The organism is Neobacillus pocheonensis (assembly GCF_050477905.1).
GTDB lineage: Bacteria > Bacillota > Bacilli > Bacillales > Cytobacillaceae > Neobacillus > Neobacillus pocheonensis_A.
Genome location: NZ_JBCNAD010000006.1, coordinates 57,672 through 102,088, shown reverse-complemented (window position 1 = coordinate 102,088; position 44,417 = coordinate 57,672). Strand labels below are relative to the sequence as shown.

The window sequence follows — 44,417 nt, the reverse complement described above, 5'->3', positions numbered from 1 at the left end:
AAAAGCGAACTCGTTTTTACAAACTTCTTCTGCATTATCTAGTTTTGAGGGAATGAAATTTTTCTAAATTACCTCTTGAAAAATATTAAAAAGACATTATAATAAAATAGTGTCGTATAAATAGTCTGGTAATAATGGCGAGAAGGTCACACCCGTTCCCATACCGAACACGGAAGTTAAGCTTCTCAGCGCCGATGGTAGTTGGGGCATGCGCCCCTGTGAGAGTAGGACGTTGCCAGGCTGTTATTTGGAGGATTAGCTCAGCTGGGAGAGCATCTGCCTTACAAGCAGAGGGTCGGCGGTTCGATCCCGTCATCCTCCACCATAATTTTTTCGTGATAGCGAAAATAATTTTCATTATTTGCCGGTTTAGCTCAATTGGTAGAGCAACTGACTTGTAATCAGTAGGTTGGGGGTTCAAGTCCTCTAGCCGGCACCACTTTTTATAATCATCTTACGATGAGCCATTAGCTCAGTCGGTAGAGCATCTGACTTTTAATCAGAGGGTCGAAGGTTCGAGTCCTTCATGGCTCACCATTAATTGAATATGCGGGTGTGGCGGAATTGGCAGACGCACCAGACTTAGGATCTGGCGCCGCAAGGCGTGGGGGTTCGACTCCCTTCACCCGCACCATTTAATTTAAATATGCGGAAGTAGTTCAGTGGTAGAACACCACCTTGCCAAGGTGGGGGTCGCGGGTTCGAATCCCGTCTTCCGCTCCATGATTGCCGGGGTGGCGGAACTGGCAGACGCACAGGACTTAAAATCCTGCGGTAGGTGACTACCGTACCGGTTCGATTCCGGTCCTCGGCACCACTTGTTTTAATAAAGCGCCCGTAGCTCAATTGGATAGAGCGTCTGACTACGGATCAGAAGGTTATGGGTTCGACTCCTTTCGGGCGCGCCATTAATATTACGGGAAGTAGCTCAGCTTGGTAGAGCACTTGGTTTGGGACCAAGGGGTCGCAGGTTCGAATCCTGTCTTCCCGACCATGTACTTCACATCAATTCGGGGCCTTAGCTCAGCTGGGAGAGCGCCTGCTTTGCACGCAGGAGGTCAGCGGTTCGATCCCGCTAGGCTCCACCAATTTAATCTTAATTTAACTTATGGCGGTGTAGCTCAGCTGGCTAGAGCGTACGGTTCATACCCGTAAGGTCGGGGGTTCGATCCCCTCCGCCGCTACCAAATGTAATTTCATTAGAACTTTAACTTGGACCTTTAGCTCAGCTGGTTAGAGCAGACGGCTCATAACCGTCCGGTCGTAGGTTCGAGTCCTACAAGGTCCACCAGTAGCTTTATATAATATGGAGGAATACCCAAGTCCGGCTGAAGGGATCGGTCTTGAAAACCGACAGGCGGGTTAAACCGCGCGGGGGTTCGAATCCCTCTTCCTCCGCCATATTATCTTTTGAAGCAAATAATTAATTTTTACCGTCGCGGGGTGGAGCAGTCTGGTAGCTCGTCGGGCTCATAACCCGAAGGTCGCAGGTTCAAATCCTGCCTCCGCAATTTGGTCTGGTAGTTCAGTTGGTTAGAATGCCTGCCTGTCACGCAGGAGGTCGCGGGTTCGAGTCCCGTCCAGACCGCCATTTAAATGGAAATGGCTCAGTAGCTCAGTCGGTAGAGCAAAGGACTGAAAATCCTTGTGTCGGCGGTTCGATTCCGTCCTGAGCCACCATTTATTTTAATTTCAAATAACTTTTATTATGGCGATTGTGGCGAAGTGGTTAACGCATCGGATTGTGGTTCCGACATTCGAGGGTTCGATTCCCTTCAGTCGCCCCATGTAATATGCGGGTGTAGTTTAGTGGTAAAACCTCAGCCTTCCAAGCTGATGTTGTGAGTTCGATTCTCATCACCCGCTCCATTATTAATGGGCCTATAGCTCAGCTGGTTAGAGCGCACGCCTGATAAGCGTGAGGTCGATGGTTCGAGTCCATTTAGGCCCACCATAGTTTTTTGCAAAAGCAAAATAACTTACCAATATTCCGCAGTAGCTCAGTGGTAGAGCTATCGGCTGTTAACCGATCGGTCGTAGGTTCGAGTCCTACCTGCGGAGCCATATAGAGAAGTACCCAAGTGGCTCAAGGGGCTCCCCTGCTAAGGGAGTAGGTCGGGTAACCGGCGCGAGGGTTCGAATCCCTTCTTCTCTGCCATTTATTTTTTTTGGCCCCTTGGTCAAGCGGTTAAGACACCGCCCTTTCACGGCGGTAACACGGGTTCGAATCCCGTAGGGGTCATACAAAAAAACTGATGATATAAAGTCATCAGTTTTTTTGTGCTTAAAGACTTAAAATACTTCAATTAATTAATAATATTATGAGAGTAAATATAGAGTTCAATTATTTAGTGTTTATTTAAAGACAGGACCTGTTATGAAAAAATATTGAATCAGTAATTAAGGTAATTGAGTACACGGTGAAACCAAAAGAGAGACACCGAGTCCGCGATGAAGGCTATAGAGGACACGGTGAAATCAAAAGAGAGACACCGAGTCCACGATGAAGGCTATAGAGGACACGGTGAAACCAAAAGAGGTACTGAGTCCACAATAAAGGCTATTGAATCTTTGTCTCGGAAAAATATTTCATTCGTACCATGACCATCGACCCAATCTTTTTACATCATAGTTTCTTAAAAGAACCCTGCTGATCCTCTTTTTAGTTCCCACGCTGCCACACCAATAATAAACAATATTGGTAGTGATTTTTATTTCTGGAAACAATAGTTTTATTTCCTCTACAGAACGTAAAATGGCACTCTCAATCCTTTCTTCATACCCGCAATCACCACAAACTATAATCCTTTTATCTGATGAAATAGATAGGTTAAACGTTCTGCAGTCCCACAGGTAAAACCTTTATGAAAATTTTTGTATTCATATTCTGGCTGAATTGAAAATGGAGATTTTGTCTGATGCAAAAAAACTAGTTTTTCAGCAAGCAGCTTATGCTGATGATTAAGACTTGACTGTCTTATATTTAATTTTTTCATGTAAAGATTTAATTGTGATGGAAAGATAAATGGCAGGTTTGGGGAAGCATGATACAAGGTAAACTCGGGGTTAATAAATACAGCATTTGCTTCAATGGGTAAATTGCATCCAAGGTCTTTGAGTAATGGCCGAAGAAAGGATTTGCCGCGATTCACCTGATCTACGGGATTTTGATATTCTTTTCCTTTAATTTTTTTAAAAATACCATTTTCAAGGGTAAAGTCGCCATTAAAATTTTTTACTTCAAAAAAGTTTACTGTTTGTTGAAAGATAATCGTTGTATCAATTTGAACATTCGAATTATTCAGCTTTAACAGCAAATCGTTTAAAATAAAACACTCACTCTGAAGCTTTTCTGTCAACAAATCAAACTTTACTTCCCCTTCATATCCTTTCTCAAGATTCAAGTAGTGCTTTTTCACTTCTGCAGATAAATCCATCCGTGTGTTTAAAATTCGCAGCAGTTTTAATTCATTTGATTCTGTCCTAGTTTTAAACGGCATATCAAACTTCCTCTCCTTATGAAAACTCTATATAAATCATAATTAATAAACCATGGAATATAAAGAAAAGTATGAATTATTTGTTAACGTTTAAAAAGTTATATCGAAATAATATCATGCAATCCAATAAAAGATTGTTATTTTAAAATAATAACCCAACAACTTAAAATATAACAGAAAACGTTGATAACGCTTACAATAATAATGTTGTACTAGCACAAGAGATTATCAAACGACCTAAAATTAAATAATAATTCTTCACCTATTTCATAAAAAAACTTTATATTTTTTTGTCGATTTCAGAAAGATAAAAGATTGTTTTATGTCTAATACTGTCGAAGTGTGTCGATGAGTGGCGGCAAATAGCGGTTATTGTCAGAAAAGATAAAAAAGTTTTTCGAGGAATATTATTCATTTGCACTTATAATTGGACTTTGAAATACATATTTTCAATGGGAATGAGGAGAGCCATGACAGTGAATACATTGTTTCCGACTGAGTATCAGCTACACCTTTTTCACGAGGGAAATTTCTTCCAAAGTCATCAGCTTTTTGGCGCTCATATCTTTAAGAATTCCGATAAAGTATATACACGATTTTGCGTATGGGCCCCTAATGCCTTTCAGGTGAGGCTCACTGGGGATTTTAATAACTGGAATGGTGAAGGGTATGAATTGCAAAAAGTAAATGATGAAGGGGTTTGGATTATCATCATTAATCAAAACCTCGAAGGTAGCGTATATAAATATGAAATAGTAACACAATTTGGAGAAAGGCTACTAAAAGCCGATCCATACGCCTTTTATTCTGAATTAAGGCCCAAAACCGCATCCATAGTTTATCCTTTAGACAACTATAATTGGCAGGATAACCAATGGATGAACAGGAGAACGGCCCGAAACTTTTTATCAGAGCCTGCCGTCATTTATGAGGTTCATTTAGGGTCTTGGAGGAAAAAACAAAATGGTGATTTCCTTACATATGAAGAACTAGCTTCAGAGCTTATACCCTATGTAATTGAACATGGATTTACCCACATAGAAATATTACCCCTTGTTGAACATCCTCTCGATGCCTCGTGGGGCTACCAAGGAACAGGGTACTTCTCGGTTACATCCAGGTATGGTACACCAGATGAATTCCGCTATTTAGTAGACCAATGTCATCAGCATGGAATAGGTGTCATCCTTGACTGGGTTCCTGGCCATTATTGCAAGGATGCCCATGGATTATATCGATTTGATGGTACACATATTTATTCCTATCACTATGAAGGCGATAGAGAAAATGCTATATGGGGAACAGCCAACTTTGACCTTGGTAAAGGTGAGGTGCAAAGCTTCCTCATTTCCAACGCACATTTTTGGATAGATAATTTCCACATCGATGGTTTTCGAATGGATGCGGTTGCCAATATCATTTATTGGCCGAATGGAACTAATGAGAAACGTGAAAATCCATTTGGAATCAATTTCTTACAGAAATTAAATAAGGAAGTCCATGAATATCATCCTCACTTTTTAATGATTGGAGAGGACTCCACCGATTTCCCTAATGTAACAACCCCAGTTAGCTATGGGGGTCTAGGCTTCGACTATAAATGGAATATGGGCTGGATGAATGACATGCTTGAATATATGGAAACTCCTCCATATTCACGGGCACATGTGCACTCCAAGGTAACTTTTTCACTTTTATATGCTTATTCAGAAAACTTTATGCTCCCGTTTTCACATGACGAAGTCGTTCATGGTAAAAAGTCGCTTTTAGATAAGATGCCGGGAGAATATTGGGAAAAATTTGCCCAGTTAAGGCTATTGCTTGGCTTTATGTTTGCACACCCAGGTAAGAAATTATTATTTATGGGCTTTGAACTTGGACAATTTGCAGAATGGAAAGATAAAGAACAACAAGATTGGAACTTACTGGAATATGACATGCATCGTAATTTAAATTCATATGTAAAAGTATTGACTAAGGTTTATAAGCGCTCGAAACCGCTCTATGAACTAGATCACCAACACGATGGATTTGAATGGATTGATGTCAATAACAGTAATCAATCGATTTTTTCCTTTATTCGTAAAGGAAAAAAAGAAGAAGATACATTAGTCATCATTTGTAACTTTACAGGTGTAGGCTACCCTGACTATAAAATAGGGGTTAATCAACCTGGTGAGTACCGGGAAATTTTAAATAGTGATCAAGAAGAATACGGAGGGAAAGGTTTAATCAATAAAAAGACCATCAAGGCTATAGAGGAACCATTCCATGGTAAACCATACTCCGTTAACTTAACAATAGCACCATTTGGTTTTCATATCTTAAGACCGGTTAAAAAACGAAAGGAGAGAAAGGGAAATGGCAAAGAAGAAGTGCGTAGCAATGTTGTTGGCAGGGGGAAAAGGAAGCAGACTTAATTCGCTGACAAAGGATTTAGCGAAGCCTGCTGTACCGTTTGGAGGAAAGTACCGAATTATCGATTTTACGTTGAGCAATTGTGCCAATTCTGGCATTGATACCGTTGGAGTTTTAACACAATATCAGCCGCTTCTTTTAAATTCGTATATTGGAATTGGTAGTGCCTGGGACTTGGACCGGAAGGATGGCGGGGTAACCGTTTTACCTCCGTATGCGGAATCTTCCGAAGTCAAATGGTATACGGGCACAGCAAGTGCTATTTATCAGAACTTGAACTATCTCAAGCAATATCAGCCTGATTACGTTTTAATCCTGTCAGGGGACCATATTTACAAAATGAACTATGAAAGCATGCTTGAATATCATATTGAAAAAAGGGCAGATGTCACCATTTCCTTAATTGAAGTTCCATGGGTCGAGGCGAGCCGTTTTGGGATTATGAATACGAACGAGGATTTGAGAATAGTAGAATTTGAGGAAAAACCAAGCGACCCAAAAAATAATCTTGCTTCCATGGGCATTTATATTTTTAGTTGGAATACACTCAAAGAATATTTAGAAATGGATGCACGGAATCCTGATTCCAGTCATGATTTTGGTAAGGATGTCATTCCACTTCTTTTAGAAGAAAATAAAAAGCTATATGCATATCCGTTTAAAGGCTATTGGAAGGACGTCGGTACGGTTCAAAGCCTTTGGGAGGCAAACATGGATTTATTAAAAGAAGAATGTGATTTAGACTTGTTTGATTACGACTGGAGAATCTATTCGGTTAATCCAAATCAACCGCCGCAATATATTTCTCCGGATGCGGTTGTCAAAGAGTCACTTATTAATGAAGGATGTACGATTGAAGGGGAAATCGACAAATCTGTTCTTTTTCAGGGTGTAACGGTTGGAAAAGGTTCCTCTATTAAAGAATCGGTCATCATGCCAGATGCCATCATTGGCAATAACTGCCTAATTGAAAAAGCAATTGTGCCGTGCGATGTGCAAGTACCAGACGGAACGGTTATCCGCTCCTTCGATGACGAAATTATTCTTGTAACCCAAGAAATGCTTAGCGGGTTGTATCCTGCTTATTAATAAACGGCTGGATTATTCAGTCAGTATAACCACTAGAGTGTCAGCATTATCTGCAATTTTTAATAGATTACAGGAGGGACTAAAGTCGTGAAAAGAAAGCTATTAGGCGTCATTGATGCCACCACATACCATGATGATTTGGAAGATTTATTAACACACCGTTCCCTGGCAGCACTTCCGTTTGCTGGACGCTACCGCATCATTGATTTTGTACTTTCGAATATGGTCAACTCAGGCATTCGAAGCGTTGCTATTTTTCCAAAAATGCAGTACCGCTCATTAATGGATCACTTAGGGTCAGGAAAAAATTGGGACTTAAACCGAAAGCGTGATGGTTTATTCTTTTTCCCATCACCGATTGTCGATAACGATGGAAATAAAATTGGATCGTTTGAGCATTTTGCGGCTAATCTTGACTTTTTCAAGCGAAGCACTCAAGAGTATGCGATTATCTCCAATTGTTATACGGTTTTTAATATGAACTTTAGACCAATCCTCGATTGGCATCTACAGTCTTCCTGCGATATTACTGAAATCCATCATAAAGATGGCGGCTCAATGGAAATGTATTTAATTAAAACATCGTTATTAATAGAATTGATTGAAACGAGAAACGAAACAGGGTACACATGTATGAAGGATGTCGTCCAAGATTTTGATCATCAATACACGGTTTGCCATTATGAATATAACGGTTATGCCGTTATGATTGATTCAATTGAAAACTATTTCTCTACCAGCATGAATTTATTAAAGACAGACGTATGGAAGCAATTATTTTTAAAGGAAAATCCGATTTTAACGAAAGTTAAAGATGAACCTCCAACCAAATATGTAAAAGGTTCACTAGTGAAAAATGCGATGATTGCGAATGGATGCGTAATCAATGGAACGGTTGAAAACAGTATTATCTCTCGAGGAGTAAAAATCGGGAAAGGTACCGTCATTAAAAACTGTATTATTATGCAAAAATGTCAAATTGAAGATAATTGTTACTTAGATTCTGTTATCTTAGATAAAGATGTAAAAGTAGAAGCAGGAGCACAGATAACTGGAACTGCCAGGGTGCCATTTGTTATTCGTAAAGGAATGAAGCAAGGAGCGTTGATGAACTCGTGAAAGTCTTATTTGCCGTGTCAGAATGCGGACCATTTGCTAAATCGGGAGGGCTTGCTGATGTTGCAGGCTCACTCCCAAAAGAATTAAAAAGCCTGGGAACGGACGTAAGGGTAATTCTGCCGAAATACGGAACCATTTCTGAGGACTATAAAATTAAAATGAAAAAGGTAAAGGAATTTATTGTACCAGTAGGCTGGAGAAATCAATATTGCGGTATTGAAGAACTCACCCATCAGGGGATTACCTTTTATTTTATCGATAATGAATACTATTTTAAAAGAGAAGGTCTATATGGGTATTATGACGACGGTGAACGATTTGCCTATTTCAATCGCGCTGTCCTGCAAGCCATAGAGGAACTTAATTTTTTCCCAGACGTGCTTCATTGTCATGATTGGCATACCGCGATGATTCCCTATCTTTTAAGAACGGAATATAACAAGAAAATAGGATATGAACGCATCCGAACGGTATTTACGATTCATAACCTTCAGTTCCAAGGAGTCTTTCCAAAGGAAATTTTAGGTGATTTGCTTGGAATGGACTATCAATCCTTCCATTCAGGACATTTAGAGTTTTTCGGTAATGTCAACTTTATGAAGGGGGGACTCGTTGCAGCCGATAAGATAACAACAGTGAGCCCAACCTATAAGAGCGAAATTCAAACGGCAACATATGGTGAAAAACTTGAAGGCCTTTTAAATACACGAAATGAGGATCTTCTGGGAATCTTAAATGGGATTGATGATGACTTCTATAATCCCACAAATGACCCATTGATTTATCAGACTTATTCAGTAAACGATGCTGAAAAAAAGGTGATCAATAAAAGAGAGATTCAGAAACTATTTGGCTTAACACAAAGCGCTAACACTCCATTAATGGTGATGATTTCTCGTCTGACAAAACAAAAGGGGCTAGACCTCATCAAGTGTGTCCTTAGAGAAATTCTTCAAGAGGACATTCAAGTTATTATCCTTGGAACCGGGGACTATGATAACGAGGAACATTTAAGGCAGGCTGCCCGCGTCAATCCTGAAAAATTAAAGGTGAACACTGGCTTTGATGAAGGGCTCGCACATAAACTATATGCTGCAGCAGACCTTTTCCTTATGCCATCTTTATTTGAACCATGCGGATTAGGACAACTAATTGCAATGAAATATGGTGCCATTCCGATTGTTCGGGAGACGGGCGGGTTAAACGATACGGTCTGTTCGTGGAATGAATCTACAGAGGAAGGAAATGGTTTTTCCTTCCGGAATTTCAATGCCCACGATATGCTCTATACGATTAGAAGAGCTTTAAGCTTCTACCATAATCCAAAAACATGGGAAAGTATTGTCAAGCAGGCAATGGAAATGGATTATAGTTGGGCCCAATCAGCATTTAGTTATAACCAGCTCTATGCAGAGCTTATGACTAGGAGTGAAACCCATGTTTTCTAATACGGTCGAGTTTAAGGAATCCTTTTTATTAAGACTTGAAATGATATCCGGAAAAAGTTTCTCGGAAAGTACGGCGAGAGACCAATACCAAACACTCGGAAATATGATCCGTGAGTTTGTCAGCAATGATTGGATAACAACAAACGAACGATACCATGCTGCTGAGGGAAAACAGGTTTATTACCTATCTATTGAGTATTTATTAGGAAAATTGCTCAGGCAGAATTTAATTAACATGGGTGTCGAGGACATCGTGCAGGAAGGTCTTCAGGAATTAGGGATAGATTTAAGTGAATTGGAAGAAATTGAGGCGGATGCAGGCTTAGGGAACGGCGGCTTAGGTAGATTAGCCGCCTGTTTTTTAGACTCACTTGCAACACTTGATCTTCCAGGGCATGGACATGGTATTCGTTATAAGCATGGACTATTTGAACAAAAGATTGTCGACGGTTATCAAGTCGAGCTACCGGAGCAATGGCTCAGGGGCGGCAATGTCTGGGAGATCCGTAAACCCGATTTGGCAGTTAAGATTCCTTTTTGGGGCAAGGTCGAATCAAGGATGGAAAATGACCGCCTCGTCTTTCAACATTTGAATTCCGAGACGGTAACGGCAGTTCCTCATGATATGCCTGTAATCGGGTATAAGTCTAAAACGGTTAACACCTTAAGACTTTGGAACGCCGAGCCTGCGCAATTTCCGTTTCACGAGGATATTTTAAAATACAAACGGGAAACAGAAATGATTTCCGAATTTTTATATCCAGACGATACTCATGATGATGGAAAAATATTAAGACTGAAGCAGCAATATTTTTTAGTATCGGCAAGTATTCAGTCCATCTTAAAAGTTTACCGAAAACAGCATGGGCGCTTGGACCGGCTCCATGAAGATGTTTGTATTCATATTAACGATACCCACCCAGTACTGGCGATTCCAGAGTTAATGAGAATATTAATTGATGAAGAACGCTTTGACTGGGTCAAAGCATGGCATATTACGAAGAATACAATTTCTTATACAAATCATACGACGTTATCAGAAGCCCTCGAAAAGTGGCCAATCCATATTTTTCGTCCGCTTTTGCCAAGGATATATATGATTGTTGAAGAAATTAATGAGCGATTTTGCCAGGCGCTTTGGGACCAGACCCCAGGTGATTGGGAAAGAATTAGAAATTTGGCGATATTGGCCGATGATTACGTAAAAATGGCCCATTTGGCGATTGTCGGAAGCTTTAGTGTGAATGGTGTGGCAAAGCTCCATACGGAAATATTAAAGAAGCGGGAAATGAATCAATTTTATCAATTGTTTCCTGAAAAGTTTAATAACAAAACGAATGGTATTGCCCATCGCCGCTGGCTGTTAAAAGCAAATCCGAAATTGTCGGCATTGATTAGTGAGTCGATCGGTTCCGCATGGACATATTCAGCCGAAGAGCTTTCTAAATTGCTTAAATATCAGAATGACCATTCTTTTTTAGAACAACTCCAAAAAATAAAAAATGAAAATAAGCAGAGGCTGGCGGATATTATTTTTGAAAAAACAGGAGTTACTGTTGATTCAAATGCGGTTTTTGATGTTCAGGTTAAACGCTTGCACGCGTATAAACGTCAGTTGCTTAATGTCTTGCACATCATGTATCTATATAACCGAATGAAAGAGGATTCAAGCTTTACGATTGCTCCAAGAGTATTTATATTCGGTGCAAAGGCATCACCTGGTTATTACTACGCAAAAAAAATTATTAAATTAATTAATTCCGTCGCGGATATGGTCAACCATGATCCCAAAATTGGTGATAAAATGAAAGTCATTTTCCTTGAGAATTACCGTGTTTCTCTTGCTGAAAAAATCTTTCCGGCAACGGACGTGAGTGAACAAATTTCGACTGCAAGTAAAGAAGCATCGGGAACGGGAAATATGAAATTTATGATCAACGGTGCGCTAACGGTCGGGACGTTGGATGGGGCTAATATTGAAATACAAGAATTAGTTGGTCAGAACAATATATTTACGTTTGGTCTTACGGCTGATGAGGTCCTTCATTATTATCACCATGGAGGTTACCAATCAGTAGAATATTATCATCATGACTATCGAATTCGCCAGGCGGTTGATCAGCTCGTAAACGGGTTTTTCCCAGATGTCCATAATGAGTTTGAGCCTATCTTTGATTCTTTGCTTGAGGAAAATGACCAATATTTCGTCTTAAAAGATTTTGCCTCCTATGCAGAAATTCAACGCAAAATAGGAGAGGCCTATCAAGACCAGTTACACTGGCAAAAAATGAGTTTAAATAATATCGCTCGTGCTGGATTTTTTTCAAGTGATCGAACAATTAAAGAATATGCAAATGGGATCTGGGGAATTAAATCTTTATAAAAATAGGCTTCTGCTAAGCAGAAGCCTCAGATTGTCGAGAAAGGGTATTTTTCTCGGCAATTTTTTATGTTTTCAGAATGTAAGACCAAATTTATAGATTGTTCCTGCAATTGGGCCTGTTGATTTCCGCTCCGGGCACTCGCTTTCCGCCGGGAGGTTCTGAAACCTCCTCGGCGCTTGGCGCCTGTGGGGTCTCCAGTGACCTCTCTATCCCGCAGGAGTGGAGTGACCTCCGCTACCAATCAACAGACATGTACCAAAGCCTAAACTAATAATATTATAACAAATTAACGTGGTGAATAATTAAAGTAAATGAGTAAAATAAAAGGCTATCGAGAGTTTTCGATAGCCTGAGGCTTCTGCGCTTGCAGAAGCCTTTTAATTATGAAAAAAAGTGTCCGACAAAAATTCCAATTGCAAGTAAAAAGCCAAAAATCGTATTGGTTTGAGCTGTAGCTTTCATAGCAGGTGCCATTTGAATTGGCAGCGAACCTGCGATAAAGCCTTTTATGGCCTTGATTGCTTTTGGGATACTTAAAATTACGATGAATGTCCAAATTGGTGCAACATCGCTGATGATTAGTCCGACAACCCAAACATAAGAAAAGATAAACATTCCAGCTAGCCAATAGATTGCTTTATTTTTACCTAACAGGATGGCTAAGGTTTTACGGCCATTTTCTTTATCGCCTTCCAAATCACGAATGTTATTTGAAAAATTAATAGCACCTACGAGAACCATAATCGGAATGGATATTAGGATGCTAGTTGAATTAACCGATCCTGTTTGAATAAAGAATGAAATTAAAATAATCAGCATGCCCATGAAAAAACCTGAAAATAATTCGCCAAAAGGTGTGTAAGCAATTGGCAGCGGTCCACCGCTATATAGATAACCAACTGACATACATATGAGGCCAACTAATGCCAGCATCCAGCTGGTATTCATACAAATGTAAACTCCTAATAATAAAGAAATCCCATATAAGCTTAGGGCGAGCTGTAAAACCGTTTTTGGCTTTATTCCATCCCGTACAATGGTACCGCCTATCCCTACAGAATGTTCATTATCAAGGCCGCGTTTAAAATCGAAGTACTCGTTAAACATATTGGTTGCTGCTTGAATTAATAAACTTGCAATCAGCATGGCAAAAAATAAGCCGAAATGAATTTTACCAGACTTGAGTGCAAGAGCGGTACCAAGCAAAACAGGAACAAATGCCGCAGTTAACGTATGGGGGCGTGTCAATTGCCACCACACTTGAAAGCCGCGATTAGATTCAACTACAGGTTTTGAACCTTGCTGTAAATTTGGCTGCATACTGTTCTCTCCCTCTTTATATTATATTTTCTATCTTTAGTTACAGATTTTTAGTCTAAAGTTTCTTGCCCACACATAAGTGTATGGAATCAGATGAATAGTGTCAATTAAATTTTCCTTTCAATTCTAGAAGATAATACCTGCTTGGTTATAATTTAATGTAAGTGGGAAAATAACGAAAAAGCCGAATGCAACCTAATGTTGAATTTTTATTATATAATAAGGAATGAAAAAGGATAGGTAGTGACAAGAATTATTGACTTATTTACAATGGGAGTAGTATCTTTATAAAGGCTTAAAAAGGAATGGATAACAGCCAAATTTGGCTGTTTTGGAGGGATTTGTTTGGTAACCATTCAAGAAACGGAAATAAAGGAAAGGGGCCTTTTGGCTGTTGAGCGTGCGAAAAAACTAGGCCGCCCCATTTTATTGAGTGAAGTTCATGAAATGGACATGATTGACCCTTTATCATTTTTTAATATAGGGAAGGATCGCTATCTGGGTGAACGTTTTTTCTGGAAGGATCCCAAAGATGAGTTAGTGCTTATTGGGCTTGGGATTTCAAAACAAATTCAGTCGGATCAGGCTACTGACCGCTTTTTTCATGTTGAAAATGAGTGGGAAATTTTTTTAAGAGAAAGTTTAGTATTTAATCCATATACAGAAATAGGAACAGGACCCCTGATGTTCGGTGGATTTTCATTTGACCCATATAAGGAAAAAACAGATCTCTGGTCTAAATACGCCAATTCATTGTTCCATTTACCAAAGTATTTGTTAAGTATTATAAAGGGCCAAGCCTATTTAACCACAAATATTATTTGTACCCCTCATGACGATGTTTCTTTACTTAATAAAGTGGTGGACGAGAGGAATAATCTTCTCGAATCTCTTGTGAAGAGCTTTAGCTCAAATACAACGATACTTTTAGAAACTGAGGAGATTTCACCTAAGCATTGGAAAGAGACGGTTGAACAAATCGTGGAGGAGTTGAACGAAGGTCCATTAAAAAAGGTGGTTTTAGCTCGTGAACTAAGACTCACTTTTAACCGTGTTGTAGAGGCTGAGAAGGTACTCCTTAATTTATACGAACAACAGCATGAAAGCTTTATTTTTGCTTTTGAATCCAATGGCGATTGTTTTATTGGAGCTTCACCGGAGAGACTGGTAAAAAAACATGGAACCGAAATTTTTTCTACCTGTCTTGCAGGTTCGATTTCTCGTGGAGAAACAGAGGAGGAAGACAGAATCTTAGGGGAAGAATTATTAAATGATCAGAAGAATCTAATTGAACATCACTATGTTGTTGAAATGATAAAGGAAGCCTTAGAAGAATCTTGTGAAAAAGTAATCTTGCCTGATAAGCCGCAACTAATGAAAATTAGAGATATTCAGCATCTATATACTCCTGTGATTGGAAAAAGCCATCAAGACACTTCCTTATTGTTATTAGTTGAAAGACTGCATCCAACACCTGCTCTTGGGGGACTTCCTAAAAGGGAAGCAGTTGAAAAAATAAGAGAGGTTGAGGAACTCGACCGCGGTTTTTATGCGGCGCCTTTAGGCTGGGTTGACTACCGGAGGAATGGTGAGTTCGCCGTTTCGATTCGCTCGGGATTAATCCAAGGAAATGAAGCTTCTTTATTTGCCGGATGCGGGGTTGTAGCAGATTCGGATGCAGAGAGTGAATATATGGAGACGAGCTTGAAGTTTAGACCAATGCTCAGGGCTCTTGGAGGAAAATAATATGAGTCATCAAGAATCATTAACAGCCTATATTGCTGCCTTTGTAGCAGAGCTAGTTTTTTCTGGAATCTCCGATGTCGTCGTCAGTCCAGGTTCAAGGTCAACTCCCATGGCCATGGTGATGGCGGAACATCCGGAATTAAAGGTACATATCCACGTGGATGAACGTTCAGCTGCTTTTTTTGCACTAGGAATAGCCAAGGCCACTAACAGGCCCGTAGCCATTCTTTGCACGTCAGGGACTGCTGCTGCGAATTATTTTCCTGCTATTGTCGAGGCGCGTTATTCCCGAGTTCCGTTGATTGTATTGACAGCGGACCGGCCGCATGAGCTAAGGGAAGTAGGGGCCCCGCAGGCAATCGATCAAATACATTTATATGGACATCATGTAAAATGGTTTGCGGAAATGGCGCTTCCTGAGAAATCCACTGAAATGATCCGCTATGCAAGGACTTTCTGTGCAAGGGCGGTAGCGATTGCTAGTGCTGCACCAGCTGGGCCTGTCCATTTGAATTTTCCATTTCGGGAGCCGCTTATTCCGAAATTGGATGAAGGACTTTTCCAAGCAAGTGAACGTCCAGAAGGTTATGTAAAGGTTCGTAACGGGGATTTATCCATCAACGATGGACTATTAAAAGAAATTGCTAAACAGCTTATGGGAAAAGAAAAAGGTATCATTGTTTGTGGAAACAACGCAGATCAGGAGTTCGCAACAGCTGTTACCAAGCTATCTGGATTATTAAAGTTTCCAATTCTTGCGGATCCATTGTCACAACTTCGGAGTGGTAAACACAGTCTTGAACATATTATAGATGCTTACGATACTTTTTTAAGGAACGAAGATGCAAAGTCTTTCTTAAAACCGGATGTTGTTATTCGCTTTGGTGCCATGCCTGTATCAAAAGCCTTAACCATTTTCTTAAAAGAAAACCATGATATTGACCAATTTGTCATTGATGGCGGAGGCGGTTGGCGTGACCCAGCTACGTTATCAACAGAAATGATTTTCTGTAATGAAACTTTATTTTGTGAAAAGCTTTATACATATTTAAAAACTAAATCCACTTCCAGGTATATAGAAAAATGGAAGAAGATTAACGATTTAACAAAAGAAAATATGGCTCACATACGAGATATTGCTGAATTAAATGAGGGCGGATTATTTTATCAATTAGCAGATTTCCTTCCAGAAGGTGCCACACTCTTTGTAGGGAATAGTATGCCAATTCGCGATATCGATAGTTTTTTCCTAAACAATGATAAAGGAATTAAAGTTATTGCGAACAGAGGGGCAAACGGGATTGACGGAACTGTTTCGACAGCTCTCGGTGCTGCCCTATACTCACAGCCATTATATCTTGTTCTCGGAGATTTGACGTTTTTCCATGATTTAAACGGCTTGATTGCTGCAAAACTCTATAATATTGATATAAATATTATTCTTGTCAACAACAATGGCGGCGGAATTTTCTCCTTCCTTCCTCAAGCTGAACATCCGAAACATTTTGAACTCCTTTTTGGAACAGCTTTAAATCTTGAATTTGAGCATGCGGTCAGAATGTTTAATGGAGTATTCACAAAGGTCAAGGATTGGGATCAATTCCATTTAGAAATGAAGAAGACAAAGGAATTAAAAGGCGTGAACGTTTTCGAAATTGTTACCAATAGGGATCGAAATCGAGATGAACACCGCGAATTATGGCGGATGGTTTCCCAGGAAATATCAAATTTTGTCGTTGGTGAACAAAAATGAAGCTGGTAATCGACAGTCTCCGATATCATGTTGAGGTCTGCGGCAGAGGTTTTCCGCTTGTTTTGCTGCATGGCTTTACTGGGGACACGTCTACGTGGACGTCTTATTGTGATCGTTGGGGAGAACATTCCGAGTTAATTATCCCAGATATTATTGGACACGGTAAAACGGATGCTCCTGAATTCAGTGATCGTTACCATATAGAAAAAGAGGCGGAAGATCTAAAAAAAATCCTTGAAAAACTGGGGATGGAGCAAGTGGATATTCTCGGCTATTCTATGGGGGGAAGGCTGGCGTTGACATTTTCAATCCTTTTCCCAGGTCATGTAAGAAAATTAATTTTAGAAAGCGCTTCTCCCGGATTAGAATCGGAAGCCGAACGTGAACAACGCCGTATGAAAGATGCTAAACTTGCGAATTTTATTAAAGAAGATGGGATTAGTGCATTTGTTGATTACTGGGAGGGAATTTCTTTATTTTCGACAATGAAGCGTCTCCCACAAGCAGTCCAAGAATCCATTAGGAATCAACGCTTAAATAATTCTTCTAGCGGTCTCGCAAATAGTTTGCTTGGTATGGGGACAGGCTCGCAGCCTTCCTGGTGGCAGAACTTAAAGGAGCTTTCATGCGATGTATTACTGTTGACTGGCAGTGAAGATAAAAAGTTTTGTGGTATTGCAAAAAGGATGTTAAAGGAAGTTAATAATGGGTCATGGATGGTTATTGAAAATTGCGGCCATGCAATTCATGTGGAAGAACCAGAAAAGTTTGGTACAATAGTAAGTGACTTTTTGGTCAATACATAAACGAAGGAGGATATCATTTTGACAGTAGAATGGGTTCCAGGACGTAAATATGAAGAAATTTTATATGAAACTTATAACGGAATTGCGAAAATCACGATTAATCGTCCGCATGTACATAATGCCTTTACACCAAGAACGGTTATGGAATTGATTGATGCTTTTGCCTATGCTCGTGATGATTCAAGTGTAGGTGTTATTGTATTAACTGGTGCTGGAGATAAAGCATTTTGTTCCGGGGGAGACCAAAGTGTCCGTGGACATGGCGGCTATGTTGGTGAGGACCAGATCCCTCGTTTAAATGTTCTTGATTTACAGCGCTTAATCCGAGTGATACCAAAACCAGTTGTGGCTATGGTAAAAGGATATGCGATTGGCGGCGGGCATGTTTTGCATGTTGTCTGCGATTTAACAATTGCGGCTGATAATGCTGTTTTTGGACAAACAGGTCCAAAGGTCGGCAGCTTTGATGCTGGATATGGATCAGGCTATCTTGCAAGAATCATTGGTCATAAGAAGGCACGTGAAATCTGGTTTTTATGCCGTCAGTACAATGCCCAGGAAGCACTTGACATGGGCTTAGTCAACACTGTGGTTCCTTTAGAGCAGGTAGAAGAAGAAACTATTAAATGGTGTGAAGAAATGCTTGAAAAAAGTCCAACAGCTCTCCGTTTCATAAAAGCTGCTATGAATGCTGATACTGATGGATTAGCAGGACTTCAACAATTTGCTGGCGATGCGACATTACTTTACTATACAACGGACGAAGCGAAGGAAGGCCGCGATGCCTTTAAGGAAAAGCGTAAGCCTGATTTCGGCCAATTCCCGCGTTTTCCTTGATTACTTGGTTTTATTAGCAGCTTGATGGTTCCCATCAGGCTGTTTTTTATAAAGGTGGTAACGGAATGAAAGAGATAATGCCTAACTTTTTAAAGAAAAGAGCTTCACTGACTCCTGACCGAACTGCTATTTACTATCAAGAACAATCGTTAACTTTTAAGGAACTGTATGAACGCTCGCTTATTGCGGCGGGACATCTTCAAGGTTTTGGGGTGCGTAAAGACCAATTTGTTGGTGTTTTGCTAAAAAATCATCTTGATACAGTGGTAATATTATTTGCCCTCCAGCTATTGGGGGTTAAAGCCGTCATTTTGAACAATCGCTTGACATCCTTAGAATTGGCATGGCAATTAAACGATTCAAAGGCTTCTTTTCTAATCTATGAAGATTGTTTTACAGACAAAATGAATGACCATATTGCTTTTCTTGAATCAATAACAAAAGAGTTCTTACTTAGCAGAAAACCAGTGGTGCCTGACATTATGGATGAAATCAATCTAGAACATATATGTACAATAATGTATACATCAGGAACAACCGGTCACCCAAAAGGGGTGATACAATCTTACGGAAACCATTGGTGGAGTGCAGTCGGATCCGCTCTAAATCTAGGGTTAAATGAACATGATTGTTGGCTTTGTGCTGTACCTCTTTTTCATATAAGCGGCTATTCCATCTTGATGCGCAGTGTCATCTATGGAGTGCCGATTGTCCTTCATGAAAGCTTTGATGAAGAAAAAACGATTAGCGATATCAATGCTAAAAAGGTTTCGGTCATGTCAATCGTGGGCACGATGCTGAAAAGGGTTGTTGATACACTTGGGGAGACAAAGCTTCATGATGATTTTCGCGGTATGCTCCTTGGCGGAGGACCGGCACCATTGCCATTACTGCAGGCATGTGTAGAAAAAGAGATTCCTGTTTTCCAAACATATGGAATGACAGAAACCTCATCACAAATCGTGACTCTTTCACCAGAGTACAGCCTTACTAAGCTGGGATCTGCAGGTAAACCATTATTCCCATCACAAATTCAAATTGAAAATGAGGACGGAAGTATTGCTCCAGCAGGTATTCCAGGGGAAATCATCGTTAAAGGGCCAAATGTAACTGCAGGCTATTTAAATCGTCCAGATGCAACTAGGGAAAAAATCCGAGAAGGCTGGTTATACACGGGTGATATTGGCTACTTAGATGAAGAGGGCTTTTTATATGTCCTTGACCGGCGTTCAGACTTAATTATTTCAGGAGGAGAGAACATTTATCCTGCAGAAATTGAGGCTATTTTATTATCCCATCCTGATGTTCAAGATGCAGGTGTTACAGGCATGGAAGATGAACAATGGGGACAAGTGCCAGTTGCTTTTATTGTTATAAAAAAGGGAAGCACTCTTTCTTTGGAAGAACTTCAGCAATTTTGTGGTGAACGACTTGCAAAATATAAAGTACCCAAAGAATTTTATTTTATCGAAAAACTGCCAAGAAATGCTGCAAAAAAATTGCTTAGAAGAAATCTTCGTGAATGGCTGCTAGAGGGAAGGTTTGATTGATGAAGATATCGAGAGTAGAGGTTTTTGTTATTCAAATGCCTTTAAAGTCTCCTTTTCTCACCCATCTAGGTGCTGTCCATGATCGTGAAGGCATCATTGTAAAAGTAACGGATCGAGAAGGGGTTTGTGGATTTGGTGAAGGTGTGGCATTTTCTTCACCATGGTACACAGAAGAAACAGTGGCAACAAGCTTGCATATGTTAACCGACTTTTTGATTCCATTGCTGCAAAAACACCCTGTTCTTCAGCATCCAGAGGATGCCTTCAAGCTTTTTAAAAAATCGATTAGAAGAAACAATATGGCGAAGGCTTCTTTAGAGATGGCATTATGGGATTTATATGCCAAGACCCAAGCACAGCCATTGGCAAAAATATTAGGCGGAACGCGGCACATGATTCCATCGGGTGTGGTTGTTGCTACAGATTCAACCACTAACGCGCTGCAGCAAATTGAACAATACCTTATTGATGGTTATCAAAGAATAAAGGTAAAAATAAATCCTAACCAGGATTATTCTTTCTTGTCAGAAATTAGGCGTCATTACCCGGACCTGCCAATAATGGCGGATGCCAATTCCGCCTATACGTTAAAGGACATTGACCGCTTAAAAGCTCTCGATGAAATGAATTTGCTGATGATCGAACAGCCCCTCGCCTACGATGATTTGATTGAACATGCTATATTGCAAAAAGAAATGAAAACGTCTATTTGTTTAGATGAAAGTATCGTAAGTTTTGATGATGCCAGAAAGGCCATCGAATTTGGATGTTGTCGTGTCATAAATATTAAGGCAGGCCGTGTAGGAGGTTTGTCTGAAGCAAAACGGATCCATGATTATTGCCATGAAAGAGGAATTCCAGTGTGGTGCGGCGGAATGATTGAATTTGGTATTTCACGTGCCTATAATATCGCTCTTGCTTCACTGCCTGGTTTCACAATCCCTGGAGATATTTCTGCTTCAAATCGGTTTTGGGATGAAGATATTATTAGTCCTGAAGTGACAGTAGAAAATGGAGAGATTACTGTTCCTAGTGGTTTGGGAATCGGGTATAACCTAAATAAAAAGAGACTGCAGGAAACACTGTTATCGCGAAGAACTTTTACTTTTTAGCAATCAAAAATGAACCAGGCTAACTGCCTAGTTCATTTTTGATATTATAGATCACCAGGCTCAAACGTGTTGCAATCCGTCTCTTTATTATTGTTAGCCGTTTTCCCTTTATGACTGACAACATAAATGCTCTCAGCACTACATTTATTTCCCTTCGCCCAATACGTACAGTTATTTACTTCACATAAAACATCCTGTGCCATTCGTATCACTCCTTAAAGTTCGGTAATACATGAATAGCATGTGAAGAATGTGATAAGTGCATCCTTGTAAGTGGCAGGGAATAAAGGGATTTTTGGCTATTAATGAAAATTCCCGGTTTAATTATTTAATGCTGTTTTTAATGTTTCAAGGTTTTTATTCATTAAGGAAAAATAAGTTTCCTTGTTTTGAATATTTTCTTTCGTTAAAATCGCTAAGTTATGAATCGGTAGAGCCCTTGCACCAATTTCCTCTTGAACAATTTTACCTAATTTCGATTGGACATTTTGTTCAAAGAGCATATAGTGTAACCCTTCATGATCCGCCATTGAGATAATTTTTTCAAGTTCTTTTTGTGTTGGTTCATTGGTGGTCGATAAGCCAGAAATGCTGATTTGTTCAATTCCATAGCGTTTTTCCCAGTACCCGAACGCTGCATGGGTAACAATAATTTGTTTATGCTTAGCTGTTGAAATTGTTTTCTCAAACTGTGTATTAAGCTGGTCTAATTGTGTGACAAGTGTCTGATAATTTTTGTCAAAAAGTTCCTTGTGCTTTGGCATCTTTTTTACTAAATTATCGCGAATGACCGCAGCCATTTCCTTAGAATAAATAGGATCCAGCCATACGTGCGGATTCACATCACCATGCTGATGACCATCTTCATCTTCATGATCCCCGGTATCTTTTGGGAGCTTGAGGTGATCTGCGGTTGCTACTAATGAGACATTTTCATGTTTTAATGTGCCTTTTGCTTTTTCCACAAAACCTTCAAGTCCTAAACCAATATAGAAAAATAAGTCTGAATCGGCGAGGTTCATCATATCTTTTTGCGATGGTTCAAATGTATGTTCATCTGCTCCAGGAGGATAGATGGTTTTTACATCAACATATTTACCGCCAATTTGTTCAGTAAAATATTGAAGTGGGAATACTGTTGTATATATCGTTAACTGGTCCTTACTTTTTTGAGCCGTTTTGTCATTTGAACAGGCAGTTAGGAACAGGCTTAATGGTAAAAGAAAAGAAAGGAAGAGGATAAAGTTTTTCATAAAAACTCCTTTAATAATTTTGCTAAATCGGTTTAATTACGATTTATTTTCGAAAAATTTTTATAATACGGAACGATTCCGATTTCCATATGTATCTTACAAAAAAATTTGACCAAATGCAAGTATAAAATTTGTTTCTGATAAGGCATATTATGTATGCTTAAATAGAAAGGCGGGATAAAAATGACAATATTAAACGAAATGCTTGAACACAATCAGAAATTCGTAGAGAACCATGAATATGAGAAATATGAAACAACGAAATATCCTAATAAAAAAATGGTTATTCTCACATGTATGGACACAAGGTTATTGGAATTATTGCCCAAAGCTTTAAACTTAGGAAATGGTGATGCCAAAATCATAAAAGATGCCGGCGCCATTCTTTCACATCCTTTTGGCAGTGTTATGAGAAGTATTCTAATTGCGGTGTACCAATTGAAAGCACAGGAAGTTTTAGTTGTAGCCCATCATGACTGCGGTATGAGTGGTTTAACACCGGAACCGGTAATTGAAAGCATGAAAGAACGGGGAATATCGGAAGAAACAATTGATACCCTTACATATTCGGGAATCGATATTAAACAATGGCTTCATGGGTTTGATAATGTTACTGAAAGTGTTGAGAATAGTGTTGGGATCATAAAAAATCACCCATTAATGCCAAAAGGGGTCCCTGTTCATGGCCTTGTTATCGATCCTAAGACAGGAAAGCTAGACCTCATTGTAAATGGATATCAGAATTAGTCTGTCTTTTTTTCCGGCACAGGGTCTAGTCCTCCGGGATGAAATGGATGACATTTTAGAATCCTTTTTATCGCAAGATAGCCACCTTTTATCGCACCAAAGCGTTGAACAGCTTCAAGGCCGTAATGTGAGCATGTAGGATAAAAGCGGCAAGTTGGTGGCTTAAGTGGCGAGATAGCGATTTGATAAAAACGAATGAGTCCAATGAATGCCTTTTTTAACATTTGGGTTTCTCCTTAAATCATGGTTACATATAAAATACCATATTTAAAAAATATCGTCTAAATCTGTGAAATATAACTAAGTGGATGAAAAAACTCGGAATTTAGTGTATGATTGTTTGTAGATAAAAAAAGGAGTGATACTGATGCCTTCAGTAGAAAGCTTTGATTTAGATCATAATGCCGTTAAGGCCCCTTATGTTAGACACTGTGGTGTTCATAAGGTAGGTAGTGATGGTATAGTTAATAAATACGATATCCGTTTTTGCCAGCCAAATAAACAGGCGATGAAGCCTGATGCTATTCATACACTAGAACATTTGCTTGCCTTTAATATTCGCAAGCATTCGGAGAAGTACGACCATTTTGATATCATTGATATTTCCCCAATGGGCTGTCAAACCGGGTATTATCTTGTTGTCAGCGGTGAACCAACGGTGGAAGAAATCATCGACCTTCTAGAAGATACAATGAAGGATGCCGTAGAAATCACGGATATTCCGGCAGCAAATGAAAGACAATGCGGCCAGGCAAAACTTCATGATCTTGAAGGAGCAAAACGTTTAATGAACTTCTGGCTTGAACAGAGTAAAGAAGATTTAAAAAAGGTTTTTGGTTAATAGTAAAAATCCTATTCGATTTACGAATAGGATTTTTTATGTATGCTTTTGGTCACCAGAACCTTCTTCTTGGTTTCCGTTTGCATTTGGATTATTTTCTAACGGGTCCACTGTATGCTTATAGGAATAGGCTTTAGAAGTGGTAATCACGGCTAAAAGAAGTACAACAATAACTATGATGATGCATACGACAAAAACTGTATTCAAGAATATCCCCCCTTAAGCTTTATTGTAACATGAAACAAAAAAGGAAGCCTCAAAAGATTGCTTCCTTTTCTCGCAGCGTATGTAAGATTAGTGTATATTTCGAGGATAGTAAGTATTGGTGCGATGCTGACCGTACTCTTCTTGAGCAAATTTCCCTTTAAGGCTTTCAATCAAATAAAGCCCCATTAAATCATACAATTCTTGTTTGCTCATTTCTTGGATTAAAGCAAGAAGGTCTTCATGTGACATTTCTTCTAAAAAGGCAAACGCGAGCATATCAATATCCTCTTCGTCACCTGTCAGCTTGTTCCGATACATCTCATATAGTTCATCGACTAATTTCATACTTGAACACCTCCTGCCTTAAATGTTATTTTTTCTTTTTACTACTAAATCCATTCTTATGAATAGAGGAAAAATTACTTCATTACAATTGACTGAAAAATCTGTTTTCTCTGATTGTATGAATATTATACCTTATTCATTTCTAAAAAATGAATCGAAATTTGTAAAAGAATAAATTTTATCTTTTTGTGGACTACTAAACAGTAAAAGGGGATGACATTAATGGATGAACATAAAAAAACCTATTATATAGACGTTGGGACAGGCGAGATTTCAAGGAGTGCCACCAGTTCGACATGGAGCTATACCATCCAGGCAAACGATGAAGAAATAACCCAATTACGTGAACTGTTTGACCAAAACTATTCGACAGAGTGGAAAAACTTTTTTAGGGCCCATACTCCATATGTTCAATATCATTATGACCGTGAAAACGATGCATATGATAATACGATTCAACAAGTATATGGAATGCTTCATAAACTTGGAGATGAAGAAGCGCGAAACCATATCGAAAGTATGAATATTTTACCGAAAAATGAATAAGACGTAAACAGAAAATCCTAGGCTTTAGGGTTTTCTTTTTTTGTTATAATAAAAGAAAAATACTTGAGGCGGGCTTGGCATGATTGAATTTAACGATAGTAACGGAAAAAGCGTAAAGTTGTCTTTTGCTAAAAATGCATTTTTTGATGTAGCGAAGCATGTTTTAATCATATGCCAATTTGGGGATGCTTGGGTTTTAACGAGACATAAAAAAAGGGGTCTTGAATTTCCCGGAGGAAAAGTTGAAATAGGCGAAACGCTTGAAGATGCGGCAAGAAGAGAAACATATGAGGAAACTGGTGCCCTTCTCAATGAATTAAACTACATAGCTGAATATAAGGTATCAGATGAAAACAACTCCTTTGTAAAAGCTGTTTTTTGGGGAAAAGTAAAAGGGTTAGAAAAGACAAATACCTACCATGAAACAAATGGTCCTGTTATGGTTAAAGGAGATCTATTACAACTTCGCTTTGGGGAAAACTACAGCTTCATCATGCAAGATCAGGTCGTGGAAGAATGCATTAAACACATAGATAAGCTGCAAAATGAAAAAGAATAGTGGCAAGCGCAAAGGGCAACCCACTATTCTTTGATAAGTTTTTTTTCTAATAAATCAACAAGCTGATACATAATTGTTGCAAATACGGCGATAACCAAAAGTGATAAAAAAACAAGCGTAAAATTAAATACTTGGAATCCATATATAATCATGTAACCAAGCCCTTTAGAGGAAACGAGGAATTCACCGACAATAACACCTACCCAAGAAAGACCTACATTGACCTTTAAAGTGGATATAATTGTTGGAAAACTTGCGGGCATAATGGCTTCCTTAAAACATTGATACCGCGTTGCTCCAAAGGTTTGAAGCACCTTTAGATAGTTGGGGTCTACTTCTTTAAAGGAAGTATACACGACAAGGGCTGTGATAATAACCGAAATTATCACACCATTAGCAATGATTGAGGTATATCCAGGACTTAAGGCGACAATTAATACCGGTCCCAAAGCTACTTTAGGCATTGCATTAAAAATAACGAGGTAGGGGTCAAGTATCTTTGACACCATAGGAGACCACCAAAGAATGGCAGCGATTATGACACCAAGTAATGTGCTGATGATGAAACCAACAATAGTTTCCATTAAGGTGGCACCTAAATCAATAAATAAAGAGCCATCTTGAATTTTGTCTAGGCATAAGGTCCAAATCTTAGATGGTGAACTGAAAATTAACGGATCAATCCACTGCATCCGGCTTAAAAATTCCCAGGTCGAAAATATCAGTATGAAAATAATCAGTTGATAAAATCGGACCCATCGTTTTTCAACTTTTAAGGATTGAATATAGTTTCTATGGAGGAGTTCTACCTTATATTTTTCCTGGCTCAAGTGACTCCAACTCCTTCCATATTGTTTGAAAGATGCCTTGATAGGCTTCATGATTTCTAGCTTCAAATGGGGAAAGTCTTCTAAGCTCCGCTGGCATCTCAAACGTTTTATGAATTCTTCCGGGGTTGGCCGAAAATAAAAAGACGCGGTCACTCATAGCGATAGCTTCTCCGATATCGTGGGTAACAAGTATGGCTGTTTTGCCAAATTCATTTAACGTAAGAGAAACTAGATCCTCGAGCTTCAATTTTGTTTGATAATCTAGTGCGGAGAATGGCTCATCAAGCATCAACAGTTTTGGTTCTGTAGTAAGCGTCCGGACGAGGGCTACCCGCTGTCTCATTCCGCCAGATAATTGCTTTGGCAGATGTTTCTCCACTCCACTTAATCCAATCTGCTTTAATAGGTTGAGGGCAGATGTCTTTGAATTGTCATTGAGCTTTTGCGATAATTTGAGGCCTAATAAGATATTCTCTTCAATCGTTTTCCAAGGGAACAAATAATCCTGTTGAAGCATATAGCCTATTTCATTTCTTGAGGTAGAAACAGGTTTATTTTCTAAAAGAACAGTTCCTTGGGTTGGTTTAAGCAAGCTTGAAATAATGGAGAGCAGGGTTGTCTTTCCACAGCCACTAGGGCCGAGGAAGGAGACGAATTCTCCCTCCTCAACAGTTAGTGATATATCGGAGAGGGCCGTGGTAGCAGTGGCTTTGGTGAAATAGGTGTGATGAATATCTTGAACCTTCAAGAAACTCATGTAGCCGGCCTCCCAATCCTAATTATTTTTTCATTACTTTATTAGCAACATCGGTATTTACTAATGTTTTATGATCTACTTCTTTAGGAAGCGAACCAGCCTCTTTCATGATATTTTGAAGATTATTCCATTCCTCTTCGTCTAAAATCGGATTTGTGGCGAATGAGCCTTGGCTTTTATAGCGGTCAACGACAGTTTTCATAATCTCAAAATCTGTGTCTGGGAAAAATGGTTCTACAGCCTTAGCGATTTCCTCAGCACTATGCGTTTGCACCCATTGTTGTGCTTTGTAGACTGCTCTGGTGAATTTTTCAATTGTGGCCTTATTTTCTTTCATATAACTTTCTTTCGCCATAAAGGTTGTATATGGAACATGGCCAGATTCTTTACCGAACGAGGCTACAATATAACCTTTTCCTTCTTTTTCAAAAATGCTGGCGGTTGGCTCAAATAATTGGACATAGTCGTAATTGTCGGAAGAGACAAAGGCATTAGCAATGTTGGCAAAATCGACGTTTTGAGTTAAGTTTAGGTCTTTATGAGGGTCGATGCCATGTTTCTTTAATACGAATTCACCGACCATTTGTGGCATTCCGCCTACACGCTGACCAAGGAAGTTAGCTCCTTTTAATTGATCCCAAGTAAAATTATCATTTTTCTTTTTCGCTACCAGGAAGGTTCCGTCTGTTTGTGTTAATTGCGCAAAATTGATGACCGGGTCTTTGGAGCCTTGAGCGTATACATAAATGGATGTTTCAGACCCGACAAGGGCAACATCAGCGCCCCCAGAGATTAGGGTCGTCATCGTTTTGTCGCCGCCTGGTGTTGTTGTGATGGTGACATCAAGACCTTCATCCTTAAAGAAGCCTTTCGATGCAGCAACATATTGTGGGGCATAGAATATCGAGCGGGTAACCTCGGCAATTCTGACTTTCTCTAGTTTTTCCGGTTTAGCCGTATTGTTTTTGTCAGTGTTATTGCAAGCAGCGAGTGAAAACATCAGTATAGCAATGAGAAGAAAGGAGAAACTGAATTTTAACCATTTTTTCATGAAAGCGACCTCCTTATATACCATTTAAATCTGGGCGTATTGCCTATGATAATGTATGAAATAGAGGGGAATGTGTGAATGCCCAGAAACAATTAATTTGGAAGGAAAGATGACGAAGTTGAACCATGATGCTGGAATAATCCTAGAAATACAACGGTTCCCTTCCCCTAATCCACAGGTTGAATTGCAGGTAATCACCTATCTATCGGACGGCTTACGGGTAAAAGGGATGCTGGCAGCACCGAAAATGGAAGGGAATTATGATGGGTTTCTTTATTTACGTGGAGGAATTAAAAATGTCGGTAAGGTAAGGCCTTCCCGGATAGCCCAGTTTGCCGCAGAGGGGTTTATTGTTTTTGCTCCCTATTATCGTGGAAATCAAGGCGGTGAAGGCAATGAAGATTTTGCAGGAGATGACAGGGAGGATGCGTTCGCGGCGTTTTTGGTGTTAAAATCGTTTACGAAAGTCCGGGCTATCCATATTTTTGGTTTTTCACGCGGTGGTGTGATGGCACTTTTGACTGGAATACAGTTTCCAGAAGCAGCATCTATTGTTACGTGGGGCGGCGTTAGTGACATGGTCTTAACCTATCAGGAACGGAAGGATTTACGAAGAATGATGAAAAGGGTTATAGGCGGTACACCTGAAAAATTTCCGGAACGTTATCATGATAGGACCCCCCTTTACGCGCTTGATCACCTTGCTTCTCCAGTCCTCATTATTCATGGGGTTAAAGACCACAATGTGTCTGTTGAGCACGCTTACCGGCTGGAAAAAAGGCTTAGAGAATTAGACAAATCTGTAGATTGCTGGTACTTTGAGGAATTTACGCATTATTTTCCTCCGGTAATCAATCGAAAAGTCGTTGAAGATTTAACGAAGTGGATGAAATCCTATGGCAATAAATGATAAAATATGATTATTAAGAGCAGAGGAGCGGATTTTTGATGGGTATGCCTCTTGAATTAAATACGATGATTGTAACAAAGGGTAGAGAGAAACGCGTAGAAGAGAACTTATTTCTTTTAGAAAAAGAAGGTTTCAGACTTTATCCAATTGACATTCCTATTGATGTAAGAAAAACAATCGAAAGCGATTCAAACGGAACTGCGCTGATTAAAAAAGTAGAATGGCAAAAAAACACTACAACTATTACATATCAACTCGTTTCATTGAATTCCACGAACTAAGCGGGCAGGTTTTTACCTGCTTTTTTCTTTTTTTGAATTCGTAAAAAAGCCCTCATCAATTTGATAAGGGCTTTTCATATTAAGCGATGGGACCGCCTTTTGCTTCGATTTCAACGGCAACATTGGTAAATTTCTTAAAGTTCTCACGGAATTTACCGGCAAGCTCTTTTGCCTTTACTTCGTAATCATATGGATCAGCCCACGTTTTGTTCGGTTGAAGGACTTCATCAGGCACACCAGCAATATGAAGTGGAATGTTCAGACCAAAGATTTCATCTTTAACAGTTTCCACATGATTTAATTCACCCTCAAGGGCAGCCTGAACCATTGCACGAGTATAAGAAAGCTTCATACGGTTTCCGACGCCGTATTCTCCGCCTGTCCAGCCTGTATTTACTAAAAAGACATTCGCATTATGCTCAAGAATCTTTTCCCCAAGCATTTCCGCATAACGAGTTGCTGGGAGCGGTAAGAACGGCGCACCAAAGCAAGTAGAGAAGGTTGCTTGTGGTGAAGTGATTCCACGCTCAGTACCGGCAAGCTTGGATGTATACCCACTTAAGAAATGATACATTGCTTGTTCTTTTGTTAATTTTGAAATTGGAGGTAATACCCCAAAAGCATCTGCTGTTAAAAATACAATCGTATTTGGATGACCCGCAATGCTAGGCAGGATAATATTATCAATCGCCTGGATTGGATATGCTGCGCGTGTATTTTCAGTTAAAGTCCCATCATCATAATCCGGGATTCTTGATTCTTGATTGACTGTGACATTCTCTAACACAGTACCGAAACGGATGGCATCGAAAATTTGCGGTTCCTTTTCACGACTTAGGTTAATACATTTCGCATAACAACCGCCCTCAATATTAAAGACACCGTTTGAAGACCAGCCATGCTCATCATCGCCAATTAACTTACGATTAGGGTCAGCAGAAAGGGTTGTTTTTCCAGTTCCAGACAAACCAAAGAATAAAGCCACATCCCCTTCAAGTCCAACATTCGCTGAACAGTGCATTGAAAAAATATTGTTTTCAGGAAGTAGATAATTCATTACGGAAAAGATAGACTTTTTCATTTCACCGGCGTATTCTGTCCCACCGATTAAAACGATTCGTCGTTCAAATGAAATAATAATAAAAGTCTCAGAGCTTGTGCCATCTACTGCAGGATCTGCCTTGAAATTAGGGGCAGAAATAACGGTAAAGCCGGCTTCGTGTCCAAGCAGTTCTTCTTCCGTTGGACGAATGAACAGCTGGTGGGCAAATAAATTATGCCAAGCAAACTCATTTACCACTTGAATTGGCAGCTGAGATTTCTTATCAGCTCCAGCAAAGCCTTTGAATACAAAAAGCTCATTTTGTTTCTTTAAGTAATCTAATACCTTATAATATAGATTGGTAAATGCTTCTTCGGAAATTGATTGGTTGGAATTCCAATCGATTTTATCTTTCGTAGAACTTTCGACAACGATAAATTTATCCTGGGGAGACCGGCCTGTATACTTACCAGTTGAAACACGAACGGCACCAGTAGAAGTTAAAGTTCCTTCATTACGGCTTAGAATTTTTTCAACTAGCTGTGGAACAGATAATTGCGCTTGAACATTATTTTCTTTTAGTAATTCTTTTAATTCATTTGGAATATGAACAGAATTCATTTCATGTACCATCCTTTTAAATTAATTTTATAATGGCAATTTTTATATCGATTAGTATAACACATTTAAAACATTAGTCTATACTAATTGATGAAATAAAGTTGTATTTTATACATTATTCATGAAATGAGTAAAAAGCAATGCTAAAATGGATAAAAATTCCAAATATAACCATAATTTATTCTTTAATGATAGCGTAAGTTTTGAAAAAATTCATTGACATTGTTCGACAGTGTAGGGTATGATTTACCCTTGAACGGATACTCTCTTATCCCGAGCTGGTGGAGGGACAGGCCCTATGAAACCCAGCAACCTGCAAACGAAGAAGTAGATTGACCTTTTTCGGGCAAAGGTGCTAAACCTGAGGCAAGGCTTGACCTTGAACGATAAGAGTGAAAGGCACGCAAACATTTTGCATTCAACCTTTCCTCATGAGATGGAAGGTTTTTTTATATGCAAAAATATTTTCGTGTTACATTATCGCTTTTTCTTTATTCCATCGTGAGAATTTTTAGCCGGGTTTATTATTAAAACTATTGTTTTTTAATAAAATACCCGTGTTTATTTCATACTACTAAGGGAATGAGTTCCGTATCAACCCGAGGTTAAACGGCAAGGTATACATAGCCCCACACAGATAACCTCACTTTATTTCATTAATATAGGAGGAATTCAGATGTCAACAAAACGTCGTTTGTTCACTTCTGAATCAGTAACTGAAGGTCATCCTGATAAGATCTGTGACCAAATTTCTGATTCTATTTTAGATGCTATTTTAGCGAAGGATGCTAATGCGCGTGTTGCGGCTGAAACATCAGTAACAACAGGCTTAGTTCTAGTTGCAGGGGAAATCACAACTTCTACTTATGTAGATATTCCAAAAATTGTTCGTGAAACAGTTCGAGAAATTGGTTACACACGTGCAAAATACGGCTTTGATGCTGAAACTTGTGCGGTTTTAACTTCAATCGATGAACAGTCTCCTGATATCGCGATGGGGGTTGACCAAGCGCTTGAAGCTCGTGAAGGTTTAATGTCCGATGAGCAAATCGAAGCAATTGGTGCAGGAGACCAAGGTTTAATGTTTGGCTTTGCATGTAATGAAACAAAAGAGCTTATGCCTCTTCCAATTTCACTTGCACATAAGCTGGCACGCCGCTTAACAGAAGTTCGTAAAGAGGAACTTCTTCCTTACCTTCGTCCAGATGGTAAAACACAAGTAACAGTGGAATATGATGAGAACGATAAGCCAGTTCGCATTGATACGATTGTAATTTCTACTCAGCATCATCCTGAAGTTGCATTAGAGCAAATTCAACGCAACTTAAAAGAGTATGTTATCAATCCAGTAGTTCCACAAGAACTAATCGATGAAAACACGAAATACTTTATTAACCCAACAGGCCGTTTCGTAATCGGCGGACCACAAGGGGATGCCGGCTTAACAGGCCGCAAAATCATTGTTGATACTTACGGTGGTTATGCACGTCATGGCGGCGGTGCTTTCTCTGGTAAGGATCCAACAAAGGTTGACCGTTCTGCCGCTTATGCAGCACGTTATGTAGCAAAAAATATCGTTGCAGCAGGGCTTGCTGATAAGGTTGAAGTACAGCTTGCCTATGCAATCGGTGTGGCAAGACCAGTATCAATCTCTGTTGACACTTTTGGAACAGGGAAAGTAAGCGAAGACGTTTTGGTGGATCTAGTAAGTGCAAACTTTGACCTTCGCCCAGCTGGAATTATAAACATGTTAGAGCTTCGCCGACCAATCTATAAGCAAACAGCTGCTTATGGACACTTTGGCCGCACAGATGTTGATCTTCCATGGGAGCGCACTGATAAGGCTGAATCATTACGTGAGCAAGCAAATATCTAATTTCAAACGGGAGTTACATTTTACATGTAGCTCCTTTTTTCTTGTTTTTTTGCAATACCTCGTTATCCGGAATAAAATGTTTAAGTAGGCCGAAAGACGTGAAAAATGGTTATACTCGAATTTTCCTCTAGTTCACAGTGCGATTTTTAAAAAATAATGTTAGTATTAGAGAGTATGTTTTTTTTAGAACATCCTTGTTTAAGGATATTTAGAATGGAGTAGGTGAGGTACATAATGTGTGGTTTTATCGGTTGTGTACACGACAAAACACAGAGCTATAGTAATGAACAAAAACAACAATTTAAAAATATGAACGATATTATAACTCATCGAGGACCTGATGATGATGGGTTTTATTTCGATGACCATATTCAATTCGGCTTCCGTCGTTTGAGTATTATTGACATTGAGTCCGGGCACCAGCCGCTAACGTATGAAAATGAACGCTATTGGATCATTTTTAATGGTGAGATTTATAACTATGTTGAACTACGCGCGGAGCTTATCCAAGAAGGCTTAAAATTTGCTACGAGTTCAGATACAGAAGTTATCATTGCTCTTTACAGCCACATGAAAGAAAAGGCAGTGGAAAAGCTGCGCGGGATGTTTGCGTTTGTTATTTGGGATAAACAAGAGCAGACACTTTATGGGGCACGCGACCCATTTGGCATCAAACCTTTTTTCTATTTAGAAGACGGTGAGAGAACCTTCTTTGCTTCTGAGAAAAAGAGTATTCTTCTTGCGTTAGAAAACGATGTCCTAAATTATGATTCCTTACAGCACTATTTAACTTATCAATTTGTTCCTGAGCCTAATACCTTATCCCAAGGAATTAAAAAACTCGAGCCTGGACATTATTTTACGAAAAAAATCGGATCCAAAATGGACATGAAGCGCTACTGGAAGGCACAATTTAAGCCGGTTCAGAAATCAGAAAATGATTTCGAAAAAGAAATCCGTGATATCCTTTTCGATTCAGTTGAAAAGCATATGCGCAGCGATGTTCCAGTTGGTTCCTTCCTTTCCGGCGGAATCGATTCTTCCATTATCGCGTCAATTGCTAAACAATTTCACCCTGCGATTAAAACCTTCTCTGTAGGCTTTGAGCATAATGGCTTCAGTGAAATAGATGTAGCTAAAGAAACGGCTGAAAAGCTTGGCGTTGAAAACATCAGCTATGTAATCTCGCCACAAGAATACATGAATGAGGTTCCAAAAATTATGTGGCATATGGATGATCCGCTTGCTGACCCGGCATGTGTGCCGCTTTATTTCGTGGCCCGCGAAGCACGGAAGCACGTAACTGTGGTTCTTTCAGGTGAAGGTGCTGATGAATTATTCGGCGGGTATAATATTTACCGAGAACCTCAATCATTAGAAGTATTTAATAAAATTCCTAGAATCGGAAAAGGGCTTTTAAAAGGAATTGCGAATATAATGCCTGAAGGTACGAAGGGTAAAAGCTTTATCGAACGCGGAGTAACACCAATGGAAGAGCGATATATTGGTAATGCCAAAATGTTTACAGAAGCTGAAAAACGCGAGCTTCTTAGTGTATATCGTGAAGGATTAGACTATACAGACATTACGAAGCCGCTTTATGATGAATCGAGAGGTTATGATCCTGTGGATCGGATGCAATATATCGATATCCATACATGGATGCGCGGCGATATTTTACTGAAAGCTGATAAAATGACGATGGCACATTCGTTAGAGCTCCGTGTTCCATTCCTTGATAAGGCTGTTTTTGAGGTAGCATCAAAAATCCCTACTAGCTTAAAAACAGCGAATGGTACAACAAAGTATATTTTACGTAAAGCAGCTGAAGGGGTTGTTCCGGAGCATGTGCTTAACCGTAAAAAGCTTGGTTTCCCTGTACCAATTCGCCACTGGCTAAAGAATGAGATGAACGATTGGGCAAAAAATATTATCCGTGAGAGTAATACGGAACACTTAATCAATAAACAGTATGTTTTAAGATTGCTTGAGGACCATTGTCAAGGAAAAGCTGACAACAGTCGGAAAATTTGGACGGTACTCATGTTTATGGTTTGGCATCAAGTGTATGTTGAAGACGTTTATTCTTTTCAACGTGACTATGCAGCTGCCAAAGCACTCGAAACGATGAAAAATTAACATAAAAAATGCACCCGAAAATATATTTGGGTGCATTTTTTCATGTCTAGCTCCAGCGCTGGAGCTTTTCTATTAAGATTGTAAGGACTTATAATATTGGGCTTTTTCCGCATATTCTCTAGTGATTCTTTCCATATCTTCTATGTCCTCGGCTGTTAATTCTCTAATAACTTTAGCAGGTCTGCCGAATGCTAATGTATTAGGGGGAATTTTTTTTCCCTGCGGAACAAGGCTTCCAGCTCCAATAAAAGCTCCTTCACCAATTTCAGCTTGGTCCAGAACGATGGACCCCATTCCGATTAAGGCACGTTTTCTGATAATACAGCTGTGAAGAATTACTTGATGTCCAATTGTAACTTCATCCTCTAAAATTAGCGGGTTGTTTGGACTTTGGTGTAAGATAGAATTATCTTGTATATTTACTTTATTGCCGATTTTTGTTGGTGCGACGTCGCCTCTAATGACGGAATTGAACCAAACGCTGGATTCTTCACCAATCTCCACATCGCCGGTAATGGTGACATAATCAGCGATAAAGGCGGACTCGGCAATTAACGGGTACTTATCTTTAAAGGGATAAATCATACTATTAGCTCCTTTTTTGATGATAATCCTATTGTAGCGAAGTTTGGGAGCCTTTTTCAAAAAGTTTAATGTGTTAAAATATTTTTTATGATTTTTAACTTTTTCTAGGGGGATAAAAAGATATGTGGAAATGGGAAGCAGAAGGGGATGCGAAAGCCGTCATTGTAATGGTCCATGGGGCAATGGAGCATCATCGCAGGTATGGGTGGCTGATTGAAATGTGGCGTTCATCAGGCTTTCATGTCATAATGTCTGACCTTCCCGGGCAAGGGATGACAACGAGAGCGAACCGTGGCCATATTGATTCATTTGATGATTACATATATGAAGTAAAGGATTGGGTTCAGGCAGCTTACCGTTATAATTTACCTGTTTTTTTACTGGGGCATAGTATGGGCGGATTGATTTCGATTCGGCTTTTGCAAGAAGAAAGACTGAATATTGCTGGCGTTATTCTCTCTTCACCTTGTTTAGGACTTGTGAATAAACCATCTAAATTTTTAGAGATTGTCTCCCATGGTTTAAATGCTGTCTTTCCATCTTTAAGGATCAATTCCGGTTTGACTGTTCAAATGGCGACAAGAAACGATGATGTCCGGGAAGCAGATTCAAATGATACGCTTTATGTGACAAAGGTTTCCATTAGATGGTATCGTGAATTGGTTGATGCCATCAAGGAGGCATTCCTAAAGCTTGAAACGACACAAGATGTCCCCATGCTTCTTATGCAGGGAGGGGATGACAAAATTGTTAATAAAGGCGCCGTTAAGGAATGGTTTAACCATGTTCCACTATCGGAAAAGAGATTTAAGGAATGGCCGAAGTGCTACCATGAAATTTTTAATGAACCTGAGCGGGAAGAAATTTTTGAATATGCGAAGGATTTTGTTATCAGTCAGTTAAAAGCCATTGGCTATATTGTCTAGAAAGGTTGTGCGTTTTCCATGATGCCAGTTACCCTTATGTCCAGGGTCTATCGCAAAATACTTCCAGCAGTACATGCAGAATTGGCTTATTGGAAAAGCCGTGCTGAAAAAATACCCAATCCGGAACTAAAAATGCAGGCTCTTGCCAGTATTGAACATAAAACCTTCCATTGTGAGGGAGGGAGTATCCTGGCTCTTACTGCAGTCGGGCAGTATAAAAAAGCAATTAAGTTTATCGTTGCCTATCAAACGATTAGTGACTATCTTGATAATCTTTGTGACCGAAGCACCTCACTTGATCCTGAGGATTTTGCGGCCCTTCATGAATCCATGATCGATGCACTTGTATTAGACACTGAGGAGAAAAATTATTACCGCCTTCGTGAGGATCAAGATGATGATAACTATTTAAAAGATTTATCGGCAACTTGTCGAGCCGTTTTAAGGGATCTTCCACACTATGATTTAATCAAGGATTATCTACTCGAGCTGTGCCAATATTATTGTGATTTGCAAATTCATAAGCATGTTAAAAAAGAAGAGCGTGTGCCGCGTCTGGAAGAATGGTTTCATCATTATCAACATCGCTTACCAGAGATGGAATGGTATGAATTCTCGGCTTGCTCCGGTTCGACTTTAGGAATATTTTGTTTGATTTCTTACGCCATGCGGGAGGATTTTCAGGCTAGTGATGCTGAAAATATTCGAAAGGGTTATTTTCCCTATATTCAGGGTTTGCATATCCTCTTGGACTATTTCATCGATCAAGAGGAGGATATTGCCGGTGGCGATTTGAATTTTTGTTTTTATTATGAAAATGAAGAAAAGCTCTTCAAGCGGTTACAGCATTTTGTCGTGGAGGCTGACAAGCATACGGAATTTCTTCCGCATAAGAAATTCCATCAACTCATCAACCGCGGCCTCTTGGGAATTTACTTATCGGATGCTAAGGTACGAAAACAGAAAAATGTACGTAAGCTGGCAAAAGGTATTATTAAATCCGGAGGATGGATTAGTTATTTCTTTTATATTAATGGCCTTGCCTATCGTTCGTTTCAAAAATCAGTACCATCCTTTGTGACAAGGCTAATGATAAAATAAAAAACCAGGCGCGGCCTGGTTTTTATCTTTTTTCTATCGCAACGATAAAAGGTGGATTATTTTGTTGATTGATGAATTGGTACTGAAGGACATGAGCTATTTTTTGATCCAATTGTTGGCAGTGCTGAAGCAGAGAATCCCGTTCAACAGCTCCTTCTTCATGCCCATGATAGATAACAAGAACGATGATTCCTTCAGGTGCCATAATTGACAACAACTGCTTGATGGCAGCAATCGTTGTGTCAGACCGGGTCACAATTGTTTTATCACTGCCAGGAAGGTAACCTAGGTTAAAAATGGCTCCCGTTATTTTCCCATGACAAGTTGTTGGCACTCTATTCGAAAGCTCCTCATGCCCTTCGTGAAAAAGTGTAACACGCTGTAACACACCATGCTGACTCAGACGTTCCTTACTCGTTTCAATGGCTTCCGCCTGAACATCAAAACCGTATACTTTACCGGATTCGCCTACTAATTCAGCTAGAAACAGTGCATCATGCCCATTTCCTAAAGTGGCATCCACTACGACATCGCCAGGTTGAACAGCCTTTTTTATTAAGCTTTTTGCAAACGGAAGAATTCGCTCCATTTTCATCGGTTTAAACTCCTTGAAAAAATTTACCCTGCCAGCTCCCTCTTCGCTTTAGTTCCGCATCAATGGAATTTAGCACTTCCCATTTATTTACGCTCCACATTGGCCCGACCATTAAGTCAATTGGTCCATCACCTGTAATTCGATGGACAATCATTTCCGGAGGTAGAATTTCCAGTTGGTCGCATACTAGGTTGACATAGTCATCTTGTGAAAGGAACTCAAGCATACCCTTTTCATATTGCTTTACCAATGGCGTCCCCTTTAAAAGGTGGAGTAAGTGAATTTTAATCCCTTGCACATCCAACTTGGCGACTTCTCGTGCTGTTTCCATCATCATGTCATACGTTTCAAGCGGCAGCCCATTAATTAAATGCGAACAAATACGGATTCCATGCTTTCTTAGTTTATTAACTCCCTCAACATAACATTGAAAGTCATGAGCACGGTTGATTAGTAACGCCGTCCGTTCATGTACTGTTTGCAGGCCAAGTTCCACCCATAAATAAGTACGTTGGTTTAATTCAGCTAAATATTCGACTACATCATCAGGAAGACAGTCGGGCCTGGTAGCGATCGACAGTCCTACTACATCTTCTTGGTTCAAAACAGTCTCAAACTTTTCCCTTAATACTTCAACTGGGGCGTGGGTATTTGTGTAGGCTTGGAAGTAGGCCATATATTTGCCATCCTTCCATTTTGTATGCATTTTTTCTTTGATTTCGTTGAATTGAGTTGCTAAGGATTCTGTACGGTTTCCTGCGAAATCCCCGGAGCCTGCGGCACTGCAGAAGGTACAGCCGCCATGGGCTACCGTACCGTCACGATTAGGGCAGTCAAATCCGCCATCCAACGCCACTTTAAACACCTTATGGCCAAATTGATTTCGAAGGTGATAATTCCATGTATGATAACGTTTATTATCAGCTGCATATAGAAAAGGTTTGGTCTGAAGCATCAGAAAACCTCCTTTTTTTAATAAAAGACTGCGTAATTTCGATTTTAACATGAAGCGAATAGCTAATCCATTGCAATTATCACACGTAGATTCCCAATATTTATCATTTCGTTCCTGTCATAGGAAAGTGAAGGGTGAACACAATAAGAAATGAAGCAGTGCGCTTCATCGAAAAGCGGAAGCGCCTAGGCGCTGCTGCTAGACGACAGGTAAAAATGAAGGGGGTTCTATTGATGGCTACTCGTGAATCCATGGAAACTTTAATGCAGCAATGTGAGGATGCTATTCGATATTCTCAGGATCAGTACAAGGATAGCAGCCTTCAAGAGCATTATAATAACGATGATTACACAAAAGCATTACAAACGCTTGAAGAAACCTATCAGGATATTTGTACAATGGCTCACAGTGCGAATTCACAGCAGCGCGAGCAGCTTCACAGAATGAGACTCCAAATTCAACAGCTGCAAAACAATATGATTTTACAAGGGCATTAAGAGGAGGAGAACCTTTTGAAAAAACGCTCAAAGCAGCAAAACCCCGAACAAAAAACACGGAATGGCATCAATAATCAAGATCTTGAACTCGGACAGGATTTCGATCTTGTGAAGCAGTCTAAAAAGCAATATGAAAAATCCGGCGGCCAACCAGTAAAATCGAAAATGCACCAAGAGAAAGATCAATCATCATAATAAAAAAGCAAGATCCCTCAAAAAAATTTTTTTTGAGGGATCTTTTTCTCTCTTCCATTTATTTAAATAAGTGCTAAAAATCACTTATTGAATCAATTTCTCATCAAAAACACCTTTTAAATAGGATAAAATCTTGTTCACACTTTAGAAACAACTCAAATTTAATGTGTGACGTACGTCACAGATTGACACTTTTTTTCATGGTTTAAATAAGGTATTGGATTACAAAATTTAAATCCAAAACTCCACTTTTTGCTAGATATACTATTCGTTTCTAGCACCTTTTTTTCAGAATTCATGTGAAGTCGTTTACAACAATTCCGTAAATACATAAAAGCCTAGTAAAAAAAATTCTGCTTTGCAAGTGATGTCACATAGGGATTAAGGTACAAATGTACTTTAACTATAAAAAAAGAGAGAGAAAGATTTTATGGGAGGTGAAGAGATGTTTAAGAAACTGATCAAAATGGACAAAAAGCTTTTGATTGTCCTGGCTTTGTTGGGAGGAGTATTTTTATCGCTGGCAACCGTCAAAACAATGGCCTACACAGATTCACCGGGCTTTTGTCAAAACTGCCACACGATGCAATCGGTCTATACTTCGTTTATGGACTCGACTCACGCGAAATTGTCCTGTAATGACTGCCATCTTCCTCACGAGAATATAGCGAAAAAGCTATTTTTCAAAGGAAGAGCAGGGATGACACATGTGTACTACAACTCATTAGGAACAAAGGATATACCTGATGTTATCCATGCAACTGACCGCACAACGAAAGTCATTAACGAAAACTGTATCTCCTGCCACAAAAGTACAATTACCAATGTCTCACATGATGCAAAGGATAGTTGTGTATCCTGCCACAAAACTGTACCGCATGGGAAAGGCTTTAAAGACGATCATTATAAAGAGCCACCTAAATCAGGAGAGTTATTAGAGAAAAAGGGAGGATTTTAAAAATGGGAAGGTTAAGATATGGGGCATATCTTCTCCTGCTGGCATTGGTTTTGATTATTACCGGATGTGGACATGATTCCAGTGAGAAAACAGCCGCTGCAGCAGGTCAAAAGACAACAGGCCTATCTGATGACGAAATTAGCAATGAAGCGTTTAAAAAATTATTCCCGCTTCAGTATAACAGCTATAAGAAAAATGAAAAAATGGAAGACACTACCTATGGAGGTTCTTTAAAAGTCAGCAAATATGGAGCAGATAAAGAGCCGCTGTTGCCAATCCTTTTCAACGGCTATGGGTTTGCGACGGAGTACAATGAAGAACGCGGCCATACTTATGCGCTCGAAGATATTCGCAGTATTAAACGGATTACCGATAAATCTGTGGGTTCTTGTTACACATGTAAATCTACCGCCGTGCCAAAAATGATTGAAGAAATGGGTGACCACTATTGGGGAGCAAATTTTAACAAAGAAATTTGGCCAAAAGGGGAAGCCATGGGCCATTCGCCAATTGGCTGTTCTGACTGCCATGATCCGAAAACAATGGATTTACGGGTAACACGGCCAAGCTTCTTTAAAGCACTAAAAGCACAAGGTGTGGACGTTTCCAATCCAACGAAGAATGAAATGCGCAGCTATGTTTGCGGTCAGTGCCATGTTGAGTATTATTTTTCTGCTAAAAACAGCGAAGTTACATTCCCTTGGACAAAAGGCTTCAAGCCAGAAGATATGTATGAATACTACAATACGATTGCCAAACAAAATGGTTTTGAAAAAGACTGGATTAGCAATATTTCCGGAACACCAATGCTAAAATCGCAGCACCCAGAATATGAAACCCATATGTCAGGTACGCATGGTAAAGCGGACGTTTCTTGCGCCGATTGTCATATGCCATATGAGCGTGTCGATGGAAAAAGAAAAATCACCTCACACTGGTGGACTTCACCTCTTAAGACCATGCAAACTTCTTGCGGACAGTGCCATGGTGACCGCGATTTAGATAAACTAAAAGATCGTGTCCTAGAAATTCAAGAAGCAAACGTAAGTGCGTTACATGATGCACAAAACGTATCAACGACTTCACACTACTATGTAAACAAAATGATTACGTCTGGTGTAAGTAAAGATAAAATTAAGCAAGTACAGGAATATGTACGTCAGGGCCAATGGTATTGGGATATCGTTGCCGCAGAAAACTCTGCAGGCTTCCACAACCCACAAGGATCGATGGATTCGCTAAGGATTTCCATTGAGCAATCCAACAAAGCCATCCGCCTAGCAACAGAAGAGTTAGTGAAAAAAGGCGTCAATATGGAAGAGCTTGATAAGGAAATTGATAAAGTGAAAAAAGCAGTCTTAGATGAAAAAGTGAATGAAAAGAAAAAGGACAAGGCTGTAAATGCCTATTTCCCAGCGCAGGCTCCAGTAGTACCGGCAACACCAGTAAAAAAATAGACCCTTTCCATTGATGTTCTTATTCGTCCCGCCAAGAAGGAATAAGAAGTTTGGGAAAGAGCCTGAGAATAAAATGAGTTTCGAAAACACTGTTTCTTTTGTAGAGACAGTGTTTTCTTGTATTATTTTGTCAAAATATTGGCAAGGTGTCAACGGAGAAAAAGATTGCACTCAGTCAGGAAAACATCTAAAATTACCTAGGGTGTCGAAATATTTTATTACAAAGGAGCGTTTTTCATGCCACGTGCCTTATGGCTCTTAATTATCGGGATGGCAGTGAATGTAATCGGCTCTTCTTTTTTATGGCCTTTAAACACTATCTATATTCACGATCATTTAGGAAAATCTTTATCGGTTGCAGGCATTGTTCTGATGCTAAATGCAGGAGCAAACGTAATCGGAAATTTATACGGCGGTCATTTATTTGATAAAATCGGCGGCTATAAATCTGTTCTTCTAGGTATCTCCATTTCACTCACAGCCCTTATCGGATTAACCTTCTGGCATGGTTGGCCAGAGTATGTTATTTTTCTTACGATAGTTGGCATTGGAACAGGAATCATTTTTCCATCGATGTATGCAATGGCAGGATCGGTTTGGAAGGAAGGCGGGAGAAAGGCATTTAATGCTCTTTATGTCGCACAAAACCTGGGTGTAGCAGTGGGAGCTGCACTTGGAGGATTGGTGGCAGATTACTCGTTTCAACTGATCTTCCTTGCCAATATGATCATGTATGTCATCTTCATGCTTATTGCCGTTTTCGGCTATAAAGGAATATTAATTGATTCGACAAAGCAGGAAAATAACGGAGAATCAGCAAAGGGTGTTAAAGTAAAAGCCAACCTACAAGCATTACTAATTCTATGTTTAGGCTATTTACTTTGCTGGGTAGCGTATGTCCAGTGGACGACGACGATCGCCTCATATACGCAGGAAATCAACATTTCGCTCACACAATATAGCTTTTTATGGACCATTAATGGAGCAATTATCGTACTAGGCCAGCCGCTTTTAAATGGAGTACTGAAATATCTCTCTTCTTCATTAAAGCTGCAAATCCTTATTGGTATTGGCATTTTCATTGTGTCATTTATTGTTGCAGGCAATGCCAGCGCCTTTCCAGGGTTTCTCGTTGCGATGATTATCTTAACAATTGGTGAAATGTTCATCTGGCCTGCTGTTCCGACAGTCGCATTCAGTCTAGCACCGAAGGGCCGAGAGGGCTTTTACCAAGGAATCGTCAACAGCACCGCAACCGGAGGAAGAATGATTGGACCTCTCTTGGGAGGAATGCTAGTAGATTTATATAGTATGTCTGCATTATTTACCGTATTAATTGCTTTATTCTTAATTTCCATCGTAACAACACTTCTATACGATCGTAGCATAAGGGTGACAGGCACCGTCCGTGGACAAATTTAGTGTTTTGTCCACGTGGGGTGGAGGGTGAAACTTAGGTTTAAAGCAACATGTAATTGTCAATCATGAAAATAGGCAGCTGGGTTACTTGCATATTGTTGGGAAATTTAATACAATAACCGTAATACTTTATATTGAAAAAACAGTGACTAGGAGTAGTAATGATCCATATCCGAACTAGAGAGTTGACGGCTGGTGAAAGTCAACCGGATACATCATGAACTCGCCTATGAGTTGCAAGCATGAATTTAAAGTAATGTTTGCCGTTTACCGCGTTAAGGAGAATGAAGCGAGTGTTTTATAACACTAATGTGGGTGGTACCGCGGGAAGATACATACACAATCCTCTCGTCCCTTTTTGGGATGAGAGGTTTTTTTATTTTTTTTATCTAGCTACAGCGCCTAGCCCCTCTTTGGTCTAAGCCAATCCGTCGAAAAGGTTAAAAAGCAACCTTTCCGCCGGCTCGACTTATGCTTGTCGGGGCTGGTTAAGGCGCTTCCGCTTTTATTTTAAGGAGGAACAGAGTATGAGTTTCGATCATCAACAAATCGAAAAAAAGTGGCAAAAGAAATGGGAAGAAGAAAAAACATTTAAAACAAGCGAAGAATATGATAAACGAAAATTCTACGCTTTAGATATGT

At 39.5% G+C, this 44,417-nt stretch carries 41 protein-coding genes, 21 tRNA genes, 1 rRNA gene, 1 riboswitch and 1 other annotated feature (1 of these 65 only partly in view); of the genes, 49 read left to right on the top strand and 14 right to left on the bottom strand.

Going from position 1 to position 44,417, the window contains the following annotated elements; genetic code table 11:
- Positions 1–124: 124 nt before the first annotated feature.
- The 22 genes from rrf to ABES02_RS02705 all read left to right on the top strand — a co-directional run bounded on the left by rrf (position 125) and on the right by ABES02_RS02705 (position 2,242).
- A 5S ribosomal RNA gene (gene rrf, locus ABES02_RS02810) occupies positions 125–241 on the top strand.
- 8 nt (positions 242–249) lie between these two features.
- Positions 250–325, top strand: a tRNA-Val gene (locus ABES02_RS02805).
- Positions 326–363: 38 nt separating this feature from the next.
- Positions 364–439: transfer RNA gene (locus ABES02_RS02800), tRNA-Thr, on the top strand.
- A gap of 22 nt (positions 440–461) precedes the next feature.
- Positions 462–537 (top strand) — tRNA-Lys (locus tag ABES02_RS02795).
- Positions 538–549: 12 nt separating this feature from the next.
- Positions 550–634, top strand: a tRNA-Leu gene (locus ABES02_RS02790).
- Positions 635–648: 14 nt separating this feature from the next.
- Positions 649–723: transfer RNA gene (locus ABES02_RS02785), tRNA-Gly, on the top strand.
- Positions 724–728: 5 nt separating this feature from the next.
- Positions 729–817 (top strand) — tRNA-Leu (locus tag ABES02_RS02780).
- A gap of 14 nt (positions 818–831) precedes the next feature.
- Positions 832–908, top strand: a tRNA-Arg gene (locus ABES02_RS02775).
- A 9-nt stretch (positions 909–917) separates the two neighbouring features.
- Positions 918–994: transfer RNA gene (locus tag ABES02_RS02770), tRNA-Pro, on the top strand.
- A gap of 18 nt (positions 995–1,012) precedes the next feature.
- Positions 1,013–1,088: transfer RNA gene (locus tag ABES02_RS02765), tRNA-Ala, on the top strand.
- A gap of 22 nt (positions 1,089–1,110) precedes the next feature.
- Positions 1,111–1,187, top strand: a tRNA-Met gene (locus ABES02_RS02760).
- 27 nt (positions 1,188–1,214) lie between these two features.
- Positions 1,215–1,291, top strand: a tRNA-Ile gene (locus ABES02_RS02755).
- Positions 1,292–1,308: 17 nt separating this feature from the next.
- A tRNA-Ser gene (locus tag ABES02_RS02750) sits at positions 1,309–1,401 on the top strand.
- A 36-nt stretch (positions 1,402–1,437) separates the two neighbouring features.
- Positions 1,438–1,511 (top strand) — tRNA-Met (locus ABES02_RS02745).
- A gap of 3 nt (positions 1,512–1,514) precedes the next feature.
- Positions 1,515–1,591 (top strand) — tRNA-Asp (locus ABES02_RS02740).
- Positions 1,592–1,604: 13 nt separating this feature from the next.
- Positions 1,605–1,680: transfer RNA gene (locus ABES02_RS02735), tRNA-Phe, on the top strand.
- A 31-nt stretch (positions 1,681–1,711) separates the two neighbouring features.
- A tRNA-His gene (locus ABES02_RS02730) sits at positions 1,712–1,787 on the top strand.
- Positions 1,788–1,795: 8 nt separating this feature from the next.
- Positions 1,796–1,869 (top strand) — tRNA-Gly (locus ABES02_RS02725).
- 8 nt (positions 1,870–1,877) lie between these two features.
- A tRNA-Ile gene (locus ABES02_RS02720) sits at positions 1,878–1,954 on the top strand.
- A gap of 35 nt (positions 1,955–1,989) precedes the next feature.
- Positions 1,990–2,064 (top strand) — tRNA-Asn (locus ABES02_RS02715).
- Positions 2,065–2,067: 3 nt separating this feature from the next.
- Positions 2,068–2,158, top strand: a tRNA-Ser gene (locus tag ABES02_RS02710).
- Between the two features lie 12 nt (positions 2,159–2,170).
- Positions 2,171–2,242: transfer RNA gene (locus ABES02_RS02705), tRNA-Glu, on the top strand.
- Positions 2,243–2,798: 556 nt separating this feature from the next.
- Here the strand turns inward: ABES02_RS02705 and ABES02_RS02700 are convergent.
- Positions 2,799–3,500 carry a nuclease-related domain-containing protein gene (locus ABES02_RS02700; RefSeq protein WP_430130434.1) on the bottom strand — a complete coding sequence of 234 codons (702 nt, stop codon included), beginning with the start codon at positions 3,498–3,500 and terminating at the stop codon, positions 2,799–2,801.
- Between the two features lie 470 nt (positions 3,501–3,970).
- Between ABES02_RS02700 and glgB the strand changes: the two genes are divergently transcribed.
- The 5 genes from glgB (at position 3,971) to ABES02_RS02675 (ending at position 11,957) form a co-directional block, all read left to right on the top strand.
- Positions 3,971–5,920 carry a 1,4-alpha-glucan branching protein GlgB gene (gene glgB / locus ABES02_RS02695; RefSeq protein WP_430130431.1) on the top strand — a complete coding sequence of 650 codons (1,950 nt, stop codon included), beginning with the start codon at positions 3,971–3,973 and terminating at the stop codon, positions 5,918–5,920.
- The gene (locus ABES02_RS02690; RefSeq protein ID WP_430130428.1) at positions 5,862–7,007 is read left to right on the top strand and encodes a glucose-1-phosphate adenylyltransferase; all 1,146 of its coding nucleotides are present in this window, start codon (positions 5,862–5,864) and stop codon (positions 7,005–7,007) included. The genes glgB and ABES02_RS02690 overlap by 59 nt, the downstream gene beginning before the upstream one ends.
- An 87-nt stretch (positions 7,008–7,094) precedes the next feature.
- Positions 7,095–8,126, top strand: coding sequence for a sugar phosphate nucleotidyltransferase (locus tag ABES02_RS02685; protein ID WP_430130425.1), 1,032 nt, complete (start codon positions 7,095–7,097; stop codon positions 8,124–8,126).
- Complete coding sequence (gene glgA / locus ABES02_RS02680) at positions 8,123–9,574, top strand: glycogen synthase GlgA (RefSeq protein WP_430130422.1); 1,452 nt, start codon at positions 8,123–8,125, stop codon at positions 9,572–9,574. Before ABES02_RS02685 ends, glgA begins: the two co-directional genes overlap by 4 nt.
- A complete protein-coding gene (locus ABES02_RS02675) occupies positions 9,564–11,957 on the top strand; it encodes a glycogen/starch/alpha-glucan phosphorylase (protein ID WP_430130419.1) in 2,394 nt (797 codons plus the stop codon). The genes glgA and ABES02_RS02675 overlap by 11 nt, the downstream gene beginning before the upstream one ends.
- A gap of 382 nt (positions 11,958–12,339) precedes the next feature.
- Here ABES02_RS02675 and ABES02_RS02670 read toward each other — a convergent pair whose 3' ends face one another.
- Positions 12,340–13,278, bottom strand: coding sequence for a 1,4-dihydroxy-2-naphthoate polyprenyltransferase (locus ABES02_RS02670; protein ID WP_430130416.1), 939 nt, complete (start codon positions 13,276–13,278; stop codon positions 12,340–12,342).
- Between the two features lie 345 nt (positions 13,279–13,623).
- On the opposite strand from ABES02_RS02670, the gene ABES02_RS02665 reads away from it, so the two are divergent.
- From ABES02_RS02665 to menC, 6 genes are all read left to right on the top strand, one after another.
- Positions 13,624–15,024, top strand: coding sequence for an isochorismate synthase (locus tag ABES02_RS02665; RefSeq protein ID WP_430130413.1), 1,401 nt, complete (start codon positions 13,624–13,626; stop codon positions 15,022–15,024).
- Position 15,025: 1 nt separating this feature from the next.
- The gene (gene menD, locus ABES02_RS02660) at positions 15,026–16,777 is read left to right on the top strand and encodes a 2-succinyl-5-enolpyruvyl-6-hydroxy-3-cyclohexene-1-carboxylic-acid synthase (RefSeq protein WP_430130410.1); all 1,752 of its coding nucleotides are present in this window, start codon (positions 15,026–15,028) and stop codon (positions 16,775–16,777) included.
- Positions 16,774–17,583, top strand: coding sequence for a 2-succinyl-6-hydroxy-2,4-cyclohexadiene-1-carboxylate synthase (menH, locus tag ABES02_RS02655; protein ID WP_430130408.1), 810 nt, complete (start codon positions 16,774–16,776; stop codon positions 17,581–17,583). Before menD ends, menH begins: the two co-directional genes overlap by 4 nt.
- An 18-nt stretch (positions 17,584–17,601) precedes the next feature.
- Positions 17,602–18,420 carry a 1,4-dihydroxy-2-naphthoyl-CoA synthase gene (gene menB, locus ABES02_RS02650; RefSeq protein ID WP_430130405.1) on the top strand — a complete coding sequence of 273 codons (819 nt, stop codon included), beginning with the start codon at positions 17,602–17,604 and terminating at the stop codon, positions 18,418–18,420.
- Between the two features lie 65 nt (positions 18,421–18,485).
- Positions 18,486–19,970 (top strand): o-succinylbenzoate--CoA ligase, encoded by a 1,485-nt coding sequence (locus ABES02_RS02645; RefSeq protein ID WP_430130402.1) that lies wholly within the window; start codon positions 18,486–18,488, stop codon positions 19,968–19,970.
- On the top strand, positions 19,970–21,082 hold the full coding sequence (gene menC, locus ABES02_RS02640) for an o-succinylbenzoate synthase (RefSeq protein ID WP_430130399.1): 1,113 nt from the start codon (positions 19,970–19,972) through the stop codon (positions 21,080–21,082). The genes ABES02_RS02645 and menC overlap by 1 nt, the downstream gene beginning before the upstream one ends.
- Positions 21,083–21,126: 44 nt before the next feature.
- On the opposite strand, the gene ABES02_RS02635 is transcribed toward menC, so the two are convergent.
- Both ABES02_RS02635 and ABES02_RS02630 read right to left on the bottom strand, forming a co-directional pair.
- Positions 21,127–21,285, bottom strand: a complete 159-nt coding sequence (locus ABES02_RS02635; protein WP_430130396.1) for a DUF1540 domain-containing protein — start codon at positions 21,283–21,285, stop codon at positions 21,127–21,129.
- A gap of 117 nt (positions 21,286–21,402) precedes the next feature.
- The gene (locus ABES02_RS02630; protein WP_430130394.1) at positions 21,403–22,335 is read right to left on the bottom strand and encodes a metal ABC transporter solute-binding protein, Zn/Mn family; all 933 of its coding nucleotides are present in this window, start codon (positions 22,333–22,335) and stop codon (positions 21,403–21,405) included.
- 183 nt (positions 22,336–22,518) lie between these two features.
- On the opposite strand from ABES02_RS02630, the gene ABES02_RS02625 reads away from it, so the two are divergent.
- Positions 22,519–23,082 (top strand): beta-class carbonic anhydrase, encoded by a 564-nt coding sequence (locus tag ABES02_RS02625; RefSeq protein WP_430130391.1) that lies wholly within the window; start codon positions 22,519–22,521, stop codon positions 23,080–23,082.
- Here the strand turns inward: ABES02_RS02625 and yidD are convergent.
- Positions 23,079–23,306 (bottom strand): membrane protein insertion efficiency factor YidD, encoded by a 228-nt coding sequence (gene yidD, locus ABES02_RS02620; protein ID WP_430130388.1) that lies wholly within the window; start codon positions 23,304–23,306, stop codon positions 23,079–23,081. The genes ABES02_RS02625 and yidD overlap by 4 nt on opposite strands.
- Positions 23,307–23,449: 143 nt before the next feature.
- Here yidD and ABES02_RS02615 point away from each other — a divergent pair, with 143 nt between their 5' ends.
- Positions 23,450–23,923, top strand: coding sequence for an S-ribosylhomocysteine lyase (locus ABES02_RS02615; RefSeq protein ID WP_430130385.1), 474 nt, complete (start codon positions 23,450–23,452; stop codon positions 23,921–23,923).
- Between the two features lie 36 nt (positions 23,924–23,959).
- Here the strand turns inward: ABES02_RS02615 and ytzI are convergent, their stop codons facing one another.
- A complete protein-coding gene (gene ytzI, locus ABES02_RS02610; protein ID WP_430130382.1) occupies positions 23,960–24,130 on the bottom strand; it encodes a YtzI protein in 171 nt (56 codons plus the stop codon).
- An 87-nt stretch (positions 24,131–24,217) separates the two neighbouring features.
- Complete coding sequence (locus ABES02_RS02605) at positions 24,218–24,475, bottom strand: DUF6154 family protein (RefSeq protein WP_430130379.1); 258 nt, start codon at positions 24,473–24,475, stop codon at positions 24,218–24,220.
- Positions 24,476–24,697: 222 nt separating this feature from the next.
- Between ABES02_RS02605 and ABES02_RS02600 the strand changes: the two genes are divergently transcribed.
- Positions 24,698–25,021, top strand: a complete 324-nt coding sequence (locus ABES02_RS02600) for a hydrolase (RefSeq protein WP_430130376.1) — start codon at positions 24,698–24,700, stop codon at positions 25,019–25,021.
- 79 nt (positions 25,022–25,100) lie between these two features.
- Positions 25,101–25,580, top strand: coding sequence for an RNA deprotection pyrophosphohydrolase (gene ytkD, locus ABES02_RS02595; RefSeq protein ID WP_430130373.1), 480 nt, complete (start codon positions 25,101–25,103; stop codon positions 25,578–25,580).
- 23 nt (positions 25,581–25,603) lie between these two features.
- Here the strand turns inward: ytkD and ABES02_RS02590 are convergent, their stop codons facing one another.
- The 3 genes from ABES02_RS02590 to ABES02_RS02580 are packed head-to-tail and all read right to left on the bottom strand — an operon-like array spanning position 25,604 to position 28,218.
- Entirely contained in the window at positions 25,604–26,410 is an 807-nt protein-coding gene (locus ABES02_RS02590; RefSeq protein ID WP_430130370.1) for an ABC transporter permease, read from the bottom strand.
- Positions 26,391–27,167 (bottom strand): ABC transporter ATP-binding protein, encoded by a 777-nt coding sequence (locus ABES02_RS02585; protein ID WP_430130368.1) that lies wholly within the window; start codon positions 27,165–27,167, stop codon positions 26,391–26,393. The genes ABES02_RS02590 and ABES02_RS02585 overlap by 20 nt, the downstream gene beginning before the upstream one ends.
- Positions 27,168–27,189: 22 nt before the next feature.
- Complete coding sequence (locus ABES02_RS02580) at positions 27,190–28,218, bottom strand: ABC transporter substrate-binding protein (protein WP_430130365.1); 1,029 nt, start codon at positions 28,216–28,218, stop codon at positions 27,190–27,192.
- A gap of 109 nt (positions 28,219–28,327) precedes the next feature.
- On the opposite strand from ABES02_RS02580, the gene ABES02_RS02575 reads away from it, so the two are divergent.
- Positions 28,328–29,128, top strand: coding sequence for an alpha/beta hydrolase family protein (locus ABES02_RS02575; RefSeq protein WP_430130362.1), 801 nt, complete (start codon positions 28,328–28,330; stop codon positions 29,126–29,128).
- 38 nt (positions 29,129–29,166) lie between these two features.
- A complete protein-coding gene (locus ABES02_RS02570) occupies positions 29,167–29,409 on the top strand; it encodes a DUF2584 domain-containing protein (RefSeq protein WP_430130360.1) in 243 nt (80 codons plus the stop codon).
- 79 nt (positions 29,410–29,488) lie between these two features.
- On the opposite strand, the gene pckA is transcribed toward ABES02_RS02570, so the two are convergent.
- Entirely contained in the window at positions 29,489–31,072 is a 1,584-nt protein-coding gene (gene pckA, locus ABES02_RS02565) for a phosphoenolpyruvate carboxykinase (ATP) (protein ID WP_430130358.1), read from the bottom strand.
- Between the two features lie 265 nt (positions 31,073–31,337).
- Positions 31,338–31,465, top strand: a riboswitch (SAM riboswitch).
- Between the two features lie 283 nt (positions 31,466–31,748).
- Here pckA and metK point away from each other — a divergent pair.
- Both metK and asnB read left to right on the top strand, forming a co-directional pair.
- Positions 31,749–32,948 carry a methionine adenosyltransferase gene (gene metK / locus ABES02_RS02560; protein ID WP_430130356.1) on the top strand — a complete coding sequence of 400 codons (1,200 nt, stop codon included), beginning with the start codon at positions 31,749–31,751 and terminating at the stop codon, positions 32,946–32,948.
- Between the two features lie 234 nt (positions 32,949–33,182).
- Positions 33,183–35,087 carry an asparagine synthase (glutamine-hydrolyzing) gene (gene asnB, locus ABES02_RS02555; RefSeq protein WP_430130353.1) on the top strand — a complete coding sequence of 635 codons (1,905 nt, stop codon included), beginning with the start codon at positions 33,183–33,185 and terminating at the stop codon, positions 35,085–35,087.
- A gap of 72 nt (positions 35,088–35,159) precedes the next feature.
- On the opposite strand, the gene ABES02_RS02550 is transcribed toward asnB, so the two are convergent.
- Positions 35,160–35,672, bottom strand: coding sequence for a gamma carbonic anhydrase (locus ABES02_RS02550; RefSeq protein ID WP_430130351.1), 513 nt, complete (start codon positions 35,670–35,672; stop codon positions 35,160–35,162).
- A gap of 122 nt (positions 35,673–35,794) precedes the next feature.
- Between ABES02_RS02550 and ABES02_RS02545 the strand changes: the two genes are divergently transcribed.
- Positions 35,795–36,598, top strand: coding sequence for a lysophospholipase (locus ABES02_RS02545; RefSeq protein WP_430130348.1), 804 nt, complete (start codon positions 35,795–35,797; stop codon positions 36,596–36,598).
- A gap of 18 nt (positions 36,599–36,616) precedes the next feature.
- The gene (locus tag ABES02_RS02540; RefSeq protein WP_430130345.1) at positions 36,617–37,699 is read left to right on the top strand and encodes a tetraprenyl-beta-curcumene synthase family protein; all 1,083 of its coding nucleotides are present in this window, start codon (positions 36,617–36,619) and stop codon (positions 37,697–37,699) included.
- A gap of 22 nt (positions 37,700–37,721) precedes the next feature.
- Here the strand turns inward: ABES02_RS02540 and ABES02_RS02535 are convergent, their stop codons facing one another.
- Both ABES02_RS02535 and ABES02_RS02530 read right to left on the bottom strand, forming a co-directional pair.
- Positions 37,722–38,294 carry a class I SAM-dependent methyltransferase gene (locus ABES02_RS02535; RefSeq protein ID WP_430130343.1) on the bottom strand — a complete coding sequence of 191 codons (573 nt, stop codon included), beginning with the start codon at positions 38,292–38,294 and terminating at the stop codon, positions 37,722–37,724.
- Positions 38,295–38,298: 4 nt separating this feature from the next.
- A complete protein-coding gene (locus ABES02_RS02530; protein WP_430130341.1) occupies positions 38,299–39,249 on the bottom strand; it encodes a TIGR01212 family radical SAM protein in 951 nt (316 codons plus the stop codon).
- 233 nt (positions 39,250–39,482) lie between these two features.
- Here ABES02_RS02530 and ABES02_RS02525 point away from each other — a divergent pair, with 233 nt between their 5' ends.
- The 6 genes from ABES02_RS02525 to leuS all read left to right on the top strand — a co-directional run.
- Positions 39,483–39,746 (top strand): YtzC family protein, encoded by a 264-nt coding sequence (locus tag ABES02_RS02525; RefSeq protein ID WP_430130444.1) that lies wholly within the window; start codon positions 39,483–39,485, stop codon positions 39,744–39,746.
- Between the two features lie 15 nt (positions 39,747–39,761).
- Positions 39,762–39,941: a glycogen biosynthesis protein GlgD gene (locus ABES02_RS02520; protein ID WP_430130338.1), complete on the top strand. Its 180-nt coding sequence runs from the start codon at positions 39,762–39,764 to the stop codon at positions 39,939–39,941.
- A 445-nt stretch (positions 39,942–40,386) separates the two neighbouring features.
- Positions 40,387–40,899 (top strand): NapC/NirT family cytochrome c, encoded by a 513-nt coding sequence (locus ABES02_RS02515; protein ID WP_430130336.1) that lies wholly within the window; start codon positions 40,387–40,389, stop codon positions 40,897–40,899.
- A gap of 2 nt (positions 40,900–40,901) precedes the next feature.
- Positions 40,902–42,356 carry an ammonia-forming cytochrome c nitrite reductase subunit c552 gene (locus tag ABES02_RS02510; RefSeq protein WP_430130333.1) on the top strand — a complete coding sequence of 485 codons (1,455 nt, stop codon included), beginning with the start codon at positions 40,902–40,904 and terminating at the stop codon, positions 42,354–42,356.
- A 237-nt stretch (positions 42,357–42,593) separates the two neighbouring features.
- Positions 42,594–43,778, top strand: coding sequence for an MDR family MFS transporter (locus ABES02_RS02505; RefSeq protein ID WP_430130332.1), 1,185 nt, complete (start codon positions 42,594–42,596; stop codon positions 43,776–43,778).
- A 133-nt stretch (positions 43,779–43,911) separates the two neighbouring features.
- Positions 43,912–44,134, top strand: a binding site (T-box leader).
- Between the two features lie 168 nt (positions 44,135–44,302).
- On the top strand, positions 44,303–44,417 hold the beginning of the coding sequence (gene leuS, locus ABES02_RS02500; RefSeq protein WP_430130329.1) for a leucine--tRNA ligase. The gene runs 2,303 nt beyond the window's last position; the window shows 115 of its 2,418 coding nt (coding positions 1–115); the start codon lies at positions 44,303–44,305; its stop codon lies off the right edge, out of view.

Bases quoted from the DNA above. Each gene is read 5' to 3' on its own strand.
- ABES02_RS02690 (WP_430130428.1), top strand. From the start codon at position 5,862: ATGGCAAAGAAGAAGTGCGTAGCAATGTTGTTGGCAGGGGGAAAAGGA.
- ABES02_RS02700 (WP_430130434.1), bottom strand. From the start codon at position 3,500: ATGCCGTTTAAAACTAGGACAGAATCAAATGAATTAAAACTGCTGCGA.
- ABES02_RS02630 (WP_430130394.1), bottom strand. From the start codon at position 22,335: ATGAAAAACTTTATCCTCTTCCTTTCTTTTCTTTTACCATTAAGCCTG.
- ABES02_RS02525 (WP_430130444.1), top strand. From the start codon at position 39,483: ATGGCTACTCGTGAATCCATGGAAACTTTAATGCAGCAATGTGAGGAT.
- ABES02_RS02570 (WP_430130360.1), top strand. From the start codon at position 29,167: ATGGGTATGCCTCTTGAATTAAATACGATGATTGTAACAAAGGGTAGA.
- ABES02_RS02550 (WP_430130351.1), bottom strand. From the start codon at position 35,672: ATGATTTATCCCTTTAAAGATAAGTACCCGTTAATTGCCGAGTCCGCC.
- ABES02_RS02675 (WP_430130419.1), top strand. From the start codon at position 9,564: ATGTTTTCTAATACGGTCGAGTTTAAGGAATCCTTTTTATTAAGACTT.
- ABES02_RS02545 (WP_430130348.1), top strand. From the start codon at position 35,795: ATGTGGAAATGGGAAGCAGAAGGGGATGCGAAAGCCGTCATTGTAATG.
- glgB (WP_430130431.1), top strand. From the start codon at position 3,971: ATGACAGTGAATACATTGTTTCCGACTGAGTATCAGCTACACCTTTTT.
- ABES02_RS02575 (WP_430130362.1), top strand. From the start codon at position 28,328: ATGACGAAGTTGAACCATGATGCTGGAATAATCCTAGAAATACAACGG.
- ABES02_RS02585 (WP_430130368.1), bottom strand. From the start codon at position 27,167: ATGAGTTTCTTGAAGGTTCAAGATATTCATCACACCTATTTCACCAAA.
- pckA (WP_430130358.1), bottom strand. From the start codon at position 31,072: ATGAATTCTGTTCATATTCCAAATGAATTAAAAGAATTACTAAAAGAA.
- menD (WP_430130410.1), top strand. From the start codon at position 15,026: ATGAGTCATCAAGAATCATTAACAGCCTATATTGCTGCCTTTGTAGCA.
- ABES02_RS02645 (WP_430130402.1), top strand. From the start codon at position 18,486: ATGAAAGAGATAATGCCTAACTTTTTAAAGAAAAGAGCTTCACTGACT.
- ABES02_RS02670 (WP_430130416.1), bottom strand. From the start codon at position 13,278: ATGCAGCCAAATTTACAGCAAGGTTCAAAACCTGTAGTTGAATCTAAT.
- ytkD (WP_430130373.1), top strand. From the start codon at position 25,101: ATGATTGAATTTAACGATAGTAACGGAAAAAGCGTAAAGTTGTCTTTT.
- ABES02_RS02625 (WP_430130391.1), top strand. From the start codon at position 22,519: ATGACAATATTAAACGAAATGCTTGAACACAATCAGAAATTCGTAGAG.
- yidD (WP_430130388.1), bottom strand. From the start codon at position 23,306: ATGTTAAAAAAGGCATTCATTGGACTCATTCGTTTTTATCAAATCGCT.
- asnB (WP_430130353.1), top strand. From the start codon at position 33,183: ATGTGTGGTTTTATCGGTTGTGTACACGACAAAACACAGAGCTATAGT.
- ABES02_RS02580 (WP_430130365.1), bottom strand. From the start codon at position 28,218: ATGAAAAAATGGTTAAAATTCAGTTTCTCCTTTCTTCTCATTGCTATA.
- ABES02_RS02615 (WP_430130385.1), top strand. From the start codon at position 23,450: ATGCCTTCAGTAGAAAGCTTTGATTTAGATCATAATGCCGTTAAGGCC.
- ABES02_RS02605 (WP_430130379.1), bottom strand. From the start codon at position 24,475: ATGAAATTAGTCGATGAACTATATGAGATGTATCGGAACAAGCTGACA.
- ABES02_RS02505 (WP_430130332.1), top strand. From the start codon at position 42,594: ATGCCACGTGCCTTATGGCTCTTAATTATCGGGATGGCAGTGAATGTA.
- ABES02_RS02535 (WP_430130343.1), bottom strand. From the start codon at position 38,294: ATGAAAATGGAGCGAATTCTTCCGTTTGCAAAAAGCTTAATAAAAAAG.
- ABES02_RS02515 (WP_430130336.1), top strand. From the start codon at position 40,387: ATGTTTAAGAAACTGATCAAAATGGACAAAAAGCTTTTGATTGTCCTG.
- menH (WP_430130408.1), top strand. From the start codon at position 16,774: ATGAAGCTGGTAATCGACAGTCTCCGATATCATGTTGAGGTCTGCGGC.
- ABES02_RS02530 (WP_430130341.1), bottom strand. From the start codon at position 39,249: ATGCTTCAGACCAAACCTTTTCTATATGCAGCTGATAATAAACGTTAT.
- ABES02_RS02600 (WP_430130376.1), top strand. From the start codon at position 24,698: ATGGATGAACATAAAAAAACCTATTATATAGACGTTGGGACAGGCGAG.
- ABES02_RS02510 (WP_430130333.1), top strand. From the start codon at position 40,902: ATGGGAAGGTTAAGATATGGGGCATATCTTCTCCTGCTGGCATTGGTT.
- menC (WP_430130399.1), top strand. From the start codon at position 19,970: ATGAAGATATCGAGAGTAGAGGTTTTTGTTATTCAAATGCCTTTAAAG.
- metK (WP_430130356.1), top strand. From the start codon at position 31,749: ATGTCAACAAAACGTCGTTTGTTCACTTCTGAATCAGTAACTGAAGGT.
- ABES02_RS02635 (WP_430130396.1), bottom strand. From the start codon at position 21,285: ATGGCACAGGATGTTTTATGTGAAGTAAATAACTGTACGTATTGGGCG.
- ABES02_RS02540 (WP_430130345.1), top strand. From the start codon at position 36,617: ATGATGCCAGTTACCCTTATGTCCAGGGTCTATCGCAAAATACTTCCA.